The sequence below is a fragment of the Streptomyces sp. NPDC005566 genome, from assembly GCF_040605575.1.
Taxonomy (GTDB): Bacteria; Actinomycetota; Actinomycetes; order Streptomycetales; family Streptomycetaceae; genus Streptomyces.
Genome location: NZ_JBEXDB010000030.1, coordinates 1 through 57671 on the forward strand (window position 1 = coordinate 1; position 57671 = coordinate 57671).

General features: G+C 69.6%; 48 protein-coding genes (1 of these 48 running past the window's edge). 29 read left to right on the plus strand and 19 right to left on the minus strand.

Annotated elements, in window-relative coordinates; all coding sequences use genetic code 11:
* The 4 genes from ABZS61_RS32580 to ABZS61_RS32595 form a co-directional block, all read left to right on the plus strand.
* Window positions 1–354: flavodoxin-dependent (E)-4-hydroxy-3-methylbut-2-enyl-diphosphate synthase (locus ABZS61_RS32580; RefSeq protein WP_356429386.1), on the plus strand; the 354-nt coding region annotated here is incomplete at its 5' end.
* Between the two features lie 162 nt (window positions 355–516).
* The gene (locus ABZS61_RS32585) at window positions 517–1377 is read left to right on the plus strand and encodes a GNAT family N-acetyltransferase (protein ID WP_356429389.1); all 861 of its coding nucleotides are present in this window, start codon (window positions 517–519) and stop codon (window positions 1375–1377) included.
* A 29-nt stretch (window positions 1378–1406) separates the two neighbouring features.
* Window positions 1407–1982 (plus strand): GNAT family N-acetyltransferase, encoded by a 576-nt coding sequence (locus ABZS61_RS32590; protein ID WP_356429392.1) that lies wholly within the window; start codon window positions 1407–1409, stop codon window positions 1980–1982.
* Between the two features lie 72 nt (window positions 1983–2054).
* Complete coding sequence (locus ABZS61_RS32595; protein ID WP_356429395.1) at window positions 2055–3755, plus strand: proline--tRNA ligase; 1701 nt, start codon at window positions 2055–2057, stop codon at window positions 3753–3755.
* Between the two features lie 71 nt (window positions 3756–3826).
* Here ABZS61_RS32595 and ABZS61_RS32600 read toward each other — a convergent pair whose 3' ends face one another.
* The 3 genes from ABZS61_RS32600 to ABZS61_RS32610 are packed head-to-tail and all read right to left on the minus strand — an operon-like array spanning window position 3827 to window position 5812.
* Window positions 3827–4747, minus strand: coding sequence for an aminoglycoside phosphotransferase family protein (locus ABZS61_RS32600; RefSeq protein ID WP_356429398.1), 921 nt, complete (start codon window positions 4745–4747; stop codon window positions 3827–3829).
* A gap of 28 nt (window positions 4748–4775) precedes the next feature.
* Window positions 4776–5294, minus strand: coding sequence for a ferritin-like domain-containing protein (locus ABZS61_RS32605; protein WP_356429400.1), 519 nt, complete (start codon window positions 5292–5294; stop codon window positions 4776–4778).
* On the minus strand, window positions 5291–5812 hold the full coding sequence (locus tag ABZS61_RS32610) for a hypothetical protein (protein WP_356429403.1): 522 nt from the start codon (window positions 5810–5812) through the stop codon (window positions 5291–5293). The genes ABZS61_RS32605 and ABZS61_RS32610 overlap by 4 nt, the downstream gene beginning before the upstream one ends.
* 172 nt (window positions 5813–5984) lie before the next feature.
* On the opposite strand from ABZS61_RS32610, the gene rimP reads away from it, so the two are divergent.
* The 10 genes from rimP to ABZS61_RS32660 all read left to right on the plus strand — a co-directional run bounded on the left by rimP (window position 5985) and on the right by ABZS61_RS32660 (window position 19054).
* Window positions 5985–6482 carry a ribosome maturation factor RimP gene (rimP, locus tag ABZS61_RS32615; protein ID WP_356429406.1) on the plus strand — a complete coding sequence of 166 codons (498 nt, stop codon included), beginning with the start codon at window positions 5985–5987 and terminating at the stop codon, window positions 6480–6482.
* Window positions 6483–6484: 2 nt separating this feature from the next.
* Entirely contained in the window at window positions 6485–7525 is a 1041-nt protein-coding gene (gene nusA / locus ABZS61_RS32620; RefSeq protein ID WP_329206849.1) for a transcription termination factor NusA, read from the plus strand.
* Window positions 7526–7656: 131 nt separating this feature from the next.
* Window positions 7657–7935, plus strand: a complete 279-nt coding sequence (locus ABZS61_RS32625; RefSeq protein ID WP_329206847.1) for a YlxR family protein — start codon at window positions 7657–7659, stop codon at window positions 7933–7935.
* 149 nt (window positions 7936–8084) lie between these two features.
* Window positions 8085–11195 carry a translation initiation factor IF-2 gene (gene infB / locus ABZS61_RS32630; protein WP_356429411.1) on the plus strand — a complete coding sequence of 1037 codons (3111 nt, stop codon included), beginning with the start codon at window positions 8085–8087 and terminating at the stop codon, window positions 11193–11195.
* Window positions 11196–11365: 170 nt separating this feature from the next.
* Complete coding sequence (locus ABZS61_RS32635) at window positions 11366–11662, plus strand: DUF503 domain-containing protein (protein ID WP_356429414.1); 297 nt, start codon at window positions 11366–11368, stop codon at window positions 11660–11662.
* A gap of 25 nt (window positions 11663–11687) precedes the next feature.
* The gene (gene rbfA / locus ABZS61_RS32640; protein WP_356429416.1) at window positions 11688–12158 is read left to right on the plus strand and encodes a 30S ribosome-binding factor RbfA; all 471 of its coding nucleotides are present in this window, start codon (window positions 11688–11690) and stop codon (window positions 12156–12158) included.
* Window positions 12155–13051: a tRNA pseudouridine(55) synthase TruB gene (gene truB, locus ABZS61_RS32645; protein WP_329206841.1), complete on the plus strand. Its 897-nt coding sequence runs from the start codon at window positions 12155–12157 to the stop codon at window positions 13049–13051. Before rbfA ends, truB begins: the two co-directional genes overlap by 4 nt.
* Before the next feature lie 208 nt (window positions 13052–13259).
* Window positions 13260–16868 (plus strand): serine protease, encoded by a 3609-nt coding sequence (locus tag ABZS61_RS32650; RefSeq protein ID WP_356429420.1) that lies wholly within the window; start codon window positions 13260–13262, stop codon window positions 16866–16868.
* A gap of 43 nt (window positions 16869–16911) precedes the next feature.
* Complete coding sequence (locus ABZS61_RS32655; protein ID WP_356429423.1) at window positions 16912–17865, plus strand: bifunctional riboflavin kinase/FAD synthetase; 954 nt, start codon at window positions 16912–16914, stop codon at window positions 17863–17865.
* Window positions 17866–17947: 82 nt separating this feature from the next.
* Complete coding sequence (locus ABZS61_RS32660) at window positions 17948–19054, plus strand: XdhC/CoxI family protein (protein ID WP_356429426.1); 1107 nt, start codon at window positions 17948–17950, stop codon at window positions 19052–19054.
* Window positions 19055–19073: 19 nt separating this feature from the next.
* Here ABZS61_RS32660 and ABZS61_RS32665 read toward each other — a convergent pair whose 3' ends face one another.
* The 9 genes from ABZS61_RS32665 to eccE form a co-directional block, all read right to left on the minus strand.
* A complete protein-coding gene (locus ABZS61_RS32665) occupies window positions 19074–20081 on the minus strand; it encodes an ABC transporter ATP-binding protein (RefSeq protein WP_356429429.1) in 1008 nt (335 codons plus the stop codon).
* Entirely contained in the window at window positions 20078–21139 is a 1062-nt protein-coding gene (locus ABZS61_RS32670) for an ABC transporter ATP-binding protein (protein ID WP_356429432.1), read from the minus strand. The genes ABZS61_RS32665 and ABZS61_RS32670 overlap by 4 nt, the downstream gene beginning before the upstream one ends.
* The gene (locus tag ABZS61_RS32675) at window positions 21136–22056 is read right to left on the minus strand and encodes an ABC transporter permease (RefSeq protein WP_356429435.1); all 921 of its coding nucleotides are present in this window, start codon (window positions 22054–22056) and stop codon (window positions 21136–21138) included. Before ABZS61_RS32675 ends, ABZS61_RS32670 begins: the two co-directional genes overlap by 4 nt.
* Entirely contained in the window at window positions 22053–23144 is a 1092-nt protein-coding gene (locus tag ABZS61_RS32680) for an ABC transporter permease (protein ID WP_356429438.1), read from the minus strand. The genes ABZS61_RS32675 and ABZS61_RS32680 overlap by 4 nt, the downstream gene beginning before the upstream one ends.
* Before the next feature lie 3 nt (window positions 23145–23147).
* Window positions 23148–25019, minus strand: coding sequence for an ABC transporter substrate-binding protein (locus ABZS61_RS32685; RefSeq protein ID WP_356429441.1), 1872 nt, complete (start codon window positions 25017–25019; stop codon window positions 23148–23150).
* A 197-nt stretch (window positions 25020–25216) separates the two neighbouring features.
* Window positions 25217–28273: an SCO5717 family growth-regulating ATPase gene (locus ABZS61_RS32690; protein WP_356429444.1), complete on the minus strand. Its 3057-nt coding sequence runs from the start codon at window positions 28271–28273 to the stop codon at window positions 25217–25219.
* Between the two features lie 338 nt (window positions 28274–28611).
* A complete protein-coding gene (locus tag ABZS61_RS32695; RefSeq protein WP_356429447.1) occupies window positions 28612–28845 on the minus strand; it encodes a DUF397 domain-containing protein in 234 nt (77 codons plus the stop codon).
* An 84-nt stretch (window positions 28846–28929) separates the two neighbouring features.
* Window positions 28930–29640 carry a hypothetical protein gene (locus ABZS61_RS32700; RefSeq protein ID WP_356429450.1) on the minus strand — a complete coding sequence of 237 codons (711 nt, stop codon included), beginning with the start codon at window positions 29638–29640 and terminating at the stop codon, window positions 28930–28932.
* Entirely contained in the window at window positions 29637–30977 is a 1341-nt protein-coding gene (gene eccE / locus ABZS61_RS32705) for a type VII secretion protein EccE (RefSeq protein ID WP_356429453.1), read from the minus strand. The genes ABZS61_RS32700 and eccE overlap by 4 nt, the downstream gene beginning before the upstream one ends.
* A 183-nt stretch (window positions 30978–31160) precedes the next feature.
* Here eccE and eccB point away from each other — a divergent pair, with 183 nt between their 5' ends.
* From eccB to ABZS61_RS32735, 6 genes are all read left to right on the plus strand, one after another.
* Window positions 31161–32690 (plus strand): type VII secretion protein EccB, encoded by a 1530-nt coding sequence (eccB, locus tag ABZS61_RS32710; protein ID WP_356429456.1) that lies wholly within the window; start codon window positions 31161–31163, stop codon window positions 32688–32690.
* Window positions 32691–32701: 11 nt separating this feature from the next.
* A complete protein-coding gene (mycP, locus tag ABZS61_RS32715) occupies window positions 32702–33949 on the plus strand; it encodes a type VII secretion-associated serine protease mycosin (RefSeq protein ID WP_356429459.1) in 1248 nt (415 codons plus the stop codon).
* Window positions 33950–34114: 165 nt separating this feature from the next.
* Window positions 34115–34555: a hypothetical protein gene (locus tag ABZS61_RS32720; protein ID WP_356429462.1), complete on the plus strand. Its 441-nt coding sequence runs from the start codon at window positions 34115–34117 to the stop codon at window positions 34553–34555.
* Window positions 34556–36334: 1779 nt separating this feature from the next.
* Window positions 36335–37591, plus strand: coding sequence for a S8 family serine peptidase (locus ABZS61_RS32725; protein WP_356429465.1), 1257 nt, complete (start codon window positions 36335–36337; stop codon window positions 37589–37591).
* A gap of 76 nt (window positions 37592–37667) precedes the next feature.
* Entirely contained in the window at window positions 37668–38021 is a 354-nt protein-coding gene (locus ABZS61_RS32730) for a WXG100 family type VII secretion target (protein ID WP_356429468.1), read from the plus strand.
* A gap of 63 nt (window positions 38022–38084) precedes the next feature.
* Entirely contained in the window at window positions 38085–38384 is a 300-nt protein-coding gene (locus ABZS61_RS32735; RefSeq protein WP_351171188.1) for a WXG100 family type VII secretion target, read from the plus strand.
* 309 nt (window positions 38385–38693) lie between these two features.
* Here ABZS61_RS32735 and ABZS61_RS32740 read toward each other — a convergent pair whose 3' ends face one another.
* The 5 genes from ABZS61_RS32740 to eccCa form a co-directional block, all read right to left on the minus strand.
* Window positions 38694–39296, minus strand: a complete 603-nt coding sequence (locus tag ABZS61_RS32740) for a hypothetical protein (protein ID WP_356429473.1) — start codon at window positions 39294–39296, stop codon at window positions 38694–38696.
* 75 nt (window positions 39297–39371) lie between these two features.
* The gene (locus ABZS61_RS32745) at window positions 39372–39989 is read right to left on the minus strand and encodes a hypothetical protein (RefSeq protein WP_356429476.1); all 618 of its coding nucleotides are present in this window, start codon (window positions 39987–39989) and stop codon (window positions 39372–39374) included.
* On the minus strand, window positions 39989–42298 hold the full coding sequence (locus tag ABZS61_RS32750; protein WP_356429479.1) for a hypothetical protein: 2310 nt from the start codon (window positions 42296–42298) through the stop codon (window positions 39989–39991). The genes ABZS61_RS32745 and ABZS61_RS32750 overlap by 1 nt, the downstream gene beginning before the upstream one ends.
* A complete protein-coding gene (locus ABZS61_RS32755) occupies window positions 42298–42768 on the minus strand; it encodes a hypothetical protein (protein ID WP_356429482.1) in 471 nt (156 codons plus the stop codon). Before ABZS61_RS32755 ends, ABZS61_RS32750 begins: the two co-directional genes overlap by 1 nt.
* A 150-nt stretch (window positions 42769–42918) precedes the next feature.
* A complete protein-coding gene (gene eccCa, locus ABZS61_RS32760) occupies window positions 42919–46887 on the minus strand; it encodes a type VII secretion protein EccCa (protein ID WP_356429485.1) in 3969 nt (1322 codons plus the stop codon).
* Window positions 46888–47131: 244 nt separating this feature from the next.
* On the opposite strand from eccCa, the gene eccD reads away from it, so the two are divergent.
* The 6 genes from eccD to ABZS61_RS32790 all read left to right on the plus strand — a co-directional run bounded on the left by eccD (window position 47132) and on the right by ABZS61_RS32790 (window position 54219).
* A complete protein-coding gene (gene eccD, locus ABZS61_RS32765) occupies window positions 47132–48634 on the plus strand; it encodes a type VII secretion integral membrane protein EccD (protein ID WP_356429488.1) in 1503 nt (500 codons plus the stop codon).
* Between the two features lie 177 nt (window positions 48635–48811).
* A complete protein-coding gene (gene rpsO, locus ABZS61_RS32770; protein ID WP_003965855.1) occupies window positions 48812–49102 on the plus strand; it encodes a 30S ribosomal protein S15 in 291 nt (96 codons plus the stop codon).
* A gap of 269 nt (window positions 49103–49371) precedes the next feature.
* Window positions 49372–51585 carry a polyribonucleotide nucleotidyltransferase gene (locus tag ABZS61_RS32775; RefSeq protein WP_356429514.1) on the plus strand — a complete coding sequence of 738 codons (2214 nt, stop codon included), beginning with the start codon at window positions 49372–49374 and terminating at the stop codon, window positions 51583–51585.
* Window positions 51582–52961, plus strand: a complete 1380-nt coding sequence (locus ABZS61_RS32780) for a pitrilysin family protein (protein WP_356429491.1) — start codon at window positions 51582–51584, stop codon at window positions 52959–52961. Before ABZS61_RS32775 ends, ABZS61_RS32780 begins: the two co-directional genes overlap by 4 nt.
* A gap of 38 nt (window positions 52962–52999) precedes the next feature.
* Window positions 53000–53752 carry a 4-hydroxy-tetrahydrodipicolinate reductase gene (gene dapB / locus ABZS61_RS32785; protein ID WP_356429494.1) on the plus strand — a complete coding sequence of 251 codons (753 nt, stop codon included), beginning with the start codon at window positions 53000–53002 and terminating at the stop codon, window positions 53750–53752.
* A 14-nt stretch (window positions 53753–53766) separates the two neighbouring features.
* Window positions 53767–54219 carry a hypothetical protein gene (locus tag ABZS61_RS32790; RefSeq protein WP_356429497.1) on the plus strand — a complete coding sequence of 151 codons (453 nt, stop codon included), beginning with the start codon at window positions 53767–53769 and terminating at the stop codon, window positions 54217–54219.
* 54 nt (window positions 54220–54273) lie between these two features.
* Here the strand turns inward: ABZS61_RS32790 and ABZS61_RS32795 are convergent, their stop codons facing one another.
* Window positions 54274–54825, minus strand: a complete 552-nt coding sequence (locus ABZS61_RS32795) for a hypothetical protein (protein WP_356429499.1) — start codon at window positions 54823–54825, stop codon at window positions 54274–54276.
* 93 nt (window positions 54826–54918) lie between these two features.
* On the minus strand, window positions 54919–55158 hold the full coding sequence (locus tag ABZS61_RS32800; RefSeq protein WP_356429502.1) for a hypothetical protein: 240 nt from the start codon (window positions 55156–55158) through the stop codon (window positions 54919–54921).
* Between the two features lie 234 nt (window positions 55159–55392).
* Here ABZS61_RS32800 and thyX point away from each other — a divergent pair, with 234 nt between their 5' ends.
* The 3 genes from thyX to ABZS61_RS32815 all read left to right on the plus strand — a co-directional run.
* Complete coding sequence (thyX, locus tag ABZS61_RS32805; RefSeq protein WP_356429505.1) at window positions 55393–56130, plus strand: FAD-dependent thymidylate synthase; 738 nt, start codon at window positions 55393–55395, stop codon at window positions 56128–56130.
* Between the two features lie 152 nt (window positions 56131–56282).
* A complete protein-coding gene (gene dapA, locus ABZS61_RS32810) occupies window positions 56283–57182 on the plus strand; it encodes a 4-hydroxy-tetrahydrodipicolinate synthase (protein WP_356429508.1) in 900 nt (299 codons plus the stop codon).
* Window positions 57183–57312: 130 nt separating this feature from the next.
* Window positions 57313–57671 carry the beginning of a ribonuclease J gene (locus tag ABZS61_RS32815; protein ID WP_356429511.1) on the plus strand. Its footprint extends 1327 nt past the window's final position, so 359 of the gene's 1686 nt are visible here — the first part of the coding sequence; its start codon is at window positions 57313–57315; its stop codon lies off the right edge, out of view.

A 57671-nucleotide genomic window follows, 5' to 3' on the forward strand; every position in this document is an offset into this window, starting at 1 on the left:
AATCTGAAGCAGCGGCGGCTGGAGATCGTGTCGTGTCCGTCGTGCGGGCGTGCGCAGGTGGATGTGTACAAGCTCGCGGACCAGGTGAGTGCGGGTCTGGAGGGCATGGAGGTTCCGCTGCGTGTCGCGGTGATGGGCTGTGTGGTGAACGGTCCGGGTGAGGCGCGTGAGGCGGACCTGGGTGTGGCATCCGGCAACGGCAAGGGGCAGATCTTCGTGAAGGGTGAGGTCATCAAGACTGTCCCGGAGTCGAAGATCGTGGAGACCCTCATCGAGGAAGCCATGAAGATCGCGGAGCAGATGGAGAAGGACGGCATCGCCTCCGGCGAGCCCCAGGTCTCCATCGCGGGCTGACCCCACCACTCACTGTGCCCCGCAGGGCCCGCCCTGCGGGGCACAGCCGCGTCCGCGCCCGTTGCCGCACCCGGCCCGCCGGCCTTCGCATCCGGTCGTCCCGTCCCGTGCGGGGGGCGCCCCGCAGCCTTGTTGGGTACAGTGCGGAAATCAGCAGACAGTATGGTGAGGCCCCCAGTGTTGACGCAGACCACTACCCGGGTCCTCGACCCCGGCGAGCTTCCCGCCGCGCTCGCCATCCTCGAGAGCGAACCTGTCGACAACGCCTTCGTGACGTCGCGCGTCCAGGTCGCGGGACTCGACCCCTGGCGCCTCGGCGGCGAGATGTGGGGCTGGTACGCCCACGGCAGGCTGCGCTCCCTCTGCTACTCCGGTGCCAACCTGGTCCCCATCTGCGCGACCCCCGAGGCCGTCAGGGCCTTCGCCGACCGTGCCCGCAGGGCCGGTCGCCGCTGCTCCTCGATCGTCGGCCCCGCCGGGCCCACCGCCCAGCTGTGGCGCCTGCTGGAACCGAGCTGGGGTCCCGCCAGGGAAGTCCGGCCCAACCAGCCCCTCATGGTCACCGAGAGCCCGTCCGCCGAGGTGGCGCCCGACCCGCTCGTGCGCCGCATGCGCAAGGAGGACATCGACGTCCTCATGCCGGCGTGCGTGGCGATGTTCACCGAGGAGGTCGGCATCTCCCCGCTGGCCGGTGACGGCGGGCTGCTCTACCAGGCACGCGTCGCCGAGCTGATCACCACCGGCCGCTCCTACGCCCGCATCGACGACGGCAAGGTCGTCTTCAAGGCGGAGATCGGCGCGGCCACCTCGCGGGCCTGCCAGATCCAGGGCGTCTGGGTCGCCCCCGAATTCAGGGGCCGCGGTCTCTCCGAGACCGGCATGGCGGCCGTCCTGCGCCACGCGCTGGCCGATGTGGCACCGGTCGTCAGCCTGTACGTGAACGACTACAACACCGCTGCACGCAGGGCTTACAGCCGCGTCGGCTTCCGCGAGACCGGTGCGTTCATGAGCGTGCTGTTCTGACCGGGCGGCACGGCCAGTAGGGTTCCCGCATGGCAGCAGCACACCCCGCATCCCCCCGGGGCTCCGGGGCCCCCGGCATCGTCGTCGGTCCGCTCGACCTCGCCGCACGTGTCGATGAGGCTCTGGCCGTGCAGGCCGTCGCCTTCGGGCTCTCCCAGGACGAGATCGACGTACGCCGCCACATCGTGCTCAGACACCTCGACCACCCGCAGGCCCGCGCCCTCGGCGCCACGACCCCTGCCGGGCGGCTCGTCGGATTCGTCTACGGGCTGCCGAACAACCGGGCCCACTGGTGGTCCACCGTCGTCGAGCCGTATCTGCGCGCCACGGGCTCCTCGGAATGGCTCGACGACTCGTTCGTGATCACCGAACTCCATGTCCACCCGGAGTTCCAGCAGCGCGGCCTCGGCCGCAGCCTGATCACCACCATCACCGACGCCGTCGACCTGCCCCGGTCCATCCTCTCGGCGATCGACACGGAGAGCCCCGCACGCGGCCTCTACCGCGCCCTCGGCTACCAGGACCTGGCCAGGCAGGTGCTCTTCCCCAGCGCACCCAAGCCCTACGCGGTGATGGGCGCGCCCCTTCCGCTGCGCCGCCGATAGCGAATCGATTTCCGCCCGCGCGTGCCGCCCCGCTAACCTCGGCCTCATCACCCTTCCGAGCAGGAGTTCATCATGGCCCAGGTCCAGCGCATGTCCCGATTGATGATCAAGACACTGCGCGATGACCCGGCCGACGCCGAGACGCTCAACCACAAGCTCCTCGTCCGGGCCGGATACGTACGCCGCACCGCCGCCGGAATCTGGTCCTGGCTCCCGCTCGGCAAGAAGGTCCTGGAGAACATCACCCGCGTCGTCCGCGAGGAGATGGACGCCATCGGCGGCCAGGAGGTCCTGCTGCCCGCGCTCCTCCCCAAGGAGGCGTACGAGGCGAGCGGCCGGTACGACGAGTACGGCGACCTGCTGTTCCGGCTCAAGGACCGCAAGGGTGCCGACTACCTCCTCGGCCCCACCCACGAAGAGGTCTTCACCCAGATCGTCAAGGACATGTGCTCGTCCTACAAGGACCTGCCCGTGATCCTCTACCAGATCCAGACCAAGTACCGCGACGAGGCCCGTCCCCGCGCCGGTGTGCTGCGCGGCCGTGAGTTCCAGATGAAGGACTCGTACTCCTTCGACACCACGGACGAGGGTCTCGCCGAGGCGTACCGGCTCCACCGTGCCGCGTACATCCGGATCTTCGAGCGCCTCGGCCTCGACCACCGCATCGTCTCGGCCGTCTCCGGAGCCATGGGCGGCTCGGCGTCCGAGGAGTTCCTGGCGCCCGCCCCGGCCGGTGAGGACACCTTCGTCGACTGCCCGAACTGCGACTACGCCGCCAACACGGAGGCCGTGACCTTCAAGGCCACGCCCGTCGACGGTTCCGCGGTCGCCCCCGTCGAGGAACTGGACACCCCCGACACCCCGACCATCGAGACCCTCGCCGCCCACCTCGGCGTCCCGGCCTCCGCCACCCTGAAGAACCTCCTGGTCAAGGTCGACGGCGAGATCGTGGCCGTGGGCGTGCCCGGCGACCGCGAGGTCGACCTCGGCAAGCTCGGCGAACACCTCGCCCCCGCCGTCGTCGAGCTCGTCACCGCCGAGGACTTCGTGGGCCGCCCCGACCTGGTGCGCGGCTACGTCGGCCCGCAGGGCCTGGAGAAGGTCCGCTACATCGCCGACCCCCGCATCACCTCCGGTACCGCCTGGATCACGGGCGCCAACAAGGAGGGCAAGCACGCGAAGAACGTCGTCGCGGGCCGCGACTTCGAGGTCACCGACTACCTCGACGTCGTCGTCGTCGAGGCGGGCGACCCCTGTCCGGAGTGCGGCACCGGCCTCCAGGTGGACCGCGCCATCGAGATCGGCCACATCTTCCAGCTCGGCCGCAAGTACGCCGACATCTTCAACCTCGACGTCCTCGGCCAGCAGGGCAAGCCCGTCCGCGTCACGATGGGCTCGTACGGCATCGGTGTCTCCCGCGCGGTGGCCGCACTCGCCGAGCAGACCGCCGACGACAAGGGCCTGTGCTGGCCCCGCGAGATCGCCCCGGCCGACGTGCACGTCGTCGCCGCGGGCAAGGCGCTCCAGACCGAACTGGCCCTCGAGGTCTCCGAGAAGCTGAACGCCGCGGGCCTGCGCGTCCTGGTCGACGACCGCGCGGGAGTCTCGCCCGGCGTCAAGTTCACCGACTCCGAGCTCATCGGTGTCCCGAAGATCCTCGTCGCCGGGCGCCGTTCGGCCGAAGGCGTCCTGGAGCTGAAGGACCGCCGCACGGGCGAGCGCGAGGAGCTCACCGTCGACGAGGCGGTCGCCCGCCTGACCGACCAGGGCTGATCCGCGCCGCACCCCGCAGACACACGGGAGGCCCCCACCGGGTGGGGGCCTCTCGCGTACGTACGGGGTCGTTACAGCCAGCCCGCGAACTCCAGGGTCAGCTCGCCGTCCTGCCGACGCCCCACCGTCAGCGCACGGGTGCCCGACTCCACGGCCCGGAACAGCGTCCAGCCGTGCAGCCGTGCCTGGTCCAGCTCCAGCGACTCCGCGAGCTTCTTGATCCGTCGACGGGCCGTCACCGCGCCGCCGGGCGAGGCGATCAGGTCCTCGACCCGGTCGCGCACGAGCCGCGCGAGGTCGTAGGCGCGCTCGCCCACCAGCGGCTCGGGGCCCACCGCCAGCCATGGGGCACGCTCACCGGACAGCACCTTGCTCTGCCGGAAGTTGCCGTGCAGCAGGAGGGTTTCGGGGGAGTGCGCGACCAACTCCTCGCGGGCCGCCAGCGCGGCCGCGACCAGCCCCGCGAGCTCCGGTTCGGCCGCTGCGGCCTCCCGCATCGGCTCCGACTGCCGGGCGGTACGTTCCGCGACGGTCTCGAAGGGGTGCCCGGCAGGCGGGTCGATCCACAGCCGCCGTACGGTGCCCGAGGCCTCCAGCAGAGCCTTCGCCTCAGGAAGGGAACGCAGGGACACCTCGTGGTGCAGCCGCTCCAGCAGCAGGCTGTCACCCGCCGCCGCGCCGCCTTCGGGGGTCAGGAGCTGCACCGCACCCCAGCCGTTCCAATGGGCGAGCGCGGCCCGCTCCAGCGAGGGCGCGGCACCGGGCGGCGCGATCTTCAGCACGGCGGGTGTGCCGTCCGGCCGGTGCACGAGGAGGGCGAGGCTGCTGCGGCCGCCCGGGGCCACGACCCGGTCGGGCGAGACATGGTGACCCGCTGCGGACAGCGCCTCCTCGGTGCGTGCGGGAAGCTGCGCGAGCCATTCGGCGGCGGCCGCGTCCCCGTACGTCTCGCCGAGCGCTCGCACCAGCCGCTGCGGCGGTTCGTAACCCATACGTGCCCAGTTCCCTTTCAGAGCTTTCTCAGTGCGTGACAGCCGCGGCGCCGGCCTCGGCGGTCTCGTCCGACGGGCGTGCGGCGGCCTTCTCGGCGAGCCCAGGAAAGGCTACGCCGGTGCCGCGCCAGCGCACCGACCGCACGGCGGCCTCCCGCAGGGCAGCTGCGGCTTCCTGCCGCAGGGGCCCGTGGGCGGCGCGTACGAGATCGGAGTAGACGCCCGCGATCCGGTCCTCCAGCAGGGCGGCGAGCCGCACCGCCGCCGCCGGATCCCGTACCGCGAACGGCAGAGCGTACGCGGCGTCGGCCGCCACCGGAGCACCGCCCAGGTCGCGGACCCTGCGTACCAGGGCGTCGCGCCGGGCCCGGTGGGCGTCGAAGGCTGCCGTGGCCTCGGTACGGCGGCGGCCCTCCAGGCGGCCGCCCAGCACCCCGTACCCGTACACGGCGGCATGCTCGGCGGCGAGCGCGGCCTGCGCCGCCGGCAGGGTCATCCGCCCGGCGTCGCCCGTCTGCCCTTCGGTCTGCCCGGCCTCTTCGGTCATGTCGAGGACTCCTTGGCCAGTTCGGTCAGCAGATATGCGTGGGCCGCACCGGCTGCGGCGACCGAGGCCAGCAGTCTGGCCAGCTCCGGCCCGGCCGTCAGGAGGGTCCTGGTGTGGGCGTCGGCCACGCGCCGTTCCTCGGCCGCCAGCGCCTGCAGCGCGGCCTTCGCGTCGGTGGCGGGGGCCGTCGGTGCCGGCTGGGCGGTGCCCTTCGGCGGGCCTCCCAGGGCCGATGTGTGCGCCTGCACCGCGGACCGCAGCGGGGCGAGTCGGGCCGTGGTCCCCGGGTGGGCGGTCACGACCTGGTCGTACCGGGCGAGCAGAGCGGAACTGGTGCGGGCGGCGGCCGCCCGCAGTGCCGTCTGCTTGCGGGCCGTCGCGGCCCGGGCGTCGGCACTCGCGTTCCCCCGTTGCCCGCCGGAGTCCTCGTCGGACCCGCAGCCGGTCAGTGCCGCACCCAGTGCGAGCGCTCCGGTAGCGGTGAGCGCACTCCTGCGCGTCGTCCCCGTGCGCCGCACTTGTCTCCTTCGGGCCTGGTTTGTGACCAATTCTGTCCTGAAGTGATCACTGCAGGCGAGCGTACCCGCGGACAGGCGGGAGGCGGACGGCAACACCCCTGCGGACCGGATACCCTTTGACCAGACACGCGACGATCCCCACAACAGCACACGCGGCCGAGGAGTCACCCGGATGAGCACCACCCAGAGCGAGAGGCTGCGCGCACTGATCGATCCGCTCGTCAGCGCCGAGGACCTGGACCTCGAGGAGATCGAGGTGTCCCGGGCAGGCCGCCGCCGGGTGCTGCGGGTCATCGTGGATTCCGAGGACGGCGTGGAGCTCGACGCGTGCGCCGAGCTGAGCCGCGCGATCTCCGAAAAGCTCGACGAGACCGACGCGATGGGTGAGGGCGAGTACGTCCTCGAAGTGAGCTCTCCGGGCGCCGACCGCCCGTTGACCGAGCACCGCCACTACGTACGCGCCATCGGCAGGCTGGCGAAACTGAGCCTGAACGACGGCGACGAGCTGGTGGCCCGCATCCTCGCAGTCGACGACGAGGGGCTCGATCTCGAAGTGCCGGGCGTCAAGGGCCGTAAGCCCACGTCGCGCCGGATCGCCTTCGACGAGATCGCCAAAGCGCGCGTGGAGATCGAATTCAACCGCAAGGACAAGAAGGAAGAGGAGGCGTAGCCGTGGACATCGATGTGAAGCTTTTGAAGGGCTTGGCGCAGGACAAGGAGATCCCCTTCGACGTGCTCGTCGGGGCGATCGAGGCAGCCCTCCTCATCGCGTACCACCGCACCGACGGCAGCCACCGCCGGGCGCGGGTCGAGCTGAACGAGCGCGGCCACGTGACGGTGTGGGCCAAGGAGGACCCGGCAGACCTCGAAGAGGGCCAGGAACCCAAGGAGTTCGACGACACCCCGTCCGGCTTCGGCCGCATCGCGGCGACCACCGCCAAGCAGGTCATCCTGCAGCGCCTGCGCGACGCCGAGGACGACAAGACGTTCGGCGAGTACGCGGGCCACGAGGGCGATGTCGTCACCGGCCTGGTCCAGCAGGGCAAGGACCCGAAGAACGTCCTCGTCGACATCGGCAAGATGGAAGCGATCCTGCCGGTGCAGGAGCAGGTGCCCGGCGAGGAGTACAAGCACGGTCTGCGGCTGCGCACGTACGTCGTACGGGTAGCCAAGGGCGTGCGCGGTCCGTCCGTGACCCTGTCGCGGACCCACCCCAACCTGGTGAAGAAGCTCTTCGCGCTGGAGGTCCCGGAGATCGCGGACGGTTCGGTGGTCATCGAGGCCATCGCCCGCGAGGCCGGTCACCGCAGCAAGATCGCCGTACGGTCCACCCGGGCCGGGCTCAACCCCAAGGGCGCCTGCATCGGCCCGATGGGCAGCCGTGTGCGCAATGTCATGGCCGAGCTGCACGGCGAGAAGATCGACATCGTGGACTGGTCGGACGACCCGGCCGAGATGGTCGCCAACGCGCTGTCACCCGCTCGGGTGAGCCAGGTCGAGGTCGTGGACCTCGCCGCACGCTCCGCCCGGGTCACCGTGCCGGACTACCAGCTGTCGCTGGCGATCGGCAAGGAGGGGCAGAACGCCCGCCTGGCGGCCCGCCTCACCGGCTGGCGCATCGACATCCGCCCGGACACCGAGACCGACGCCGAGCGGGACGTCGCCGACCGTGAGCGCGCCGAGCGCGCCCGGGAGCGGTCCGAGCGCGGCTGATCCGTCCGCCCCGGGGGTCCCGGGGCGGTCCCAGGGAATAGATCAAGGCGCCCTGCCGCTGAGATCACGACAACATCCGTTCGATTTTTGCCCCCAAGGGGTGAGGTCGGTACGGGGAGGTAGACTTAAACGTGTCTGGCCGGACGCACGCCCGCGCTTGCCCCGAACGAACCTGTGTGGGATGCCGGGAGCGAGCGGCCAAGAGCGAGTTGCTGCGCATCGTGGTGGACGAGGGTGAAGTTGTCCCTGATCCACGCGGTACGCTGCCCGGCCGGGGTGCGTACGTGCACCCGGTCTCTGTCTGTCTCGACCTGGCGGTCCGCCGCCGGGCATTCCCCCGGGCCTTCAAGGCCAAGGGGCCGTTCGATTCCGCGGCACTGCAGCGGTTCGTCGAGCGGGTGACACCGTAAGAAAAGTGAACGGCACGGGTCCCCGTGCGGTCAGGTACCTCGCGAGTTGGAAGTAGGTCGAGATTGCGATGAGCACTCGATGAGTACGCGATGAGTACGCCCATGAAGTAGCGACGGTCCGGCGGTAACCCGGACCTAAAAGGAGCGAAGTGGCTAAGGTCCGGGTATACGAACTCGCCAAGGAGTTCGGGGTTGAGAGCAAGGTCGTCATGGCCAAGCTCCAAGAACTCGGTGAATTCGTCCGTTCGGCGTCCTCGACGATCGAGGCGCCGGTTGTACGCAAATTGACTGACGCACTGCAGGGTCCCGGTGGCAACGCCGGCAAGTCCGCTGCAAAGCCTGGCGCGCCCCGCAAGGCCGCCCCCGTGAAGCCCGCAGCGCCCTCCCCGGCCGCTGCGGCACGTCCTGCTGCTCCGAAGCCCGGCGCACCGGCCCCCAAGCCGGCCGCTGCCGAGGCCCCGGCGAGCAGCACCCCCGCAGCACCTTCCGCGCCGTCTGCGGGCCCCCGTCCGGGTCCGAAGCCCGCGCCCAAGGCTGCCCCGGTCACCCCGGTGCCCGCCGCCGAGTTCTCGGCACCGGCACCGGCCCAGCCGGCCGCACCCCAGCAGCCGCAGGCCCCGCGTCCCGCGGGTGCCACCCCCGGCCCCCGCCCCGCCCGTCCGGCTCCGGCCGGCGGCCAGCGTGACGGTGGCCGCGGTGGCGAGCGTGGTGGCGAGCGCGGCGGCGACCGTCCGGCACGTCCCGCAGGCCAGGGCGCACCCCGCCCCGGCGGCGCGCGTCCGGCGGGTCCCCGTCCGGGTAACAACCCGTTCACCTCCGGCGGCTCCACCGGCATGGCGCGCCCCGGCGCGCCCCGTCCCGGCGGCGCCCCGCGTCCCGGCGGTCAGGAGCGCCCCGGCGCTCCGCGTCCGCAGGGCGGCACGGGCGGCCCCGGTGGCGCACCGCGCCCGCAGGGTCAGGGTGGTGCCCGTCCGTCTCCGGGCGGCATGCCCCGTCCGCAGTCCCCGCGTCCCGGCGGTGCCCCCGCCGGTAACCGCCCGAACCCCGGCATGATGCCGCAGCGTCCCGCCGCGGCCCCGCGTCCCGGTGGTGGCCCCGGCGGCGGCCGTGGTCCCGGTGCCGGTGGCGGTCGCCCCGGTGGCGCCGGCGGCGCAGGTCGTCCCGGTGGCGGCGGCTTCGCCGGCCGTCCGGCCGGTCCCGGTGGTGGCGGCGGCGGCTTCGCCGGCCGTCCCGGTGGCGGCGGTGGCGCTCCCGGTCGTCCGGGTGGTGGCGGCGGCTTCGGCGGTCGTCCCGGCTTCGGTGGACGTCCCGGCGGCCCGGGTGCCCGTGGTGGCACACAGGGTGCGTTCGGCCGTCCCGGCGGTCCCGCGCGTCGTGGCCGTAAGTCGAAGCGGCAGAGGCGCCAGGAGTACGAGTCGATGCAGGCCCCGTCGGTGGGCGGCGTCATGCTGCCCCGCGGCAACGGGCAGGCTGTCCGGCTGTCTCGCGGTGCTTCGCTCACGGACTTCGCGGAGAAGATCAACGCGAACCCGGCGTCGCTCGTCGGCGTGATGATGAACCTCGGCGAGATGGTCACTGCCACGCAGTCCGTCCCCGACGAGACGCTGAAGATGCTCGCGGACGAGATGAACTTCGTCCTGGAGATCGTCAGCCCCGAGGAGGAGGACCGCGAGCTGCTCGAGTCCTTCGACATCGAGTTCGGCGAGGACGAGGGCGGCGAAGAGGCCCTGGTCTCCCGTCCGCCGGTCGTGACCGTCATGGGTCACGTCGACCACGGTAAGACCCGGCTGCTGGACGCGATCCGCAAGACGAACGTCATTGCGGGCGAGGCCGGCGGTATCACGCAGCACATCGGTGCGTACCAGGTCGGCGCCGAGGTCAATGGCGAGGACCGCAAGATCACCTTCATCGACACCCCGGGTCACGAGGCGTTCACCGCCATGCGTGCACGTGGTGCGAAGTCCACCGACATCGCGATCCTCGTGGTGGCGGCGAACGACGGTGTGATGCCCCAGACGATCGAGGCGCTGAACCACGCCAAGGCGGCCGACGTGCCGATCGTGGTCGCGGTCAACAAGATCGACGTCGAGGGTGCCGACCCGGTCAAGGTGCGCGGTCAGCTCACCGAGTTCGGTCTGGTGGCCGAGGAGTACGGCGGCGACACGATGTTCGTCGACATCTCCGCCAAGCAGGGCCTCAACATCGAGGCTCTTCTGGAGGCCGTCGTCCTCACCGCCGACGCCTCGCTCGACCTGCGGGCCAACCCGGAGCAGGACGCGCAGGGTATTGCGATCGAGTCCCACCTCGACCGCGGTCGCGGTGCCGTCTCGACCGTCCTGGTCCAGCGCGGAACGCTGCGCATCGGTGACACGGTGGTCGTCGGCGACGCGTACGGCCGTGTCCGGGCGATGCTCGACGACAATGGTCAGAACGTCCAGGAAGCGGGTCCGTCGACCCCCGTCCTGGTCCTGGGTCTCACCAACGTCCCGGGTGCCGGCGACAACCTTCTGGTGGTCGACGAGGACCGTACGGCCCGTCAGATCGCCGAGAAGCGTGCCGCCCGTGAGCGCAACGCCAACTTCGCCCGCAAGGGTGTCCGGTTCTCCCTGGAGAACCTGGACGAGGCGCTCAAGGCCGGTCTGGTCCAGGAACTCAACCTCATCATCAAGGGCGACGCGTCCGGTTCGGTGGAGGCGCTCGAGTCCTCACTGCTCCAGCTCGACGTCGGTGAAGAGGTTGACATCCGGATCCTGCACCGCGGTGTGGGTGCGGTCACCGAGTCGGACATCAACCTGGCGACCGGCTCCGACGCCATCGTGATCGGCTTCAACGTGCGCGCCGCAGGGCGTGCCGAGCAGATGGCCGACCGCGAGGGCGTGGACGTCCGGTACTACTCGGTCATCTACCAGGCGATCGAAGAGATCGAAGCGGCCCTCAAGGGCATGCTCAAGCCGGAGTACGAAGAGGTCGAGCTCGGTACGGCGGAGATCCGCGAGATCTTCCGCTCGTCCAAGCTGGGCAACATCGCCGGTGTGCTGGTCCGGTCCGGCGAGGTCAAGCGCAACACCAAGGCGCGCCTGCTGCGCGATGGCAAGGTCATCGCGGAGAGCCTCAACATCTCCGGTCTGCGCCGCTTCAAGGACGACGTCACCGAGATCCGCGAAGGCTACGAGGGCGGTATCAACCTCGGAAACTTCAACGACATCAAGATCGACGACGTCATCGCGACGTACGAGATGCGCGAGAAGCCGCGAGGCTGATCCACAAAGGATTCCCGGGGGGAGACCCCCGGGAATCCCGCAGCACGGTCGGGGCCGGTCGACGGGTCGTATTTCCGTCGATCGGCCCCGGCCGTTCCGTGTACGGTTCTTGTGTCCCTGCCAAGCGATGGCGGGGCGCGAACCCGAACCGGCGGGACATCCGGACATACATGTATGTGGGGACACTGTCCTTCGACCTCCTCCTCGGCGACGTACGGTCGCTGAAGGAGAAACGCTCCATCGTCCGTCCGATCGTCGCCGAGATCCACCGCAAGTTCGGGGTGAGTGTCGCGGAGACGGGCGGCCAGGACCTCCACCGCAGGGCCGAGATCGGCCTTGCCGTGGTCTCCGGGGACACCGGACACCTCACAGACGTACTGGACCGGTGCGAGCGCATGATCGCGGGCCGGCCGGAAGTGGAGCTGCTGTCCGTACGACGGCGGCTGCACAACGACGAAGACGATTGAGCACGTATCAGAAGGAGACGGACCAGTGGCCGACAACGCGCGGGCAAAGAAACTGGCGGACCTCATCCAGGTGGTGGTCGCCGAGAAACTGCAGCGCGGTATCAAGGACCCGCGTCTGGGCACGCACGTGACCATCACGGACACCCGGGTCACCGGCGACCTGCGGGAGGCCACGGTCTTCTACACGGTCTACGGCGACGACGAGGAGCGGGCGTCCGCGGCGGCCGGGCTGGAGAGCGCCAAGGGCATCCTGCGCTCGGCGGTCGGTGCTGCGGCGGGGACGAAGTTCACCCCGACCCTGGCCTTCGTCGCCGACGCCCTGCCGGACAACGCCAAGGCGATCGAGGACCTGCTCGACCGGGCCAGGGCCTCTGACGCCAAGGTCCGCGAGGCATCCTCCGGCGCCAGGTACGCCGGTGACGCGGACCCGTACCGCAAGCCCGAGGACGAGGACGACGAGTCCGGCGAGAACGGCGAGGGCTCACCTTCCGCATGACGCAGAACAAAACGCCGGACGGCCTTGTCATCGTCGACAAGCCGTCCGGCTTCACTTCGCACGACGTCGTGGCTAAGATGCGCGGCATCGCCCGGACCCGGCGGGTCGGCCATGCCGGCACCCTGGACCCGATGGCGACCGGCGTCCTCGTGCTCGGCGTCGAGAAGGCCACCAAGCTCCTCGGCCACCTCGCACTGACCGAGAAGGAGTACCTCGGTACGATCCGGCTCGGCCAGGACACCGTCACCGATGACGCGGAGGGCGAGATCACCTCGTCCACCGACGCCTCGGGCGTGACCCGTGAGGGCATCGACGCCGGTGTCGCCGCACTGAGCGGCGCGATCATGCAGGTGCCGTCCAAGGTCAGCGCCATCAAGATCGACGGCAAGCGCTCCTACGCCCGCGTGCGCGGCGGCGAGGAGTTCGAGATCCCGGCCCGCCCGGTGACCATCTCCTCCTTCCGCGTCTACGACGTGCGCGAGGCGGTGGCCGAGGACGGGACACCCGTCGTCGACCTGGTCGTCTCGGTCGTCTGCTCCTCGGGCACGTACATCCGGGCCCTGGCGCGTGACCTCGGTGCCGGACTCGGCGTCGGCGGGCACCTGACGGCGCTGCGGCGCACCCGCGTCGGCCCGTACGGGATCGACGCGGCCAGGACGCTCGACCAGCACCAGGAGGAACTGGTCGTCATGCCGGTCGCCGAGGCAGCCGCTTCGGCGTTCCCCCGCTGGGACGTGGACGAGAAGCGGGCCAGGCTGCTGCTCAACGGCGTGCGGGTCGACATGCCCGCGTATCCGCCGGGCCCGGTCGGGGTCTTCGGGCCCGACGGGACGTTCCTGGTGCTCGTCGAGGAGCAGAAGGGCAAGGCCAAGAGCCTCGCCGTCTTCGCCTGACAGCGCATGGGGACCGGTCGGTCCCATCGTGGAGCGGGCAGACCCCCCGGTGCCCGCTCCACGATCCCCCTCCGGGGACCATCCCTGTCCAACCGAACCCGTGGATTCACCCCAATGGACGGGCGCTCGGAGTGACTGAGGGGTGTGAGGGGGGCGCTTTCGCCCCCTGCGCTTCTCGTCCTGATCACCCGAGATCTACCGTCGGACCATGGGCAGCGGGGACCGGTCGAAACTGGTAAGAATCTGCGATCAGGCCGGCCGGCCGCGGGGAACCGGATTCGTCGCGGACGACCGCGGCACGGTCGTCACCGGACATCAGGCCGTCGCCTCCTGCGAACCCCTGGTGCTGCACGGCGCGGACGGCCGGACCTGCCCCGCGGGAACCGGCGACATCACCGCTCTGCCCGCCCTCGGTCTCGCGCTGCTGCACACCGGCGGACCCGAAGTCCTCGGTGTGGAACCCCTCCCCATCGCCGCACGCGGCCGCGTCGGGACAGGCACCTACGTGCGGATCGCCGCCCACGGCTGGCGGGAGGCGCGCGTACTCGGCACGACCCCGGCGACGTACGACGAGGGGGGACGCAGCCACCGGCCGGTCGCCGCGATGGAACTGGCCCTCGGTACGGACGGACGCGACGCGCTGCGGTCGGGGGGCGCCGCCGTGGGCGGGCCCGTCACCGACCCGGACACCGGCGCCGTCCTGGGCGTGCTCTCCACCGCGCTGCGGGCGGAGCACGAGGCGGCCGGGCTCGCGGTGCTCCTCCCCGGCCCGGACCACGGCCACGGCGGACCGCTGGAGGAACTGCTGCGGCGCAACGCGAGTGGTGTCCCCGGGTACGGGTGCGACCTCAACCTGGCGGGGGCCCTGCAACTGACCGCGACCTCGCTCGGCTCCGCCGGACGTCCGGACGGTACCCAGGCCGTCGAACGTCCGCACATCACCGACGAGTTCACCGCCTTCGAGTCGGGCACGGGACCGGTACTCGGCGTCGTGGGGGCACCCGGCACGGGGCGGACCACGGAGCTGGCGGCCCTCGCCGCCCGCCGTTCCCGCGGTCAGGTACCCGCCCTCACCATCTGGCTGCGCGGCGCCGATCTCCTGGCCGAGGACACCTCGGTCGCGGACGCGATCACCCGTGCGCTGCGGCGTTCCGGACGGATCATCTCAGCGGCCGGGGCACGGGGCGACATGACGACGGCCACTCCCGAGCGGGTGGCCCGCCTCGCCGGGGCCTCCGGCAATCCGCTGCTCGTCGTCGTGGACGGCCCCGAGGAGATGCCGCCGCTGCTGGCCCACCGGCTCGCCGAATGGACCCGCGGGACGGTGGACTGGCTGCGCAGCCACGGGGTGCGGATGGTCGTCGCCTGCCGCCCCGAGCACTGGGAGACCGCGGGCGCGCTGTATCCGCCGGACGTCCTGCACGGCCCGCAGCGGCCCGCCCGCCGGCTGCCGTCCGCCGTGCGCCTGGGCGACCTGACCGCGGAGCAGGCCGAACGGGCCAGGGAGCGGTACGACATCCCGCCGGACGCGATCGCACCGGGGCACGACCGCCACCCGCTGACCCTGCGGCTGCTCGCCGAGGTGCGGGGCGCGCTGCCGCCCGACGTACCGGGCAGGCCCGGCACCGAGGAGGTCTTCGCGGCCTGGCTGGACCTCGCCTGTGTCCGGATCGCCGTCCGCATCGGCGCGGAGGCCGAACCACGGCTCCGGGGCACCGCGGTCCGCAGGCTGGCCGCGAAGGTGGCGGGACAGGTCCACGAAGCGGCCCGGCGCTGCCTCGGGCCGGGGCAGGGGGAGCTGGACCGGGCGACGTTCGAGGAGATCTTCCCGTGGCGTACGGGGTGGGCCCCGGCGGTCCTCACCGAAGGGCTCCTCGTACCGGCGGGCGCGGGCTACCGCTTCGCCCACGAAGAGCTGGGCGACTGGGTGCAGGGTGCCCACCTGGACCTGGACGCCGCACTGCGCTCCCTGGTCCACCGCTGGCACACCGGAGAAGCGCCCGCACCCTCCCGGACGGACGCACAGCGGTCCGGGGCGCCGCCGGAACCCTCCGGGGCCGCCGGACCCCGCAACCTACCCGTACCGCGCCATCGCATCGGCCCGGTGATCCAGGCGATGCTCCTGCTGGGGCGCCGCCAGGGGAGCGCTGCGCTGGCGCACCGGATGGCCGATCTGATCGAGGCGACGGACCGTCTTGCGGCCGGTGCCGAGCCCGGCGACGCCTCATCCGCCCGGCATGCCAACGCCGTGTGGTGGGCGGCCCACCTGCTCGGGGAGAGCCTGCTCAGAGTGCCCGACGCCCGGCCGTACCTCGGGGTGCTGCGCGTACTCACCGGACGGATCACCCGGCGGCCCCAGGGTGCCGGTCCCTACGCCGAATTCGGGCCGTGGTTCTGGCGAAGGCTCAGGCTGCCGGAGGAGGACCGGATCGACCTGCTCCGCCGCCTCCTGCCGGCCGACGGTGCCCCGCGCGCCGATGGCGCCCCGCGCGCCGATGGCGCCTCGCGCGCCGACGGGGACGAGCGGTATCTGGACGCCGTGGCCCGGCGGCTCATCGCGAACCCGCAGACGGTGCAGGCGCTGCTCTGCCGCTGGTTCACCGACGAGAGCCCGCTGCCCGCCGAGGAGGGCAGGCCGGTCCGGCTCACCGTGGCCGCGGCCGCACAGGCCCTGCTGTACGCCCGCCGCGACCTCGCCGTCGACGACCTGACCGAAGCGCTGGTGGACACCTCCCACCCGCGCGCCGCCGAACTGCTCACCGCCCTCGCCGAGGACGAACCGTCCGCCCTCTGCAGGGCCGTCGACCGCTGGGCGCGCGACGAGGACCGGCCCGCGCGCCGGGCGGCCGCAGCCGTCCACGCCACGCTCACCGCCGCCCTGGCCACCTCGGACGCCGACCGGGCCCTGCTGCGCGGCGCGGCGCTCACCCTGCTCGCCCGCGCCGGCGACACCGCCCTGCACGCTCCGGCGCTCACCCTGCTCGTCAGGGATCCGCAGACCCGGATCCGCTATCTGCCGCAGGCCCTGCGGGTCTTCGCCGCCGGGGACCCCAGGCTGCCCGTGGCCCTGCTTGCCGAGGTGTTCCCCGAGCATCCGGAGCCGGTGCTCGCCGCGCTGCGTGCGCGCCTCGCGGTGCCCGGGGACGCGGCCGACGAGGTCCTGGGAGCGCTGGCCGGCCTGGACACACCCGCCCTCGCCCTGCACGCCCCCGGCCTCGTACGGCAGTACATCGACAACCACCCCGGGCGCGGGGCACAGGCCGCCGCCTATGTGGAGCGCAGGCTGGAACACAGCCCGGCCGCCCGGGCCCTGCTGCTGCCCCTGGTGACCGGGCTGCTGCGGGACCGCCCCGCGCCCGCGCCGGTACGCGCCGCGCTGGCCCGGGTGCTCGCCGCACCGGGCAGCACCGGGTCCAGGCCCCTGCGGTCCGAGCTGCTGGAAGTGCTGCTGGACTTCGAACAGGACACCGGGAGGGACCCCGCGGTGCTCGATGCCCTGCTGCGGGCCGCCGCAGCGGGTTCCGGCAGACGCCCCGAGGCCCGTACGAGGGCGCTGGTGCACCGCACCGGGATGCTCCTGGTGCGGACGCCCGAGGGAGCTGCCCGCTTCGACCGCGGGTTGGTCGAGCTCGCCCGCGAGGTACCCGGATTCGCCGGGCTCGTCACCCGGTGGCTGGCCGACGCCCCCCAGGAGTGGGCCGCCGTCGTGGGACCCAGCGCCCGGCGGACGGTGGAGGGCCTGGAGAGATCACAGCCCGGGATGCCGATGCCGATGCAGGCCGTGGGACGTGAGCATGGCAGTCTTAGACCTGCGTAATGGACATACACACGTACACAGGTTCGGGCGAGGAGCGGTCACAGTGCAGCGCTGGCGTGGCTTGGAGGACATCCCCGAGGACTGGGGACGCAGCGTCGTCACCATCGGCTCCTACGACGGGGTGCACCGCGGACACCAGCTGATCATCGGCCGGGCCGTGGAGCAGGCGCGCGCGCTCGGCATTCCGTCCGTCGTCGTCACCTTCGACCCGCACCCCAGCGAGGTCGTACGCCCCGGCAGCCACCCGCCGCTGCTCGCCCCGCACCACCGGCGTGCCGAGCTGATGGCGGACCTCGGGGTGGACGCGGTGCTGATCCTGCCGTTCACCACCGACTTCTCGAAGCTGGCGCCCGCCGACTTCATCGTGAAGGTGCTCGTCGACAAGCTGCACGCGCAACTGGTCATCGAGGGTCCGAACTTCCGCTTCGGACACCGGGCGGCCGGCAACGTCGCGCTGCTCACCGAGCTCGGTGAGACGTACGACTACCGCGTCGAGGTCATCGACCTCTTCGTGAGCGGTGAGGCGGGTGGCGGCGAGCCCTTCTCCTCCACCCTGACCCGCCGGCTGATCGCCGAGGGCGATGTGGCGGGGGCCGCCGAGATCCTCGGCCGCCCGCACCGCGTCGAGGGCATCGTCGTGCGCGGCGCGCAGCGCGGCCGCGAGCTCGGTTTCCCGACGGCGAACGTGGAGACCCTGCCGCACACCGCCATCCCCGCCGACGGCGTCTACGCGGGCTGGCTGACGGTGAACGGCGAGGCCATGCCCGCCGCGATCTCCGTCGGTACGAACCCGCAGTTCAACGGCACGGAGCGAACCGTCGAGGCGTACGCGATCGACAGGGTCGGCCTCGACCTGTACGGGCTGCACGTGGCGGTGGACTTCCTCTCGTACGTACGCGGCATGCTGAAGTTCGACTCCATCGACGACCTGCTCGTCGCGATGGCCGCCGACGTGAAGCGCTCCAGCGAGCTGATCGCCGCCTACGAGCGGGCCTGACACCTGCCTCCTGCGGTGCGCGCGCCGTCCCACCGAGGCATCGTCGGGGTAGGACCCGTCGAGCCGGGAGGACGTCCGCACCGTGCGTGAACTGCTGTCGGAACTGCGTGACTGGCACGACTCCGGTACGCCCTTCGCCCTGGCCACGGTCGTGGCGGTGCGGGGCAGTGCGCCGCGTGCCGCCGGCGCGGCGATGGCGGTGACCGCCGACGGAAGAGTGGTCGGCAGCGTCTCCGGAGGGTGCGTCGAGAGCGATGTGTACGAGGTGGCCACCGAGACACTCGCCACCGGCGGCCCCCAGCTGCGGACGTACGGCATCAGCGACGACGAGGCCTTCGGCGTCGGACTGACCTGCGGCGGCACGATCGACGTCCTGGTACAGCCCTACCTCACGGCGGACGACAGGGACCGGCTGCGCGAGCTCGTCGACACCGTCGCCGCCGGGGAACGGGTCGCGGTCGCGACCGTGGTGTCCGGAGCGGCGCCCACCGGCGCCCGCCGGGTGGTCCTGGCCGACCGCGTCACGGGCTCGCTCGGCAGCGAGGGGCTCGACGTCGCGGTCACCGACGACGCGCGCGGGCTGCTCGCCCAGGGAGCCACCGGAACCCACCGGTACGGCGCGCACGGCGAGCGCCGCATGGAGGACGTGACCGTCTTCGTCCAGACGTATGCGCCCGCACCCCGCATGCTCGTCTTCGGGGCCATCGACCACGCGGCCGCCACGGCGAGGATCGGCTCCTTCCTCGGCTACCGGGTGACGGTGTGCGACGCCCGCCCCGCCTTCGCCACCCGGGAGCGCTTCCCCACGGCCGACGAGGTCGTCTGCGCCTGGCCGCACACCTATCTGGAGTCGACCGAGGTGGATGCGCGCACGGTCGTCTGCGTGCTGACGCACGACCCGAAGTTCGACGTGCCCCTGCTGGCCGCAGCGCTGCGCACACCTGCCGCGTACATCGGCGTGATGGGCAGCAGACGCACCCACCAGGACCGGATCGCCCGGCTGCGTGAGGCCGGTGTGGACGAGGCGGGACTGGCCCGCCTCGCCTCACCCGTGGGCCTGGACCTCGGAGCCCGCACGCCGGAGGAGACGGCCGTCTCCATCGCCGCCGAGATCATCCAGCACCGCTGGGGCGGAACGGGCCGCCCGCTGGGCGAGCTGACCGGGACGATCCACCACCACCGGCCCTGACCCCCTCCCGGGGATGCCGTCACACGCCCGCCGGGCTCGCTGCGGTCGCCGCCGCCCAGTGGCACGCCACCTGCGTCCGGCCGCCGCCCTCCAGCACCGGCAGATCCTTCGTACGGCACGCGTCCGCGACCCCCGCACGCTCCGCCTCGCCCGAGGCCAGGACCTGGCAGCGGGCATGGAACCGGCAGCCCGCGGGCACCCTCGACGGGTCCGGCGGCTCCCCGGTCAGGATCACCGGATCGCCGTCCGCCTCCGGCAGCACCGACAGCAGCGCCTGGGTGTACGGGTGCCGGGGTGCCGTGAGGATCTGCTCCACGTCGCCCGTCTCGACGATCCGGCCCAGATACATCACCGCCACACGGTCCGCGATGTTCCACGCCAGACCCAGATCGTGCGTGACCACCAGCGCCGACAGGCCCAGCTCGTCGCGCAGCCGCAGCAGAAGCGCCAGGATCTCGCCGCGCACGGACGCGTCCAGCGAGGCCACGGGCTCGTCCGCGACGATGAGCTCCGGCTCCAGCACCAGAGCGCCCGCGATCACGACGCGCTGGCGCTGGCCGCCGGACAGTTCGTGCGGGTACCGCAGGAAGAACCGCTCCGGGGGCCGCAGCCCCGCCCGCGCCAGCGCCCCTGCCACGGCCGCCTGTTCGTCGCCCGCGTACCCGTGGATGCGCAGGCCCTCCGCCACCGCGTCGTAGACCGTGTGGCGCGGATTGAGGGACCCGCTGGGATCCTGCAGCACCAGCTGCACCCGCTTGCGGTACGCCTTGAGGGCCCGACCCGCGTAGTCCAGCGGCTTGCCGCCGAACGTGACCCGGCCGGACGTGGGCGGTACGAGGCCCAGCAGCGAGCGGGCCAGCGTCGTCTTGCCGCAGCCCGACTCGCCGACCAGAGCGACGATCTCGCCGGGCCGGATGTCGAGGTCGACCCCGTCGACGGCGCGTGCCGTCGCCGCCCCGCGCCGGCCCGGGAAGGTGACCTTCAGAGCCTCCGCACTGAGCAGCGGAGCCGGGGGAGTGGTGGTCATGACGTGCTCCTTGCCTTGTCGGCGCCGTCCTGCGGGCCGGGCGCCGTGACGGCACCGGGCTCCACCAGCACACAGGCCGCACGCCGGTCCTGCCCCGCGTCCCGCAGTTCCTGGTCCTCGGTGGCGCAGGAGTCCAGCGCCACCGGGCAGCGCGGGTGGAACGTGCACCCGGACGGCAGCGCCGACGGGTCCGGCGGGTCGCCCGGCAGACCGCGCGGCGCGTGCCGGGAGGAGAGGTCACCGATCCGCGGGAAGGCGGCCGACAGTGCGTTGCCGTAGGGATGCCTGGCGTTCTCGTACACCTGCTTGGCGGGCCCCTCCTCGACGATCCGGCCCGCGTACATCACGGACAGGCGGTCGCAGGTGTCGGAGAGCACCGCCAGGTCATGGCTGATCATGATGAGGCCGAGGTCCTGGTCGGCGACGAGCTGCTCGATCAGCCGCAGGATCTGCGCCTGGATCATCACGTCGAGGGCGGTGGTCGGCTCGTCGGCGATGATCAGCCGCGGGTCGCAGGCCAGCGCCATGGCGATCATCACGCGCTGGCGCTGCCCGCCGGACAGCTCGTGGGGATAGGCGTCCGCCCGTGCGGCGGGAAGTCCCACCTGTTCCAGCAGTTCGCCGGCCCGTTTGTGCGCGGCGGCCGGGGTGGCCTTCCTGTGCAGCAGGATCGGCTCGGCGATCTGGTCCCCGATCCGGTGCACGGCGTTCAGCGAGTGCATCGCGCCCTGGAAGACGATCGACGCCCCCGCCCAGCGCACGGCGCGCAGCCGGCCCCACTTCATGGCGAGGATGTCCTCGCCGTCCAGCAGGATCTCACCGCTCAGGGTCGCGGACGCCGGCAGCAGCCGCAGCAGCGCGAGCGCCAGCGTCGACTTCCCGCAGCCGGACTCCCCGGCGATGCCGAGCTTCTGGCCCGCCTCGACCCGCAGGTCGACGCCGCGTACGGCGGGGACGGCCGAGTCTCCCGTGCCGTAGGTGATGTGCAGGTTCCTGACGTCGAGCAACGGCTGCCGGGTCTCCGGCTCCGTCACGGTCTCTGTCTTCACAGCGGTCAACGGGTCACCCCCAGCTTGGGGTTGAGCACGGACTCGATCGTGCGGCCGCACAGCGTGAACGCGAGGGCGACGACCGCGATGGCGAGTCCGGGCGGAGCGAGGTACCACCAGTTGCCGGAGCTGACCGCTCCGGCCTCACGGGCGTCCTGGAGCAGCCCGCCCCAGGAGACGATCGTCGGATCGCCGAGCCCGAGGAAGGCGAGGGTCGCCTCGGTGAGGATGGCCGTGGAGATCACCAGCGTGGTCTGTGCGAGCACCAGCGGCATCACGTTGGGCAGCACATGACGGGACATGATGTGGCCGTGGCCGCCGCCGAGGGCCTTGGAGCGCTCGATGTACGGACGGGACTCCACGGACAGCGTCTGCGCGCGGACCAGCCGCGCGGTCGTCGGCCAGGTCGTCACGCCGATGGCGAGGATCGTCGTCCAGACCGACCGCGACAACACCGTCGCCAGAGCGATGGCCAGCACCAGGGTCGGCATCACCAGGAACCAGTCGGTGATCCGCATGACGACGTTCCCGTACCAGCCCTTGAAGTGACCGGCCGTGATGCCCACCAGGGTCCCGATGGCCACCGAGAGGAACGCCGCGAGCAGGCCGACGGTCAGCGAGACCCGCGTCCCCCACACGAGCAGGGCCAGCAGACTGCGGCCGAACTGGTCCGTGCCGAGAGGGAACTCGGCGCTCGGCGACTCCAGAGGACCGCCCGGCGCCTGGGTGACGCTCTGCGAGTCCGCTCCCACCAGCAGCGGGGCGAACAGCGCGATGAGCGCGATGACCGCGAGCACGGCGAGGCCGGCGAGGCCGGCCCGGTGGCTGCGGTACTCGCGCCAGAAGCGGGCGGTGGCGACGCGCCTGCGGGTCCAGGTGAGGGCACGCGGGCTGGTGGTCTTCACCGCGTCGGTCGTGGTCGTCATCGGCCCACCCGGGGATCGAGGAGCGGATAGATCACATCGGCGAGCGTGTTCATCAGGATCACCGCGGCGGCGAAGACGAAGAACAGCGCCTGCACCAGTGGCAGGTCGGGCACGCTCAGCGCCTGGTAGAAGAGCCCGCCGAGGCCGGGCCAGGAGAACACCGTCTCCACCAGGATCGCTCCCGCCACCGTGTTGCCCAGGTTGACGAAGAGCAGGGTCACGGTCGGCAGCATCGCGTTCGGCACTGCATGGCGGCGGCGTACGAGATCGTCGCGCAGCCCCTTCGCCCGTGCCGTCGTCAGGTAGTCGCTGCCCATCTCGTCGAGCAACGAGGAGCGCATCACCAGCAGGGTGCGCGCGTACTCGACGGCGACGAGGGTGACGACCGGCAGCACCAGGTGATGGGCCACGTCGAGGACGTAACCGAAGCCGCTCGAGTTGCCCGATTCCATGCCGCCCGTCGGGAAGAGGCCCGGGATCGGGCCGATGCCCACCGACAGGGTGACGATCAGGAGCAGGCCGAGCCAGAACGACGGCACCGAGTACAGCGTCAGGGCGAAGGCCGTGTGGAAGCGGTCCCCGGCCGAGCCGTTGCGCCAGGCGGACCTGGCACCCAGCCAGATGCCGATCGCCGTGTAGATCACGAAGGCGGTACCGGTGAGCAGCAGCGTCGCGGGCAGCGCCTCGGAGATCTTGTCCATGACGGGCGCGCGGAACTGGTAGGACGTGCCGAAGTCCCCGGTCAGGGCCTTGCCGCAGTACTGGGTGAACTGCTGCCAGAGGGGCAGGTCCAGCCCGAATTCCCGGCGCATCGCGGCGATCTGCTCGGTGGAGACCTGCCGGCCACCCGTCATCTGCTTGACCGGGTCGCCGGGGATCAGGCGGAAGAGGAAGAAGCTGGTGACGAGCACGGCGAACAGCGAAACGGCCGCACCGGCCAGCTTGCCCGCCGCATAACGGAGATAGGCGGTCGTGCTGCGGGCACGCGGACTGCGGGCCGACGGCCCGGCCGGAGCCGGGCCGTCGGTCTGCACAGCGTCCACGCCCGCCGCGCTCTTCAGGAGCGCGGGAGTGCTTTCTGTGCTCATGGACTATTCACGGTCTTCCGCGGTGGAACGACGACGCATGGCGAACAGCAGCCCGCCACCGGCGAGGACGACTACGGCGATCCCGACACCGATGAGGACTCCGGTGGAGCTGCCGCTGTCGCCGGACGAATCGCCCGACGCACCGGCGGCCGGGGCCGCCGACCACCAGCTCCAGTAACCGTCCTGGCCGAAGATGTTCCCCGCATCGGAGGGCATCGTCGTGATGGACTTGATCTGGTCGGTGCGGTAGGCCTCGACAGCATTCGGGTACGCCATGACGTTCATGTACCCCGTGTCGTACAGCCGCGACTCCATCTGCTTGACGAGGTCAGCCCGTTTGGCGGGGTCGTACTCCGCGAGCTGCTTCGCGTAGAGCGCGTCGTACTGCTTGTCGCAGATGAAGTTGTCGGTCGCCGCCGACTCCTTCGCCTTGGACGGGAGCGCGGCGCAGGTGTGGATCGACATCACGAAGTCGGGGTCCGGGTTGACGGACCAACCGTCGAAGGCGAGGTCGTACTCGCCCGCGTACCAGGGGTCGGAGACGTTGTCGCGGCAGTCGACCTTCAGGCCGACCCCGAGGTCGCCCCACCACTCCTGGAGGTACTTGCCGATCGCCTTGTCGTTCGGGTCCGTGGCGTGACACAGGATGCGGAAGTCGAGCGGCTTGCCGTCCTTGCCGGCCCGCTTGCCCGCGCTGTTCTTCTTGTAGCCCGCCTGGTCGAGGAGGGCACCGGCCTTCGCCGGGTCGTAGGCGAGCTTCTGCTCGGCGGTCGGCTTCCAGAAGTACGAGCCGTAGCGGGGCGGGATGTAGCCCTCACCCTCTATGGCGTGGCCCTGGAAGACCTTGTCGATGATGGTCGTGCGGTCGACGGCCATGAAGAGTGCCTGACGGACCTTCTGGTCCAGCAGCGCCGGATGCCCGTCGCCGAACTTCTTGCCGTCCTTGGTCTGCGCGCCGGGGTTGGTGGCCAGCGCGTAGAAGCGCCGGCCCGGGGCGTCGTTCACCTTGATGTTCTCGGCGGTCTTCAGCGAGGCGGCCTGCGCGGGCGTCAGGCTCGGGCTGCCGGCGACGAAGGAAACTTCACCCTTTCGGAGGGCTGCGACGGCTGCGTCCTGGTCCTTGTAGTACCGGAAGACGAGCTCGTCGAACTTGGGCGCGCCGCGCCAGAAGTCCTTGTTGGCCTTCAGCTTCACATAGCTGTCGACCTTGTAGTCCGTCAGGATGAAGGGCCCGTTGCCGACGATCGGGAACTTCGTGTCGTTGTTGAACTTGGAGAAGTCGCCGACCTTCTCCCACACGTGCTTGGGGACGATGGGCACGTCCAGCGCCGTCATCGTGGCCTGAGGCTGCTTCAGCACTATGACCAGCTTGTCCGGGCTCGGTGCGGTCACCGTCTTGAAGTTGCCGACGAAACTGCCGTTCGAGGTGGCTGCTCCCTCGTCGGTCATCATCTTGTTGAAGGTCCAGGCCGCGTCCTCGGCGGTCGCTTTCTCACCGTCCGACCACTTCGAGTCGTCCCGGATGGTGTACGTCCACGTCAGCTTGTCCGCCGAGGCCTCCCACTTGGTGGCGAGCGCGGGGATCGTGTGGCTGTCCTTGGCGTCGTAGTTGGTGAGGTAGTCGTACATCAGCCGGTGGATGCTCGTGGAGAGCAGCCGCTGGGCGAGGAACGGGCTCAGGGAGTCGACGCTCTGTGCGACCGCGACCGTGAGGGTCGACTTGCCGTCGGCCTGTGCCTCCTGCGGGGCCGGGCCGACCGGGTTCCCGGGGACGACCGATCCGGCGGCCAGCGCGAAGGCGGCGGCCCCGGAGGCGAGAAGGATACGCAGGCGGCCGCGTGGGCGGGGGGAGCGTGGTGGGAATCTTGTGACCATGGACGTGGACCTCGCGTCATGACTCGCACGGTGAAGGCGGGCAGATCTCTGGTTCGCCAGCTGGTGAAGCGAAGGTTTATCAGCGGCGGTCGAGTCGCGTCAACGGTGGGTCAAACCGCGTGTGGGCTGCGGGAATGCAAGAAGGGCCCACACCGTGGGAACGGTGCGGGCCCTCATTGGTTTAGACCTCTACTGCCTTACTGCTGAGGCGCTGGCGGCGCCTGCGGCGGGTACTGCTGCCAGCCGGCCGGCGGAACCGGACCTTGCAGTTCGGGCTGACCGGGCTGACTTGCCTGGCCATCGGCGTGCGCGGGTGCCGGAGGCGGACCGGCCGGGTTCGCGCCCGACTGAGCCTGGGAGGGCAGCGACTGCTGCCAGCCGTTCTGCTGCACGCCCGGGCCGGGGTGCGGCGGGTACGGCTGCTGGGGTGCTGCGCCCTGCTGGTGCGGAGGCTGCTGGCCGCCGTACGGCTGTTGGGGGTAGGGCTGCTGGGACTGGCCCGGCTGGGGCTGTGCGGGGTACGGCCGCGCGGGCTGTCCGGGATACGGCTGTCCGGGGTACGGCTGCTGGGGCTGCTGGGGCGCGTACTGCTGCTGGCCCGGCACCTGCTGACCGGGCGTCTGGTGGCCGGGCATCGGCGGGGCGTACTGCGGCGGCGGGTTGCTGCCGTCCGAAGTCCACAGCCCCTGCTGCTGCTGGGCCCGCTGGAAGTCCTCCGCGACGAGTGCGGAGAGGTGGAAGTACGCCTCGCGGGTCTTCGGACGCATCATGTCGAGGTCGACCTCGGCGCCCGCCGACAGGTGCTCGTCGAAGGGCACGACCACGACACCGCGGCAGCGCGTCTCGAAGTGCTGCACGATGTCATCAACCTTGATCATCTTCCCGGTCTCGCGGACTCCGGAGATGACCGTCAGGGACCGCTGGACCAGGTCCGCGTAACCGTGCGCCGAGAGCCAGTCCAGCGTGGTGGACGCGCTGGACGCACCGTCGACGGACGGCGTGGAAATGATGATCAGCTGATCGGCGAGATCCAGCACGCCGCGCATCGCGCTGTAGAGCAGGCCGGTGCCCGAGTCGGTGAGGATGATGGGGTACTGCTTGCCGAGCACCTCGATCGCCCGGCGGTAGTCCTCGTCGTTGAAGGCGGTGGAGACTGCCGGGTCCACGTCGTTGGCGATGATCTCCAGACCGGAGGGCGCCTGCGAGGTGAAGCGGCGGATGTCCATGTACGAGTTGAGATACGGGATCGCCTGGACCAGGTCACGGATGGTGGCCCCGGTCTCGCGGCGCACCCGTCGGCCGAGCGTACCGGCGTCCGGGTTGGCGTCGATGGCGAGGATCTTGTCCTGCCGCTCGGTGGCCAGGGTCGAGCCGAGCGCGGTGGTCGTCGTGGTCTTGCCGACGCCCCCCTTGAGGCTGATGACCGCGATCCGGTAGCAGGAAAGCACCGGCGTGCGGATCAGGTCCAGCTTGCGCTGACGCTCGAGCTCCTCCTTCTTGCCGCCCAGCTTGAAGCGGGCGGCGCTGGAGGGGTTGCGGCTGCTCTTGGCCTTCTGCTTGCCCCGGACCAGCCGGTCGGAGGAGAGCTCCACGGCGGCCGTGTAACCGAGCGGGGCGCCGGGCACGGAGCGCTCGCGCTGGTCGTGGGTGACCGGTGTGGGCCAGGCTGCTCCGGCGCGCGGGTCGACGGGCGGGGCCTGGGGGCCGGGCTGCTGTGGCTGGTACGCCTGAGGCTGTGGCTGGTAGGGCTCGGGCGGCTGGGGGGTCACCTGGGCCGGCAGGTTCGGGGTGCCGTGGACCGGCTGCTGCGGGATCTGGGGGTGCTGGGGAACCTGCGGCGGGAGAGGGGCGCTCTGTGCAGGGAACTGCTGCGGGCGGGGGGCCTGGGGCGCTTGGAGTGCCTGAGGTGCTGGGGGCGCCTGGGGCGGGAATCCGTAGCCTCCCTGGGCTGCTCGGGCCTCGCCCTGGCCCGGGGGCAGTTGGGGTGCGCCGTGTCCCGGATACTGCTGCTGCGGCGCCTGGGGGAACCCGTAACCGCCCTGTGGCGCCTGGGCGTTGTGCTGAACCGGCTGAACCGGCTGAACCGGCTGAACCGGCTGAAGGGGCTGAACCGGCTGAGCGGGCTGAACCGGCTGAGCGGGCTGGTGGGGTGCGGGCGGCTGCGGGAACCCGTATCCGCCGGGCGCCTCGTCGGCGGGCGCGGGTGCAGGTGTCTGCGCAGGCCACTGCGACCCCGGCTGGGGTGTGCCGGGCTGCGGTGCGGCGGGCTGGAACGCGGGCGGCAGCGGCGGGAGGGCGCCCTGCGCGGGCGGTACGGGGGACCAGGGAGCCGGCACGTTCGACGGCGGGGCGTCCTGGGGTTCGGCGGGTTCGGCGGCGGGGGACCGGACGTCCTCGGGCACCGCGTCCGTTACGGCGTCCGCGGGCCCCTCGGCCTGTGCGCGATCCGTCGTCGGTACGTCGTCGGCGGCGGACGTGGAGTCCGCGACGGGGACCGGGTCCGCGTCCGGGCCCGACGAGGCGACGGTAGCCGGGGCGGACGCGCCAGCACCTGGCTCCACGTACTCCTCGGAGTCACCCGTGCCTGTCCCGCTCACCGGAGCGGACGGCTCCGCGGTGAGGTGCCCGGAGTCGTCTCCGGACCCGTTCGCCGAGTCCGTCGAGTCGGCCGAGTCCACTGATTCCGCCGAGACAGCGGGAGCCATGGGCTCCGCAGGATCGCCGGAGCCCGCGGCGTGGGAAGCGCCGGAGGCGGCGGCTTCGGCCTCGGCTGCCGCCTCGCGCTCCGCGATCTCCCGCTTCAGCGAAGCGGCGGAGAACCGCATCGTCGAACCGCTCTCCAAGTCGCCGCTCCCGAACGGGTCCGGGGCACCGCTCGCGGCATCCGTACCTTCGGGGCCCGCCGGAGCGGAGGCGGAAACCACCGGACCGGGCTCGGAGGCCGAGGGGGACGGTGCGGGCGCCGTGGCCGGCGCGGGCCCGGCCGGCGCGGGCGGACCCGGCGACCAGTTGGGCTCGAATCCGCCGCCGGCCGGCAGTCCGGGCACGGACACCGGGGCCCCCTGCGGCGGGGGAGGCGGCGCCAGGTGCGACCCCGCCCCGCCGGACGAGTCACCCGCCGCGTTCTGGGTGTACCAGGCGGGCGGGGTGTAGTCGATGGTGAACTCACCCGTCATCTCGGCGGGCTCCGCGTCGGACGACTCGTCGACGGGTGTGTTCCATCCCCCGCGGATCTCGTCCCGATCGCCGTTCACTTTGCCTCCTGGTGTGGTCGAGCACCCTTGTGCCGTGGTGGGTGGGGGCGACCGTTCCCGTTGTCCGATCCGCCCGGCTCTCCCCCTTGCGACGCGCAGTGCCTGCCCTCAGGTTCCTCTGTCACGCCCCCACCCACCCTAATCGCCATCGGGCGCACTACGGCAGGCCGTACCGCACGGGAAGAACTGTCCGGTAGGTCACGCCCCGCCATCAAGTGAAACAAGTACGGCGGAAAGCGAAGGAAGAAGCCGTCCAATCGGCACACAACAGGACAAGGATCGACGTGGTGAGAAGGTCGCGGCCCGGTCCGGACCGCCACCCCCACCCGCGCCGTCGCCTACGTGAGGTCGAACTCACCGTCCCGTGCGCCCAGCACGAAAGCGCGCCACTCGGCTTCCGTGTACCGAAGCACGGTCTCCGGATCCAGCGAGGAGCGCATCGCGACCGCACCCTTCGGGAGGTACGCGATCTCGACCCGTTCCTCGACTTTCTCGGTGCCGGGTGCGCTCAGCCACTCCACATCCGAGATATCGAGAGCGTAGAGCTCGTCCTTTTCCTGCTGGGTGCCCATGTGCACGTCCCTTCGGTCGAACGGTGTCGTTCCCTCGCCATGATCCTGAAAAGCGGCGACCGAGGGGTGCGAACGAGACAGGAATCAGTCCATCCTGCGAGCCGTGCCCAGCAGCCCGCTCTCCACGTCCGTCGCGCTGGTCATCACCCAGTGGCGTTCGCGGCCCGCCACCCAGAGCGTGACACCGTCCGCCAGGGTGGGCAGGGCCTCGCTCTCGGTGCGTGCGAGCCCCAGAATCCTGCCGATCTGCTCCGCCTCGGCCGGCGAGACCCGCTGGATGCCCACGAGCGTCGACGCACGCAGCAACCGGGGTGCCACGGGGCTCAGATAGGGCAGCAGCGTCAGCACCGACTGCCACGGCGAGGACACCACACGGCCACGCGGCGGGCGCATTCCGCAGTCGCGCACGACAACCACCGGACTGCCCACGGTCGCTCCGGTCGGCGGGACCTGGCCCACGTCATGCAGGGAGATGCACTCGAGACCGGCACCCGCGGCCTGCGCCAGCGTGGTCCACGCCTGGGTGCGTCCCGTCTCGACCGCAACCCGCGCACCGGTACCCGCTGCGCGGAGTGCCAGCACCTGCGCGGTCCACAGACCGCCGATCAACAGGACGTCGTACGGTGCCGGCCGATGGAACCCGATCATCTGCGGGCGCCCCTCGGCGTCGTCGCCGATGATCACCCCGTCGTCGCCCACCGGCAACGCCAGCGCACCCAGGTGGTCCGACGCCAGGGTGTGGCCGGCATGACGGGGCCCCAGCAGCCCTCGCCTCGGAGCGATGTGCTTCGTCACTGCGCGCCTCCCAGCGGGAGCGTGGCCAGGACACCTGGCAGCTGTTCACGGTCCAGCCGGACGAGGCCGACGCCCGCGTGCCGTGCGGCTTGCTCCAATGTCCTTCGGACCCCGACCAGTTCGGTGTCGGAGCCGCCGGTGATCCGTACGTGGCCGCGTACGGACACATGACCCTGGTGCGTACCGCGGCGCACCGTCAGGCTGAAGGTCGTCGCATAGGCCGGAACGGAGGTCAGCAGCGAGACGAGCCGCGGCAGCGGAGTGGCTCCGCGGCCCAGTTCGGGCCACCGGTCCACGGCATAGGTGGTGTGCCAGCGGTCGTCGCAGCGCCAGACCCGCGGTGTCTCCATCGTCCGTCGCTGCGGTGCAGCGTCCGGTCTGCCCGCACGGGCCGACAGGATGGGGCTGGCACAAGCGGACGTCGCCACGGCGGAGTTCAGCTCCTCCTGGTCCAGTACCGAGGCCCGGAACCCGGCGCCTGTGATACGGCTCGCCACGTGGTCCGCGGCCCGCACCAGACAGCGCTGCGCTCCTCCGATTCCGCCACCGCGTGCCTCCACGGCCTCCCGGCACAGTTCCGGATCCAGCTTCACAGCCACCCAGGTCATCCGCAGCGCGGGCGCCCCGGTCCGGTCCTGGAGGGGGCCGTACGAGAGCCGGGCCACCGACCGCTCCGGCAGGTGCGGCGCCGGAGCGGGGCGCACCTGCTGCACGAGCTGCGCGGACTCCAGCACGATGTCGTCCACCGAGAGCGCGTCGCCCAGGAGGGACAGCGGAAGCGACCGGGCACCCATCGCCTGGCGCAGCGATTCACCGCTCGCCTCGACCCGTACGACGGCGGTCAGGAAGGTGCCGTCCCCGACCATGCCCACCGTGCGGCGGGCGCCGTCCACATAGATGTAAGGAGCGAATCCCGGCACGTTCTCCGCGACCGGAGCCAGCTGCGGCTCCGTCTCGGCGGGGGGCGCCGCGGCGGTCCGTCTGCGATGGCGGAGGGACGACACGGTCGAAAGCCAGTCCTGCACGGCCCGGCCCCGACGGCGTACCACCGCGAGAAGAATCAGCAGACAGGCGATCACGCCGGCAGGGATCAGCCACGCGCCGCCGAGCGCTGCACCCACGACGGCGACCGCCAGGGCGGCCTCGACGAGCACCATCTGCCGCAGCGCGGGCCCGACTCGGCCGGTTCTGGAGATCGAGTGGAGAGTGGTCGCCGCGGGGGCGTCCGCCGACTGATGGGGCGCTGTGCCGTCCGACCCGTTGCTCCGTTGCCGCCGGGAAGGGCCGGGCGTTCGTTGGGCAGACCGCCTCGTGCGCTCCCCCGTCGCTGCACCCATCGCCGCGTTGCCCCCTCGTGTCCGTATTCACCGTTTTTTTCACGGGCGTTGATCGGGCGATCACCCTACCTGAGCAGTGAGAGCCAAGTACCAACAGGCATAGTAGGGGTCCCGGTCGGCGGCAGCGGTCCACGGCGGGTGTGGGAACCTGGTCGCCCACTGGGGAGAAGGGGCAGCGCGCACATGGCATCACGGCGGGACGAACTCAATGCCTACACCTTCGCGAAGCGGAGGTTGGTCGCACAGTTCCTGCAGCCCCACCCGTCCGGCTCGGAGGAGGGCGCACCTCGCCCACTTCGCGCGGTGGTGCCCGGAGTGATCGTCGGCGCGGTCGTCCTCGCGGTGTTCGGAGCATGGGGGATGTTCAAGCCCGTGGCACCCCAGAAATGGGACACCCCCTACGAGAACGTCATCATCGCCAGCAAGTCCACGACCCGCTACGTGGTGTTGAAGACCGATGGCAAGACGCAGCTCCACCCGGTGCTGAACATGTCCAGCGCCAAGCTCCTCCTCGCCCCGGACAAGGGCACCGTCATCAACGTCGACGAATCGGTCCTCGACAACGGCAAGATCCCGCACGGGGCGACCCTCGGCATCCCGTACGCGCCGGACCGGCTGCCCGACAAGAACGAAGCCGGCTCCATGAAGCGCTGGGCGGTCTGCGAGCGGCCCGGAGAGGGCGGCAGGGCCATCCAGAAGGCGGCGTTCCTCTTCGCCGAGCGCGAGCAGAAGAAGACCGACGGGGCGGGCAAGCTGCAGGGCGGCGAGCTGATGTACGTCGAGGGCCCGGGACCGGACAGGACCCGCTACATCGCCGACGCCACGGGCACGGCGTACGCGGTGGAGAAGGACGAGCTGCTGCTGCGCACCCTGGTCGGCCAGGACCGCGAACCCCAGCGGGTGTCAGCCGACTGGCTGGAGACGCTGCACAAGGGGGACGAGGTCACCTTCCCGGCCATCGAGGGAACCCCCGGTTCCGACGCGGGCGTTCCGGGCAAGCTGCAGCCCGGGGACAACAAGGTGGGCATGGTCCTCGCAGCGACCTCCGGCACGAGGACCCAGCAGTACGTGGTCCTGCGGGGCAGGGTCGCCCCGGTGTCCGACTTCGTCGCCAAGCTCCTGCTCAGCAGCCGCGCCCTGGTCAACCTCGGTCAGGACGGCAAGGCGAAGCACGTCAGCGCCGGCGCGTTCGAGCCCGGAGCGGCGTTCGGACAGGAGCTTGACTGGCCCACGAGCGAGCCGACACCCGTCAACTCCGCGAGCACGGAGAGCGGAAGCCGCAACACCGTGTGCAACGTCCTGCGCGGCGTCTCGGACAAGAACGGTGCCAGCACGCTCAGCACCTGGGCGGGCACGGGCTTTCCCGCCACGCTCCCCTCCGGCTCCAGCAGCGCCTACGTCACCCCCGGATCCGGCCTGCTCTTCCGACAGTTCAAGGGCTCCAGCCCGGACTCCGGTCCGCTCTTCCTGGTGACCGACACCGGGCTGCGCTATGCCATGCAGTCCAACGGCGACAGCGTGCAGGACGACTCCGGCATCGGTGAGTCCGGTACGAAGGAGGAGAAGCAGAGGCAGCAGGAGGCGCAGCAGGCGCAGAACCGGCTCGGGTACAAGGACGTGGACCCCGCACCCGTTCCCGCCGCATGGTCCACCTTCCTGCCGACGGGCCCCCGGTTGTCGACCGGTGCCGCCCGCCAGCCGCAGGGTTCGTGAGGAGCGGCCACGTGACCACGCACCTCTCCTGCCGCCGGCGCCTGCTGACAGCCGCGGCCGCCACCGCCGTAATCCTCGTCACGCTGCCGGCGCTGCCCGCGGCGGCGGACGACTCCACCCAGTGCACCTTCCCTTCGAAGAAGTACGCGGGCCGTCCCTGGGCACTGCAGCGTGTGCTGATGGACGAACTCTGGGAGCAGTCCACCGGCAAAGGCGTACGGGTGGCGGTCATCGACACCGGCGTCGACGTGAAGAACCCTCAGCTCACGAAAGCCGTGGACACCGGGAGCGGCCGCAACCTCCTCGACAAGAACCTCAAGGACGAGAACGGCAACACGCTCGAGCGCGGCAAGGAGAACGGCACCACCGACGTCGTCGGCCACGGCACCAAGGTCGCCGGCATCATCGCCGCACGCGAGGTGAAGGGCACGGGCTTCACCGGCCTGGCGCCGGACGCGACGATCATCCCGATCCAGCAGAACGACGCCGAGGGCCACGGGACCGCGGAAACCCTGGCTGCCGCCATCCGTTACGCCGCCGACCAGGCGGACGCGGACGTCATCAACATCTCCCAGGACACCGCGAACGCGGTGAAGCCCACGGCCCGCCTCGAGCAGGCCGTGAACGCCGCCCTGGCCAAGGAGATCGTCATCGTCGCCTCCGCCGGCAACGACGGGCTGGGCGGCAACGTCAAGGAGACCTACCCCGCCTCGTACGACGGTGTCCTGGCCGTGGCCGCGTCGGACCGCAACAACGAACGGGCCGCTTTCTCCCAGTCCGGCGAATTCGTGGGCGTCGCGGCCCCCGGCGTCGACATGATCTCGACGGTTCCCGGCGGGGGGCACTGCGCCGACAACGGCACCAGTTTCTCGGCCCCGTACGTCGCGGGAGTCGCCGCCCTCATCCGGGCCAAGCACAAGGACTGGACACAGGCGCAGATCGTCGCCCAGATCGAGCAGACGGCGGAACGCTCGATCGCCGGCCACGACCGCTTGGTCGGCTGGGGCGTCGTCGACCCGGTGCGCGCCCTGACGGAGGACGACAAACCCATCGAGAAGCCGGTGGCACACGAGGGCGTGAGCAAGGGCAAGGCCCCCGTCCCTGCCGCGCTCCACCTGGGCGAGACGGCCGACGAACGCAACGCCCGGCTGGCGACCTACGTCGTGGTGGGCGGGGGAGTCCTGGTCGCGGCCATCGCGGGTGCGGCAGTTGCCGTGCGCGACCGACGACGACGGCAGGGCCGACAGGGCGCCATGTGATGCCCGATCTGCAGGTTGTGTGAGGGAAGTTACCTGATGGACAAGACAGTTGGACCTGTCAGTGCCATTGGCTAGAGTGATGTTGTGGGGCCAGTGCTGTTCACGCGGGTGCGATAGCAACGCGAAACGGACTGAGCAAACGGGGAATCGGGGAAGGGCAGCAACGTGAGCGAAGGCAACGGGGATCTCCGTCGTGGGGTAGGAGCCCTCGAGCAGTTCCAGAAGCGTGTGAACGCGTTGCTGACGGACCTGGAAGGCTCGGCAGCCGGCAAGTCGAAGGTTGCGGCACAGACGGTGTCGCGTACCTCCTTGAGTGGCCAGAACGCATGCTTCGCGGAAGCGGATGGGCTCTACAGCCAGTACAACCGGGTCCACGAGTCGCTCGTCACACTCTCGAAGTCACTGGGCGACCAGATCGAGTACCTGAGCCTCGGCGTGCACGCGGCGGCCGTCGGCTTCGACAACGTGGACGACGACACGCGGCGGCGGTTCTACGAGATCCAGACTCGCCTGGACACGGAGCGCGAGAGGGCGCAGGCCGAGAAGACGGCCAAGCCTGAGCAGAACGCTGACAAGCAGTACGACGCGGGATGGGCAGCCGAATGAGCGAACCGAAGAAGCCGGAACCGGGTTCCGAGGCACAGCCGGAACTGACTCCCGCGGAACAGGCGCAACAGGACCAGGAACGCATCCAGGGACAGCTGGTCGTCACGGATGTCACTCGCCAGATGCAGGACGTGATGGAGGCGTTCGGCTTCGGGGGCTCCGGCTCCTCGGGCCGGACCTCCTTCGAGGGCCACGAGCTCAACTCGATGATCGACCTGATCGAGAACTCCAACCCGGAGCACCTCGAGGAGGCGGGCCAGGCACTCCTGAAGGCAAGGACCGCGATCAACGACGCGGCGAAGGAGCTGGGCGACTTCATCAAGGCCGTCGACTGGGAGGGCGAGTCGGGCACCGCCTTCCGCGACTGGGGCAGCGGCTTGGTCGCCCACGCCACGAAGCTGGGCGAGTTCGCGCAGACCGCCGGCACGCAGATCACGGTCGCGGGCACGGGCCTCGCCTCGGTACGCAACTCCCTCCCGCCCCGCGACAGCCGCCTCATCCGCAAGTCCCCCGACGAGATCGAGAGCCCGGCGCGTATTGAGGGGAACCCGGAATACGCGGCGGCGCTGAAGGTCGAGAAGGACCGCCAGGAGGCCATCAACCAGGCGAACCGGCTGGCGTCGTACTACGCGGTCTCGGAGGAGACGCTGGCGGCGCAGGAGCCGCCGCGGTTCGATAAGAAGCTTGACGTTGCGATGCCCAGGCCATCAGGCAGGATTCGTGAGGATGCGGGGTCAGGATCGTCGACCGGCCCTGAGTCTGCAGGCAGCGGACGCTCACAGGGCGTGCCAGACCACGCGGCGACCGGCAGCCAGGGGTCTGTTGTAAGTAGCCATGGCTATGAAGCACCCGCAGCGGTGGCTCCTGTCCCGGACACGAGTATCTCTACGGAGATCAACAGTGTGGCCACACCACCAGCCCCTGTGACCTCTACGGGGCCCGCTCCAACTCCCGCGCCCACGGGTCCTGTCGGCCCGGCGGGGGGTCCGAATCTGGCTCCGCCCATGGCGACCGGCTTCGTGAACCCGGTGACCAGCAGCTCCCGGGTGCCCCAGGCAGCAACAGGCGCGCCCAAAGCAGTTGGCCAGACCGGATTCGGCGGGCCAAGAGCGAGTGGTCCCACGGTCGGTGGCCCCGCGGCGAACGGTCGTACCGGACCCCCCGTTGGGCGTCCTGCACCCATGAGCGCGAGCCCGACATCCGGACGTGGAGGACCGCAGCCCCCCACTGCCGGTCGGTCTGGTGTCACTGGCGGCAGGCCCATGGCTGCAGGACCCGCAAGCACCTCTGGAGCTACCGGCCCGCGCGCCGGCCGAGCAGCAACCGGCATCGTCGGCGGGACCCCGCAGCGTGCGGTTCCGGGTGGGCCTACGCCTGGGGGCGGCCGTGGTGTCTCGCGCGGCACGGTCATCGGAGCTGGGGGAGCGGCACGACCGAGCGGCCCGGTCGGCGGCGTCGGCCAGCGCGGTGTCGTCGGAGCCGGTGGAGCAAGCAGTGCCCCCCGCCCGGGTGGGCGAGGTACTCCCAGCACCAACGGAGTTGTGGGCACACCCCGGGGCGGCGATGCGGGATCTGGTGCGGGTTCGAAGGGTTTCACGGCAGGCGGCGCAGGCCTTGTGCGTGGCCCAGCAGGTCGGAGGGCCTCCGAGGATGAGGACCAGGACGGCGGCACACCGCGTCCGGACTACCTGACGGAAGACAGAGAGACGTGGGAGGCCGGCCGGCGTGGAGTCGCACCGCCGGTGATCGAGTAGGGACAGGGAAGGTTCGGAAGTCAGGATGACAGCAGGAATGAGCCAGACCCGGAAGCGCCGTACGCCTCTCGGATGGAGAGGGCGCCTGCTCGGCACGATGGCTGTGGCCGCTGCCTGGAGTGTGGGGTTCGCGGGTGCCGTGCCCTCCGCCATGGCGGCGGACGTGCAATCGAAGCAGTGGTACCTCAGCGCGATGCAGGCCGAGGAGATGTGGAAAACAACCACGGGTGAAGGCATCAAGGTTGCTGTCATCGACACAGGGGTCAATTCATCGACGCCGTCTCTTGAGGGTCAGGTTCTGAAAGGGCTTGACGCCACGGGCGTGGAAGGGGATGAGACCGACGATTACAACGGCCATGGCACAACCATGGCGGAGTTGATCGCTGGTACGGGCCGTGGTGGGGGCCTGAAGGGTCTTGCTCCAGGGGCGAAGATCATCCCGATGAGAGTCGCTGACGCCGAATGGCAGACCAAAAAGCCCCCGAATGCGTCCGATACGACGGATGCGATTCGGGCTGCCGCCGACAGTGATGCGAAGATCATCAGTATGTCGTTCGGTAACGACTTTGCGTTGGATCGCGAAGAAGAAGCAGTAAAATACGCCCAAAGCAAGGGGAAGCTGTTCTTCGCCGCTGTCGGTAATGAGGCCAAGAAGGGTAACCCGGAGAGTTATCCGGCTGCATACCCTGAGGTCGTAGGTGTTTCTTCGGCTGACCGTAAAGGAAAGGTAGCCGAGTACTCCCAGAATGGGAGCACTGTCGATATCGCTGCTCCCGGTAGTGACATCCCTTACTGGTGTGACGAGACCTTCCAAAATTACTGTGACGGAGGCGACGGAACCAGTGCAGCAACCGCCATCGCCTCCGCCTCCGCAGCCCTGGTGTGGTCCGCTCACCCGGAATGGACTGCGAACCAGGTCCTCAACGTACTTTTTGACACCGCCGGCCGGGACTGGGAAAAGGGCACGCTCAGCAAGTACCTCGGCCACGGCCTGATCCGCCCCTCCATGAACATCCTGAAGGGCAAGGGCGCCCCTGGCGCGGCGGACATCAGCCCTCTCACCAAGGAGAAGACGTCCGGTTCCGCGGGCTCAGCCGTCCCGTCCGCATCAGCTTCGTCACAGCTTGAGAAGAATGAAAAGGCTGACGACGCTGCCCTGGCAGGCTCCAGCACCGAGAAGGACGACGACAGCCAACTGGGCCTGATTCTCGGCGGAGTGGCAGTCGTACTCGTGCTCGGCGGCGGCGCTTTCGCGCTCGCGCGCAAGCGCCGTACCGCCTGACTGACCGTAGTTCCTCATACGCACCGCCCGGCGGTATTGCCGGGTCGAACAGAGAACCAGGAAGGAAGCCAGAACCATGGCAGATCAGAAGCTTTCAGATGACAGTCTCCTCAAGCTCGAGGGCGAGCTCGCCAAGCGGTTCGAGTCCGTCAGGGGCCAGCTGAAGACGCTGCAGGCGACGATCGACAGCCTGGAAGGCGCGTGGAAGGGTATCGGCGCCACGGCCTTCAACGCCAAGCAGGCTGATATCAACCTCAAGATGGGCAACATCGCTACCCGGTTGGTCAACTTCCAGGAAGCGATCAAGGCGGCCCGGACCATCTCGGGCAACACCGAGGACGAGATCAAGCAGGCCCTCCAGGGCGTGGACGTCGTCGAGGGTCACTCCGGGGGCACCGAGGCCAGGACCTCGGCAATGAACAAGTTCTGACCCTTGCCCTACCCGTACCTCGTACGGGCCATCACACCTAACTAGATTGAACTGGAGGACCGTATGTCGACCAACGACGGCACGATGGTTGTCACTTACGCGAGCCTGGAACTGGCCGCAGCGGACATCGACAGGCAGGGCAGGCAGCTTCAGGAGGACCTCGCCTCCATCAAGCGGATGGTTGCCAGCGTTTCCGAGCTCTGGGTGGGCGAGGCCAAGTCGGCGTACGACACCGCGCAGGCCGGCTGGGACCGCGACGCCACCGGGATTCAGACGGCCCTTGCCGAGATCTCTCGCAAGGTGCGCGACGCCGGTACCGCCTACCAGGCCGGTGACAAGCGGGCGCGGGCCAACTTCGAGTAGGACTCGCTGCAGAGAACAAACAGGTCAGGGTGGGCACGCACGGGAGGTGCCCACCCTGACCTGTGTCGTGAGGCCGCCCTCCGGCGGTGCCCCTGCGGGAAGGGCCGCGGGGTTCTCCGGACTGCGGGGCGATTCGGTGGTGATCAGTCGTCGGTGGCGCGGATTCAGGAGTGGCAGTCCGCGATCCAACGGCGGAGTCCAGGGCCGACGTCGCTAGCTCCGCTCGAAATGTGACGGACAACCGCGTCCCAGCCGCCCACGCCTCTCCTGGCAGCGCTGGAAAGCGACGCTGAGAGGGAAGAATCGCACTCAGCACTCGCCCCTGCGGCTCGTCACCGCGAAGTCGTAGTTCGGGACTGTCACGGAGCCGGGATTGCCTGCTATCCCAGGGGGCTCATAGTCCCCGTCCTTCGACCGCGTGCGTACGACGTGCAGGCAGAACGCTGCGTCGGCGCCGGAAGCCTTGACCGTGTAGTCGGCGTCGGAGGGCTTGTTCGAGGGTGTGGGGCCGGCGTCCACGCCGCTCTGCGGGGCGCCACCGCCACCGTTCTCGACGACCTCTTCCTCGATCATGGTCGCGAATTCCTCATCGAATCCGCTGTCGTCACCGAAGATGTCGCCAAAGCGCGAAGTGCCGTCCAGCTCTGCCGTGGCCTGGCTGACCGCACTGGCCAGTTCGTCATCGCTCCACTCCGCATCGGCGACCACGGCCATGAACTGGAACGCCGAAAAGAGGCAGGCACCTGCCATCCCGAAGAGGACGACACGAGCGGCGATGAAGGCGGAATCGGGAAGTTCCGGTGCCGAAGGATTGAACGACCGGCGCCACCCACGGACCCGGTCCGCCTTGACGCAGCCCATGGCAACGAGTCCGGCAGCCAGCACTATGACGATCACGTTCAGGGTGTCCAACGCCTGTCTCTTTCAAATACCTAAAGCCGTGGGTGCATCCCGAGTGTCCAGCGCCCTTTACGGGCTGGCGTTTAGTCAAACTTTGAAGGGAAGGGTGCATCCAGCGTCTTTGTGGGCGAATTCTGCCGAGCTCGTGGCCAGGTCGATCAGTTCTTGACGGTAACGGTCATTGCTTCTGTCGGGCTCCGCCGAGTACCACAACAGAACAATGGTGGTCAGTCTTTTCTTTTTGTCGGGGAGGCAGGGGACGGACACTGCCGCCTTGCTTTTCGACACGGCTCCCCAAGTGTCGGTGGCGGTGCCGAATCTGTCGAAATTCTTCGGATCTTCCGTGTCGACCATCTTGCTTGCCGGCCCATTGAGCCAACTCTCGAATGAGCCGCCCAGTGCCGTGTACTCGGTTCGGGTGACAAGGAACTCTGTGTCCTCCGTCTGTCCGTGGCAGCCGGAAAAATAGGAGTTCAGCCCCTGGTTATCCTGTTCCGTGAACGAATAATCAGGTTTGCGTGGGGCTACTTCCCTGAGGGCGGGGACGACTTTATCCGCAGAGCCGAGATTCTTGCATATCTCCCCTGCCTCGATGGTCCCGACGCCTTCGAACGGCGGGATTTCAAGCAGGTAGGCGGCGCCGCCCCCCAAAGCTGTGGCCGCAGCCAGGCTTGCTGCGAGAATGCGCACCTTGCTCTTGTTCATTACTTCTTCTCCTCGAGCTTCCTTGGCATCCCCTCGCCGTCGAGGGAGGATCGAATGTTGGTGCTTGCGTTGTTGAACCCCTCCTCTGCTGAGGGCGCCACGGAAGCGACGATGTGCGGCGACGGGTTCCCTGACCGCTCACCGGCTGTCTCCGCAGCCTTCTCGACAAGCTTGTAGGTCGATTCCTTTGTTGCATCCATATCTTGCCCGTTGCTGTAGATGACCTCCCCGGAACTGTCTTTCATCATGCCTTCGGTGAATGCTCCGATAATTTCATCCGCAGCAGTACCGGCCACACCCCCTGCGACGATCCCACCCGGTCCGAGCATCGGGGCCGTGCCGATTCCGACGCCGATGCCGACAGCGCTGCCTACCCAGGTGCTCGTAGTCTCGATCGCCTTGTTGTAGTCGGCGTCCTTGGAGCCTCCCTCTATTTCTCCCTCGTACGAGCGACCTGCGCCAATGGTTCCCTGGATCTCCCCGGCCGCTTCGGCAGTCGATGTGATCGTTTGCTTCAGATTTTCCATTTCGGAGAAACCGGGGTCGTTGATGAATGCGTCCGGGTTGCGGAAGTGGAACTCCATCAGGTGTGACGTATAGCTGTGCTGCCCAGCATTCACCGCCGCGTATCCCTCGGGGTTTCGGCCCAGCATGTAGAGGAAGCGTGTCGTGTCGCTCTCCTTGACCGAGGCCGCAGATCCTGCGATGGGGAAGAGATTCTCCTGGCCCTCCCGGTTCGCATTCAGTGACCGGTGAATATCCGGCATGTATTCTGCTGCGATCTGTCCGATGCTGTCAGACATGTAACTGTTGTCGTTCAGAAGCTCAGGCTTTTCCGAGATGGTCTCGATCATGCTCTTTGTCAGTGCTGCCTGGTCCGCGTTGTGTGCAGGCGTATCCGCCGTAGGCATTTCGCCTGCCGGGTGACCGGTTGTCGCCGCTTCCAGAGCCAAGGCCATGGCGTTCCGCCCGGCGATGCTGTCGTCACCCTTGTCGTTCTGGTCCTCCGGCCAGTCCCGCTCCCCGAAGAGGTAGTCGAAGTTGCTGAGTTCCCTCATCCCCTTCTTTCCGTCCCCATCGGTGTCTTCCTTGAAGTCGTGATCCTCTTCCTTCGTTACGAAGGTGTCGCTGAAGAATTCCGTAGCAGCGGCAGGACTGTTCGAGAGCGCCTTCATGAAGCCGGTCATCGGGTCCGAACCCGAGTCGGATCCCGTCCGATTGAGGAGCGGGTCCATCCCCATGTGCGTCCAGGCGCCGTGGCGTCCGTTGTCGGTGAACTTCTTCTCGGTATTGATCAGCTCGTTGCCGTAGTCGTTGAGGAACTTGTCGTCGTAGTTGCCCCATCGCATCAGGTTGCTCATCACCTGGAAGCCCAGGGTGCCGGAGTTCTTGGAAATCGGCTGGCCGCCGAGATCCACCATGTCCCGCTTCCAGTTCGCCATTCCCTGTGTGTCGCTCTGGCTGGCGGTGGCCAGGGTGAGGCTCAGGTTCTTCTGCAGTTCGTCGTACTGGTCGACCCTCTGCCTGCCGATGTCATACGCGCGACGGGGATCGTTCAGGCCTGCCCAGAAGTCCAGCGTTCCCTGAGCACCCAGGTTCTCCGCGAAGCGGGCGGCGAACAGCTCGTCTCCCGCCATCTTCTCCAGCCCGGCGTTGAGCCGGTCGAACTCCTTGACCGTGAGGTCCTCCGGCTTCTTCTTCGCGATCGCCGACAACTCGTCGGCCTCCTTGATCGCGGCGGCGGCGGAGTCCCGGTCCTTGTAGTCGGCGCCTGTGAATCCGAGATCGGCCTGGTCTGCAAGGGCCTTGAGTGCGACGGACCCCGTGTGGTCGCTCTCGGTCGCATTGTCGAGAATCTTCTGGATCTCGTCGCGGAGAGCGGTGACGTCGTTTTGGCTGTGCGCGGGGACGGTCGTCCCCCCCGCCGCACGGTCCGGGTGGATGTTCATCGTGACCGTGAAACCACCACCACCTGTCGTGACGACCGTGAGGTTCTTCGCCCTCCCCCGTTCCAGGGCCTCGTTGAGCTTGCCCTGATACGCCTTCAACTCGTCGCGCGTGTCCTTGAGGATGTTCCTCAGGGATGTGGCCTGCTTGTGGGCGTCGTCGAACTCACGCACAGTCTTATCGACGAACCCTCTGGTGACATTGGCGTTCCCGCCGGACCAGTCGGCCTTGTCGGCCTTCGCCTTGAGACCGTCCTGGGCGTCCTCCTTGAGGGCGGCGAGGTTGGTCACCATCGTCGACCAGTCGGTGACGGCGGCGTCCAAGTGTCCGAACTTGGCGAAGTGCAAGGTTTCCAGGTCCATCAGTTGTCCGCCTTGTTCTTCTCACCCTTGGGCGCGTTGCTGTCGTCGAAAGCCTGGTCGAGCGCGGCGATACTGCTGACGCTGCTTCTCACGTACTGGTCGTCACCCTGGTGCACGTACTTAGTGAAGTCCATATGGTTCGATATGTGCCCACAGGCGTCCATGAGGGACTTGAGCTGCGTGTCCCACCGGTCCGCCACATGCTGGAGGGCTCCTCCGAGTTCGAAGCCCTGAGTGGTGAGGTTGCCTGCCGCTGTTTCGCTTGTGGGCACCGCGACACGGGCCTCTTTATGCAAGCGGGTGTTCAGCTTGGAGGCCTCGTCGCGGACGCCCGACAGGTCCGTCTGGTTCACGGCGAGGTCGCCCTTATTGCCCCCGCCGCCCCCGGGTCCGGCCTTGTTGAGCTGCATCTGCGTGCCGCCCTTGTCGGCCGCATCGGCCTTCAGCTGCTCCCATTCGGCCCATGACATGAGCAGAATCCCCTCAGGTAGTACTGGAATGCCGGACTGCCGGAATCATTTGCGTCCCGGCGCCGGCCCACAAGCCGAGGCGGGCGGGCAGCGGCACGTTGCCTGCTGTCACCGCCCGCCCCGCCGCCTCCGGCAATACGCGATAAGGCCCTACCGGTCCCCGTCCATCAGCCCGGACTGCACCAGCGGGTTCCCGCGGCGACGGGTGACGAAGACCCCGCGCCCCGGAGGCATAGGACGCGGTCGTACGTTGCCGAGGATGTCGCCCTCCATGGGGTCGCCGGACAGCATGATGCCCTGCGCGCCCAGTTCCAGGATGCGCTGCATGAAGGGCTCGTACAGCGCGCGGCCCGCCCCCGCCGTACTGCGGGCGATGATGAACCGCACGCCGACGTCACGTGCGAACGGCAGCATCTCGGTGAGCGCGGCCAGCGGGTTGCCGCTGGACGTGGAGACCAGGTCGTAGTCGTCGACGACCACGTACACCGTCGGGCCGCTCCACCAGCTGCGGTCGCGCAGCTCCTGGGCGGTGACCTCGGGCGAGGGCGTACGACGCTTCATCAGGTCGTACAGCGCGTCCGTGTGGTGCTCCATGTTGTTGGACATGGGCACGTACTCCGCCAGGTGCGTCGCGGGAGTGACGTCCAGGAGCGCTCGCCGGTTGTCGATGACGAAGAACTTGGCGGTGTTCCCTTCGTACCTCTCGGTCAGCTGCTTGATGAGCAGGCGCAGCAGATTCGACTTGCCGGACTCGCTCTCGCCGAACACGAGGAAGAACGGGTCGCGCTCGAAGTCGAGGAAGACCGGTTCCAGGTTGTTCTCGTCGATACCGAAGGCGATGCCCCGGTCCGGCTGCGCGTAGCCCGCGGGCAGTTCGCGGACCGGGAGTTCGCGGGGCAGCAGGCGGACCGCGGGGGCGGGCGCCGCGGTCCAGTGCCGGGCGACCTCCTGGTTCATGGCCGCCGTGGCCTCGGAGAGGTCGCTGTCGGAGTTGATGCCGTCGATCCGCGGTACCGCGGCCATGAAGTGGAGCTTCTCCGGTGTGAGTCCGCGGCCGGGTACACCCGCAGGCACGTTGACCGCGGCCTTGCGGTCCAGCTCGGAGTCCATGACGTCACCGAGCCGCAGTTCGAGCCGGTTCATCAGGTGGTCCTTCAGGTTGGCCCGGACCTCCATGGAACGCGACGCCGTGACGATCAGGTGGATGCCGTAGCCGAGCCCGCGCTGCGCGATGTCGACGGCGGCCGACTCCAGGCCCTCGTAGTCCGTACGGAAGTTGCCCCAGCCGTCGATGAGCAGGAAGACGTCGCCCCACGGCTGGTCCGTCGCCGAGATCTCACCGCGCGCCCGCAGCCTGCGGAACGTGGCGATCGAGTCGATGCCCGCGCTGCGGAAGTACTCCTCACGGCGCGCCATGATCCCGTACACCTCGGAGACCGTGCGACGCACCCGTTCGGGGTCGAGACGGGACGCGATCCCTCCGACATGCGGCAGACCGGAGACCGAGGCCAGGCCGCCGCCACCGAAGTCGAGCCCGTAGAACTGGACCTCCTGCGGTGTGTGGGTGAGGGCGAAGCCCGCGATGAGCGTGCGCAGCAGCGTGGACTTGCCCGACTGCGGACCGCCCGTGATCTGCATGTGGCCCGCAGCGCCGGAGAAGTCCCGGTAGAGCGTGTCGCGCCGCTGCTCGTACGGCTTGTCGACCACACCCAGCGGGACGACGAGGCGCCCCGAACCTTCGAACCCGGGCTGGGTCAGTCCACGGCCCTCGACCGGGGAGAGCCCCGGCAGGAGCTCGTCCAGCGACGGCGGGTTGTCCAGCGGAGGCAGCCACACCTGGTGTGCGGAGGCCCCCCGGCCCTCCAGCCGGCGCACGATCACGTCGAGCACCGTGTCGGCGAGCGCGTCGTCCTCGGCCTTGCGCGCATCCGGTACGGAGGCCTGGGCCGTCGGCTGTACGTAGCGCACCGGAACCGGAGCCGCGGTGAACACCACCGGCCTGCGGTCCACCGGCAGGGGACCGGAGGACGCGGCCGGCTGGGCGCCGGAGCGGTACACCCCGGAGACGTACGCCGCCTTGAAGCGCACCATCTCGTCCGTGCCGTACTTCAGATAGCCCGAACCGGGCACATTGGGCAGGTGGTAGGCGTCGGGCACCCCCAGCGCGGCACGTGATTCGCCCGCGGAGAACGTACGCAGACCGATCCGGTACGACAGATAGGTCTCCAGGCCGCGCAGTCGTCCCTCCTCGAGGCGCTGCGAGGCCAGCAGCAGATGGACGCCCAGCGAACGGCCGATGCGCCCGATCTGCACGAACATCTCGATGAAGTCCGGCTTCGCGGTCAGCAGTTCGCTGAACTCGTCGATCACCAGGACGAGGGAGGGAATGGGCTGCAGCGGTGCACCCGCGGCCCGCGCCTTCTCGTAGTCGTGGATGTTGGCGTAGTTGCCCGCGTCGCGCAGCATCTCCTGGCGGCGGTTGAGCTCACCGCTGATGGAGTCGCCCATGCGGTCCACCAGCGTCAGGTCGTCCGCGAGGTTGGTGATCACCGCTGCGACGTGGGGCATCTGCGCCATACCGGCGAAGGTGGCGCCACCCTTGAAGTCCGCGAGGACGAAGTTCAGCGTCTCCGAGGTATGGGTGACGGCAAGACCCAGTACGAGCGTGCGGAGCAGCTCGGACTTGCCGGAACCGGTGGCGCCGACACACAGGCCGTGCGGCCCCATGCCTTCCTGCGCCGCCTCCTTGAGGTCCAGCATCACCGGGGAGCCGTCCTCGCCCACGCCGATCGGGACCCGGAGCCGCTCCGCCTGCGAGCGTGCACGCCAGGTCCGGCTCACGTCGACCGACGCGGCGTCACCGAGGTTCAGCAGATCGGTGAACTCCAGGTTGGCGAGGAGCGGTTCGTCGTCGTCTCCGCCCGAGGCCACGTGGAGCGGGGCCAGTTGCCGTGCCAGTGCCTCCGCGGCCTCGTGGCTCAGCAGGTCGGGAAGGCCGTCGTACACCAGGCCGTGCCCCGACTCCAGCTGCAGCGAGTGGGGGTCCACCACGATGGAGAGGCCGCCGCGCGCTCCGTTGACCTGGCCCGTGACGATCTCGACGACCGTCACGCCCTGAAGGCCCTCGGCCGATGCGAGCGCGGATGTCGCCGGTACGGATTCGCCGTCGAGGACGACGACGATGTGCGGCTGGTCGAGGAGCGGCTGGCCACCCGGCTGGAAGCGGGGCCGGCCGTCGAAACGGCCCGCGAGCATCTCCTCCAGTTCCGCGACATCGGTGGTGAGCAGGCGACGGCTGCCGGCGCCGTCGACGGAGCCCGGCACCTGGACGTGCGGGAGCCACTTCGCCCACTCCCAGCGCGGAGCGGCGCCGCGGCCGGCCGCGACGGCGATGATCAGGTCCTCGGGGGAGTGCAGCGAGGCGAGTGACCCGACCATCGCGCGGGCGGCGGCCCGCGCGGACTCCGCCTCGCCGCTGATCGTCAGGTGGTAGAAGGCGCGGAGCGAGACCGCCATCGGCAGCCCGTCCAGCGTGCTGTGGGTCGTCAGGAACTGCTGCATCGCCCCGGCGGTCAGCGGCTCCAGTTCATCGACCGGTGCGGTGTCGGGTGCGACGAGCGGCGTGGCGAGTTCCTGGCTGCCGAGGCCGATGCGTACGTGCGCGAAGTCGGCGTCCCCGATGCGGCGCTCCCACACCCGGCTGCCCTCGGCGACGAGCGCCCACAACTGCTCCGGGGACGGGTGGAGATAGAACTGCGCATCGCGCTGCTCCCGGGCGGTCTTCAGTACGACGCGTCTGGTCTGCGTCAGGTACTTGAGGTAGTCGCGCCGCATGTCCGCGAGCTGCCCCTGGGTGCCGCGCCGGAAGCGAATGATCATCGAAATGGCCATCGCGACCGTCGACGCGATCATGATCATGCCCATGATCCGCATGATGGGGTTCGGCGTCATGAAGAAGAAGACGACGGAACCACCCATGCCGAGCATCGGCAGCAGCTGCATCATCACCCCCTCCTGCTGCCCGCGAGGCAACTCGGGCGGAGGTTGCAAGTGCACCTGCTCGCCCGGAACTTCGGAGGGGAGGGCCCGCGGTGGGCGCTTGACGACGATCTGGCTCACAGCTCACCAATTCCCTTGCCGGACGGAACTGTTCCTATCGGCGCCCCCGTGGCGACGGGTTCCGTCCGCGGGAGGATCCTACTGGCGTACCCGGTGACCCCAGGGCGGTAGGGTGTCGCGACGGTGTACGCATCCGCTAACTACCGCAAAAAAATAGGTCATTCGGGACGCAGGCGGAGCCCATGATCCAGGGGTGCGTATCCCGGAGATCCAGGAGAACCACGAGGGGGAGCAGCACGTGACTATGACGGCCCAAACGGCGGCTACCGGATCCGGCCGGACGGGTCCCGGAGTTCCGGCCGGCAACGGAACCGGCTTCTGCCGGATCACGGTCGTCGCGCCCGACGGCCGCGTCGACGTGGCGCTGCCCGAGGACATCCCCGTCGCCGACCTCTACCCGGAGATCCTCCGCCTGTCGGGGCAGAGCCCCACCCCGGGCGCCCCGGTCGGCTACCACCTGGTGCGCCGCGACGGCACCGTCCTCGACAGCGGACGCACGCTGGCCGGCCAGCGCATCCTCGACGGCGAGCTGCTGTCCCTGCGGCCCTTCTCCGAATCGCTGCCCCCCGCGGTCTTCGACGACGTGTCCGACGCCGTCGCCACCGCCGTCGCCCGCGACCGCACCCTCTGGGGCGACAGCCTCATGCGCTCGGCCGGACTCTTCGGCGGATCGGTCCTGCTGGTCCTGCTCGGCTTCGTGCTGTGGACCTCCGACGTCCGGCACGACATGCACGGCCTGCCGGGCATCCTGGCGGCCGTCACCGCCCTGCTCCTTCTCGCGCTGGCCTGCGTGCGCGCGCGTGTGTACGCGGACCGAGGTTCGTCCATCTCGCTGGGGATCGGCGTGCTCGCCAACTCCGCGGTCGCCGGAGCCGGGCTCCTGCCGCTCAGCGACGGCCAGGGCATCGGCAGGCTCCAGTTCCTGCTCGCCTGCGCCGCCGTGCTCGTGGCCTCGGTGATCCTCATGATCGCCGCCCCCGAGGGTGACGGCACGTTCGTCGCGTTCGTGTTCGCCTCGGCCATCGGCCTGCTGGTGACCTTCATCGCGATCATGACCGGCATGGAGCCGGCCGAGACCGCGGCCGTGTGCGCCCCCCTCTCCGTGGGGCTCCTCGCCTTCCTGCCCGGACTCTCCACCCGCTTCGCCCGCCTCCCGATCGGCTTCGAGCCGCCCCGCACCACCACGGGCGACTACGGGGCGTCCGACCCGGCGCCGCAGGGCCCGGTCGACGCCGCCCGCATCGCCGCCCAGGCGCGCCGCGGCCACGAACTGCTCGTCGGCCTGGTCGGCGGATGTGCGCTGGTGGCCGTAGGGGCCGCAGCGGTGCTCGGGTTCTCGGACAGCATCTGGGGCCAGCTGCTGGCCCTCGCCACCGGCATCGCGATGCTGATGCGCGCTCACCTGTTCCGCTACACCGCCCAGGTCGGCTGCGCCCTGGGGGCGGGCCTCGCCGCACTCGTGCTCCTCGGCCTCGGACTGTCGCTCAACCCGCCGGTAGCGCTGATCCGTGAGGCGTTCAAGGGGGACAGCGGCGGACTCGACATCCGTACGATCTGGCTCACCGCCGCGGTCGCCGGTGTCGCCGCGCTGATCACGGCCATAGGGCTGATCGTGCCGCGCAAGGGAGTCACCCCGTTCTGGGGCCGCTTCCTGGAGATCGCCGAGGCGTGCGTGCTCCTGACGCTGCTGCCGCTGTGCCTCGCCGTTTTCGAGGTCTACCACTCGATCCGCGCACTCACCAGCTGACACCCGTCCGGGGGCGCTCCGAACGGCTGGTACTCTGACCAGTGGCCGTTTGTGTACGCGTCCCCGGATCGTTCTGGGGGCTGCGCTCATCGGACCTTCGCCTCCGAGTCATGGAAGCTCCCCTGAGATCAAGACCAGGGGCACTCGTGGGCGCATCGAACATCAAGAGGAGTACGCGTGCCGCTCGACGCCGCTACGAAGAAGCAGATCATGTCCGAGTTCGCCCAGAAGGAGGGTGACACCGGATCCCCCGAGGTCCAGGTCGCCATGCTCTCCCGCCGGATCTCGGACCTGACGGAGCACCTCAAGACGCACAAGCACGACCACCACTCCCGTCGTGGTCTGCTGATCCTGGTCGGCCAGCGTCGCCGCCTCCTTCAGTACCTGGCCAAGAAGGACATCCAGCGCTTCCGTGCGCTCGTCGACCGCCTCGGCATCCGCCGTGGTGCGGCCGGCGGCGCCAAGTAAGGACGCTGTGGGAGGGAGCGGTTCCCCGATTCCAGGGGGCCGCTCCCTTTGCTGTACGTGCGGGACCGGGGTCAGGCTCAGTAACCTGGACGCACGAGAACGAGGAGAGGCGCCTACGGCCGCCGCCGCCGGTCCTCGGTAGTGGCCCCCGGGACAACGCCCGGGAGCTTCGATCGAAGACCGGCCCCGCACGCAAGGTGCGCCTCTCCGCACCGTCCTGCGCCATACGGGCGCCAGGACGAAAGACGACGAGTATGGAGAAATCACTAGTGGAGAACGAGACCCACTACGCCGAGGCCGTTATCGACAACGGAACCTTCGGCACCCGCACCATCCGCTTCGAGACGGGCCGCCTCGCCAAGCAGGCCGCCGGCTCCGCCGTCGCGTACCTGGACGACGACACCATGGTGCTGTCGGCCACCACCGCTTCCAAGCGGCCCAAGGACAACCTCGACTTCTTCCCCCTCACGGTGGACGTCGAGGAGCGGCAGTACGCCGCCGGCAAGATCCCCGGCTCCTTCTTCCGCCGGGAGGGCCGCCCCTCCGAGGACGCGATCCTCACCTGCCGCCTGATCGACCGGCCGCTGCGCCCCTCCTTCAAGAAGGGCCTGCGCAACGAGATCCAGATCGTCGAGACGATCATGGCGCTCAACCCCGACCACCTGTACGACGTGGTCGCGATCAACGCCGCCTCCGCTTCCACGATCCTGGCGGGCCTGCCCTTCTCCGGCCCGATCGGCGCCACCCGCGTCGCCCTGATCAAGGGCCAGTGGGTCGCGTTCCCGACGCACACCGAGCTCGAGGACGCCGTCTTCGACATGGTCGTCGCCGGTCGCGTCCTCGAGGACGGCGACGTCGCGATCATGATGGTCGAGGCCGAGGCCACCGAGAAGACCATCCAGCTCGTCCAGGACGGTGCCGAGGCCCCGACCGAAGAGGTCGTCGCAGCCGGTCTCGAAGCCGCGAAGCCCTTCATCAAGGCGCTCTGCAAGGCCCAGTCCGACCTCGCCGCCAAGGCTGCCAAGCCCACCGGCGAGTTCCCGGTCTTCCTCGACTACCAGGACGACGTCCTGGAGGCGCTCACCGGTGCCGTTCGCACCGAGCTCGCCAAGGCGCTCACCATCGCCGGCAAGCAGGAGCGCGAGGCGGAGCTGGACCGCATCAAGGAGATTGCGGGCGAGAAGCTCCTCCCGGCCTTCGAGGGCCGTGAGAAGGAGATCTCCGGTGCCTACCGCGCGCTGACCAAGAAGCTGGTCCGCGAGCGCGTCATCAAGGACAAGGTCCGCATCGACGGCCGTGGCGTCACGGACATCCGTACGCTCGCCGCCGAGGTCGAGGCCATCCCGCGCGTGCACGGCTCGGCGCTGTTCGAGCGTGGCGAGACCCAGATCCTGGGCGTCACCACCCTTAACATGCTCCGTATGGAGCAGCAGCTGGACACCCTCTCCCCGGTGACCCGCAAGCGCTACATGCACAACTACAACTTCCCGCCGTACTCCGTCGGTGAGACCGGCCGCGTGGGCTCGCCCAAGCGCCGCGAGATCGGCCACGGCGCGCTCGCCGAGCGCGCCATCGTGCCGGTGCTGCCGTCGCGCGAGGACTTCCCCTACGCGATCCGCCAGGTCTCCGAGGCGCTGGGCTCCAACGGCTCGACGTCCATGGGCTCGGTCTGCGCCTCCACCATGTCCCTGCTGAACGCCGGTGTGCCCCTCAAGGCCGCCGTCGCCGGTATCGCCATGGGCCTGATCTCCGAGGAGATCGACGGCAAGACCCACTACGTCGCCCTCACCGACATCCTCGGTGCGGAGGACGCCTTCGGCGACATGGACTTCAAGGTCGCCGGTACGAAGCAGTTCGTGACCGCGCTCCAGCTCGACACCAAGCTCGACGGCATCCCCGCCTCGGTCCTGGCCGCCGCGCTGAAGCAGGCCCGTGACGCGCGTCTGCACATCCTGGACGTCATGAACGAGGCCATCGACGTCCCGGACGAGATGTCCCCGAACGCCCCGCGGATCATCACCGTCAAGATCCCGGTGGACAAGATCGGTGAGGTCATCGGCCCCAAGGGCAAGATGATCAACCAGATCCAGGAGGACACCGGCGCCGACATCACGATCGAAGACGACGGCACCATCTACATCGGTGCCCAGCAGGGGTCGCAGGCCGAGGCCGCCCGCGCCACGATCAACGCGATCGCCAACCCGACCATGCCGGAGGTCGGCGAGCGCTACCTGGGTACGGTCGTCAAGACCACCACCTTCGGTGCGTTCGTCTCCCTGATGCCCGGCAAGGACGGCCTGCTGCACATCTCGCAGATCCGCAAGCTCGCCGGTGGCAAGCGCGTGGAGAACGTCGAGGACGTGCTCGGCGTCGGCGCCAAGGTCCAGGTCGAGATCGCGGAGATCGACTCCCGCGGCAAGCTCTCCCTCATCCCCGTCGTCGAGGGTGAAGAGGACGAGAAGAAGGACGACACCGACAAGTGACGTCCCGTAGTTCCGTGACGACGGCCCGCACCTCTTCGGAGGCGCGGGCCGTCGCCCGTACCCAAACGCTTCTCAAGGGCAGCAACGGCATCGGCACGGTCCGCCGCACGGTCCTCCCCGGCGGCCTCAGGATCGTCACCGAGACCCTGCCCTCCGTCCGCTCCGCCACCTTCGGGATCTGGGCCAACGTCGGATCACGCGACGAGACGCCCACCCTGAACGGCGCGACGCACTACCTCGAACACCTCCTCTTCAAGGGCACCGCCAAGCGCAGCGCCCTCGACATCTCCTCCGCCATCGACGCGGTCGGCGGCGAGATGAACGCCTTCACGGCGAAGGAGTACACCTGCTACTACGCGCGGGTCCTGGACACCGACCTGCCGCTGGCCATCGACGTCGTCTGCGACATGCTGACCGGCTCGCTGATCGCCCCCGAGGACGTCGACGCCGAGCGCGGCGTCATCCTCGAGGAGATCGCCATGACGGAGGACGACCCGGGCGACTGCGTGCACGACCTGTTCGCGCACACCATGCTCGGCGACACCCCGCTGGGCCGTCCGGTCCTCGGCACGGTCGACACGATCAACGCGCTGAACCGCGGCCAGATCGCCCGCTTCTACAAGAAGCACTACGACCCCACGAACCTCGTCGTCGCCGCGGCGGGCAACGTCGACCACGCCACGGTCGTACGCCAGGTCCGCAGGGCCTTCGAGCGTGCGGGCGCCCTTACCAGGACCGACGCCGTACCCAAGACGCCGCGCGAGGGCTCCCGCACACTGCGCACCGCGGGCAGGGTCGAGCTGCTGAACCGCAAGACCGAGCAGGCTCACGTCGTCCTCGGCATGCCCGGCCTGGCCAGGACCGACGAGCGCCGCTGGGCGCTCGGCGTCCTGAACACCGCACTCGGCGGCGGCATGAGCTCACGCCTCTTCCAGGAGGTACGGGAGAAGCGCGGCCTCGCCTACAGCGTGTACTCGTACACCTCGGGCTTCGCCGACTGCGGCCTCTTCGGTGTGTACGCGGGCTGCCGGCCCAGCCAGGTGCACGACGTCCTCAAGATCTGCCGCGACGAGCTCGACCGTGCGGCGACGGACGGCCTCGGTGACGAGGAGATCAGCCGTGCCATCGGCCAGCTCGCAGGCTCGACCGTCCTCGGCCTGGAGGACACCGGCGCGCTGATGAACCGCATCGGCAAGAGCGAGCTGTGCTGGGGCGAGCAGATGTCGGTCGACGACATGCTGGCGAAGATCGCGGCGGTCACCCCCGACGAGGTCCGCGCGGTGGCGGCCGATGTCCTCGGACACCGTCCCTCGCTGTCGGTCATCGGGCCGCTCAAGGACAAGCAGGCGGACCGCCTCCACGAAACGGTCTCCTGACCCGGTTTCTCCACCCCTCAGTCAAGGAAGCAGAGCACATGAGCAAGCTGCGCGTGGCCGTTCTCGGCGCCCAGGGACGCATCGGGTCCGAGGCCGTACGAGCGGTCGAGGCCGCCGGCGACATGGAGCTGGTGGCCGCACTCGGCCGCGGCGACAAGCTGGAGACCCTCACGGAAACCGGCGCACAGGCCGTCGTCGAGCTCACCACCCCCGCGTCGGTGATGGACAACCTCGACTTCTGTGTCCGGCACGGCATCCACGCGGTCGTCGGTACCACGGGCTGGACCGACGAACGGCTCGCGCAGCTGAACACCTGGCTCTCCGGCTCCCCGGAGACCGGTGTGCTCATCGCGCCGAACTTCTCCATCGGCGCGGTCCTCACCATGAAGTTCGCGGCGCAGGCCGCCCGCTACTTCGAGTCGGTCGAGGTCATCGAGCTCCACCACCCCGACAAGGCGGACGCCCCCTCCGGCACCGCCAGCCGCACCGCCCAGCTCATCGCCGAGGCCCGGCGGACGGCCGGCTGCGCCCCGCAGCCGGACGCCACCGCCACGGCACTGGACGGCGCCCGCGGCGCGGACGTCGACGGAGTCCCGGTCCACTCGGTCCGGCTCCGAGGCCTCCTCGCCCACCAGGAGGTCCTGCTGGGCGGCGAGGGCGAGACCCTCACCCTCCGCCACGACTCGCTGCACCACAGCAGCTTCATGCCGGGCATCCTGCTCGGCACCCGCCGTGTGGTGACCACTCCCGGCCTCACCTTCGGCCTGGAACACTTCCTCGACCTGAACTGACTGGGCCCAACCCCATGCGCGCAAAGCTCACGTACGCCGTCACCGCTGCCGTCCTGGTCTTCTACTTCGTCCTGGCCGGCAGCCGCGGCGTCCTCCTCATCCGGCACGGCACGCTGCTCACGGTCACTTTCGGCGTGGCGGTATTGATCCTGCCGGTGATCGGGATCTGGTTCCTCTGGAAGAACACCCAGTTCGTCCGCAGGGCCAACGCCCTCGCGGCGGAACTGGACGCGGAGGGCGGCCTCCCCGTCGACGAGCTTGTGCGCACCCCGTCCGGGCGTATCGACCGGGACTCCGCCGACGCCGTCTTCACGCAGCGCCGCGAGGAGACCGAGGACAGCCCGGACGACTGGCGCTGCTGGTTCCGGCTGGCCGTCGCCTACCAGGACGCCAGGGACACCCCACGGGCCCGTAAGGCGATGCAGCGCGCCATCGCCCTGCACGCGAACAAGCCGGTACGCGCCTGAGCGGCGCCGTACCGGCTTGTCGGTGGGGTCTGCGCCCCGATGGTGGGGTCAGGATCAGTCCGTGCGGTACTCGTCGCCCCAGGCCTCGATCGTGTCGGTGGCACGCTCGAACGCCTCGCCACGGGCAAGGAAGTCCGCGTTGTGGTCCGTGACCAGCGGCGGCAGCGGTTCACCGCCCCGGCGCACCACGACAAGGGCCTGGCCCTGGACGGTCCGCGGGAATCCCAGCCACCTCACCGGCTGCTGGACCGTGCGGACCGACGCGGCCTGGTTCCACGGCACCGTCGTCGTCCGGAAGAAGCCCACCCGGCGCACACCGTGCCGACTGACCCAGGCACCGACCCGCAGGAGCCGCAGCGCGCAGGTGATCAACAGCCCGGCGAGCACGAAACACGCGCCGGCAGCGGAGATCGATCCGGCCAGCGAGATGATCATTGCCGCGAGCAGCACGAAGGACGCGAGCAGCAGCACGGTGGCCGCGGCTGCGACCCGCCACGGGCCGGGACGGTAGGGCCGCCGCCAGCTGTCGTGGTCGTCGAACGGCAGCGCGATGTCCTCTGCGCCCGCGTCGAATGCGCGGTCGGCCGTCAGAAAGGGCAGGGGCACGACTGATCCTCACTCACAAGCACGCTCGATTGCTGTGCCCGGTGAGGCTACCGATCACCCCACCGGCCGACCACCCCAGGGGGCCCGTACGGCTCAGCGGTGGCGGGACGCCTCGGACTTCTGACCGTGGGTCGGCGTCTGGTCGGTGCTGAGGGCGGGGACGCCGAACAGCAGCGATCCCGCGAGGCCCGCGACCACCGTCAGCCCGACGAGGGAACGGCCGACCAGCTGGGAGACGCTGGCACGCTCCCGGGGCGGCGGAGTGACATTACTGCGGAACCTGTCGGCCTCGGCAACGAACGAGAACGGGACGGATTCACGCCGGCGGAACATGAGGAAACTCTCCTTGAACTCTGTGACGGGTGCTGCTAATGAGTCAGACGTACGGGAGAGGCGATCGGTGCCCCGAATCGCCGAACGGGTCCAACAATTCCTGCGGACGGATGCGCGTCCCCCGGACGGCGGCGCTCGGACGGGCGCCTTCCCGGCAGTCGCCGGATAATGCGCGCCGACCGGGCCCGTAGAGTGGACGCCGCCCGAGCGACGCCATTGGAAGGACCCCCGCCGGTGACCGACACCCCCGAGCCCACGAAAGCTCACTTCCGTAGCGATGTCACCGTTGACCTGGTGAAATCTGCCGCCGGCGACTCCGACGTGCTGTTCGCAGCCCGCGTGTCCACGGCCGGTGAGCAGTCCCTGGAAGAGGTCACCAAGGACCCCGAGCGCTCCAAGGGGCTCATCAATTACCTGATGCGGGACCGGCATGGAAGCCCGTTCGAGCACAACTCGATGACCTTCTTCATCAGTGCCCCGATCTTCGTGTTCCGCGAGTTCATGCGGCACCGCGTGGGCTGGTCGTACAACGAGGAATCGGGCCGCTACAGGGAGCTCGAACCGGTCTTCTACGTCCCGGGGGAGTCCCGCAAGCTCATCCAGCAGGGCCGCCCCGGCAAGTACGAATTCGTCGAGGGCACCCCGGAGCAGCACGAGCTCACCAGCCGTGCCATGGAGGACTCCTACCGCCAGGCGTATGACGCCTACCAGGAGATGCTCGCCGCCGGAGTCGCCCGCGAGGTCGCCCGTGCGGTACTCCCGGTCGGGCTCTTCTCCACGATGTACGCCACGTGCAACGCCCGCTCGCTGATGCACTTCCTCGGTCTGCGTACCCAGCACGAACTGGCGAAGGTCCCGTCCTTCCCGCAGCGCGAGATCGAAATGGTCGGCGAACAGATGGAGCAGCACTGGCAGCAGCTCATGCCGCTCACTCATGCCGCCTTCAACAAAAACGGACGGGTAGCCCCGTAGGCGGTGTCCGTATTGCGGCGTTTCGTGAAGTTCATCTAGGCTGATCAAACGGACCCGGTACTGCCTGAACCCCCGAGCAGGCAGTGCCGGGCTCCACTTCCCCGTCCCCCCGAGGGACCACGGCGCTCCGAGCAACGAGTAGCGTGTTACCCATGGCTCCGATCTCCACTCCGCAGACCCCCTTCGGGCGGGTCCTCACCGCTATGGTCACGCCCTTCACGGCGGACGGCGCACTCGACCTCGACGGTGCCCAGCGGCTCGCCGCCCATCTGGTGGACGCAGGCAATGACGGCCTGGTCGTCAACGGCACCACCGGTGAGTCCCCGACCACCAGCGACGCGGAGAAAGACCAGCTCGTCAGGGCTGTACTCGAAGCCGTGGGGGACCGGGCCCACGTCGTCGCCGGCATCGGCACCAACGACACCCGCCACAGCATCGAGCTGGCCCGCACCGCGGAGCGCTCCGGCGCCCACGGCCTCCTCGCCGTCACGCCGTACTACAACAAGCCGCCGCAGGAAGGCCTCCTGCGTCACTTCAGCGCCATCGCGGACTCCACCGGACTGCCGGTGATGCTCTACGACATTCCCGGCCGCAGTGGTGTGCCGATCGACACAGAGACGCTGGTAAGGCTGGCCGAGCACCCCCGTATCGTCGCCAACAAGGACGCCAAGGGAGACCTGGGCCGCGCCAGCTGGGCCATTTCCGAGTCCGGCCTCGCGTGGTACTCCGGCGACGACATGCTGAACCTCCCGCTGCTCTCGGTCGGTGCCGTCGGCATCGTCTCCGTCGTCGGCCACGTCGTCACCCCTGACCTGCGCGCGCTCATCGAGGCATACCTCGGCGGCGACGTACAGAAGGCCACCGAGATCCACCAGAAGCTGCTCCCCGTCTTCACCGGGATGTTCCGTACCCAGGGCGTGATCACCAGCAAGGCCGCACTCACGCTGCAGGGCCTGCCCGCCGGCCCGCTGCGCCTGCCCCTGGTGGAACTCACCGCACAGGAGACGGCCCAGCTCAAGATCGATCTGGCTGCCGGCGGGGTACAGCTGTAACCACGGACTTCACAACTGAATACGCGAGGTCACTCGCAACAGAAACACCACCTGACAACAGCAAGTGCACGAATGACATACGCGCCACGTGCCCTCAGCGGTACGTGGCGCGCGTGGTAAGGAGAGTCTTTTGAGTCATCCGCATCCTGAACTCGGTACCCCGCCGAAGCTCCCGAAGGGCGCCCTGCGGGTCACCCCGCTCGGCGGCCTGGGCGAGATCGGCCGCAACATGACGGTGTTCGAGTACGGCGGACGCCTGCTCATCGTCGACTGCGGTGTCCTCTTCCCTGAGGAGGAGCAGCCCGGCATCGACCTGATCCTGCCGGACTTCACCACCATCAGGGACCGCCTGGACGACATCGAGGGCATCGTCCTCACGCACGGCCACGAGGACCACATCGGTGCCGTCCCCTATCTGCTCCGGCTGAAGGCGGACATCCCGCTCATCGGCTCCAAGCTGACCCTCGCGCTCATCGAGGCCAAGCTCCA

What these genes read in the sequence shown, in the direction of transcription:
- ABZS61_RS32585 (WP_356429389.1), top strand. Translation starts at nt 517, where the DNA reads ATGGTGAGGCCCCCAGTGTTGACGCAGACCACTACCCGGGTCCTCGAC.
- ABZS61_RS32590 (WP_356429392.1), top strand. Translation starts at nt 1,407, where the DNA reads ATGGCAGCAGCACACCCCGCATCCCCCCGGGGCTCCGGGGCCCCCGGC.
- ABZS61_RS32595 (WP_356429395.1), top strand. Translation starts at nt 2,055, where the DNA reads ATGGCCCAGGTCCAGCGCATGTCCCGATTGATGATCAAGACACTGCGC.
- ABZS61_RS32600 (WP_356429398.1), bottom strand. Translation starts at nt 4,747, where the DNA reads ATGGGTTACGAACCGCCGCAGCGGCTGGTGCGAGCGCTCGGCGAGACG.
- ABZS61_RS32605 (WP_356429400.1), bottom strand. Translation starts at nt 5,294, where the DNA reads ATGACCGAAGAGGCCGGGCAGACCGAAGGGCAGACGGGCGACGCCGGG.
- rimP (WP_356429406.1), top strand. Translation starts at nt 5,985, where the DNA reads ATGAGCACCACCCAGAGCGAGAGGCTGCGCGCACTGATCGATCCGCTC.
- ABZS61_RS32635 (WP_356429414.1), top strand. Translation starts at nt 11,366, where the DNA reads ATGTATGTGGGGACACTGTCCTTCGACCTCCTCCTCGGCGACGTACGG.
- truB (WP_329206841.1), top strand. Translation starts at nt 12,155, where the DNA reads ATGACGCAGAACAAAACGCCGGACGGCCTTGTCATCGTCGACAAGCCG.
- ABZS61_RS32650 (WP_356429420.1), top strand. Translation starts at nt 13,260, where the DNA reads ATGGGCAGCGGGGACCGGTCGAAACTGGTAAGAATCTGCGATCAGGCC.
- ABZS61_RS32665 (WP_356429429.1), bottom strand. Translation starts at nt 20,081, where the DNA reads ATGACCACCACTCCCCCGGCTCCGCTGCTCAGTGCGGAGGCTCTGAAG.
- ABZS61_RS32675 (WP_356429435.1), bottom strand. Translation starts at nt 22,056, where the DNA reads ATGACGACCACGACCGACGCGGTGAAGACCACCAGCCCGCGTGCCCTC.
- ABZS61_RS32680 (WP_356429438.1), bottom strand. Translation starts at nt 23,144, where the DNA reads ATGAGCACAGAAAGCACTCCCGCGCTCCTGAAGAGCGCGGCGGGCGTG.
- ABZS61_RS32685 (WP_356429441.1), bottom strand. Translation starts at nt 25,019, where the DNA reads ATGGTCACAAGATTCCCACCACGCTCCCCCCGCCCACGCGGCCGCCTG.
- ABZS61_RS32695 (WP_356429447.1), bottom strand. Translation starts at nt 28,845, where the DNA reads ATGGGCACCCAGCAGGAAAAGGACGAGCTCTACGCTCTCGATATCTCG.
- eccE (WP_356429453.1), bottom strand. Translation starts at nt 30,977, where the DNA reads ATGGGTGCAGCGACGGGGGAGCGCACGAGGCGGTCTGCCCAACGAACG.
- eccB (WP_356429456.1), top strand. Translation starts at nt 31,161, where the DNA reads ATGGCATCACGGCGGGACGAACTCAATGCCTACACCTTCGCGAAGCGG.
- ABZS61_RS32725 (WP_356429465.1), top strand. Translation starts at nt 36,335, where the DNA reads ATGACAGCAGGAATGAGCCAGACCCGGAAGCGCCGTACGCCTCTCGGA.
- ABZS61_RS32730 (WP_356429468.1), top strand. Translation starts at nt 37,668, where the DNA reads ATGGCAGATCAGAAGCTTTCAGATGACAGTCTCCTCAAGCTCGAGGGC.
- ABZS61_RS32735 (WP_351171188.1), top strand. Translation starts at nt 38,085, where the DNA reads ATGTCGACCAACGACGGCACGATGGTTGTCACTTACGCGAGCCTGGAA.
- ABZS61_RS32745 (WP_356429476.1), bottom strand. Translation starts at nt 39,989, where the DNA reads ATGAACAAGAGCAAGGTGCGCATTCTCGCAGCAAGCCTGGCTGCGGCC.
- ABZS61_RS32750 (WP_356429479.1), bottom strand. Translation starts at nt 42,298, where the DNA reads ATGGACCTGGAAACCTTGCACTTCGCCAAGTTCGGACACTTGGACGCC.
- ABZS61_RS32755 (WP_356429482.1), bottom strand. Translation starts at nt 42,768, where the DNA reads ATGTCATGGGCCGAATGGGAGCAGCTGAAGGCCGATGCGGCCGACAAG.
- eccD (WP_356429488.1), top strand. Translation starts at nt 47,132, where the DNA reads ATGACGGCCCAAACGGCGGCTACCGGATCCGGCCGGACGGGTCCCGGA.
- dapB (WP_356429494.1), top strand. Translation starts at nt 53,000, where the DNA reads ATGAGCAAGCTGCGCGTGGCCGTTCTCGGCGCCCAGGGACGCATCGGG.
- ABZS61_RS32790 (WP_356429497.1), top strand. Translation starts at nt 53,767, where the DNA reads ATGCGCGCAAAGCTCACGTACGCCGTCACCGCTGCCGTCCTGGTCTTC.
- ABZS61_RS32800 (WP_356429502.1), bottom strand. Translation starts at nt 55,158, where the DNA reads ATGTTCCGCCGGCGTGAATCCGTCCCGTTCTCGTTCGTTGCCGAGGCC.
- dapA (WP_356429508.1), top strand. Translation starts at nt 56,283, where the DNA reads ATGGCTCCGATCTCCACTCCGCAGACCCCCTTCGGGCGGGTCCTCACC.